47 protein-coding genes and 2 pseudogenes are annotated in these 57311 nt (G+C 74.1%); 36 read left to right on the plus strand and 13 right to left on the minus strand.

Features of this window, described 5'->3' with window-relative positions:
• Positions 1 to 59: 59 nt before the first annotated feature.
• A complete protein-coding gene (locus ABTY61_RS36080) occupies positions 60 to 1385 on the minus strand; it encodes an eCIS core domain-containing protein (protein WP_502895489.1) in 1326 nt (441 codons plus the stop codon).
• Between the two features lie 439 nt (positions 1386 to 1824).
• Complete coding sequence (locus ABTY61_RS36085) at positions 1825 to 3249, minus strand: COG1470 family protein (RefSeq protein WP_350509407.1); 1425 nt, start codon at positions 3247 to 3249, stop codon at positions 1825 to 1827.
• Between the two features lie 246 nt (positions 3250 to 3495).
• Between ABTY61_RS36085 and ABTY61_RS36090 the strand changes: the two genes are divergently transcribed.
• The 17 genes and pseudogenes from ABTY61_RS36090 to ABTY61_RS36170 all read left to right on the plus strand — a co-directional run.
• Entirely contained in the window at positions 3496 to 4239 is a 744-nt protein-coding gene (locus tag ABTY61_RS36090; protein ID WP_350509408.1) for a helix-turn-helix transcriptional regulator, read from the plus strand.
• A gap of 192 nt (positions 4240 to 4431) precedes the next feature.
• Complete coding sequence (locus ABTY61_RS36095) at positions 4432 to 7677, plus strand: hypothetical protein (protein ID WP_350509409.1); 3246 nt, start codon at positions 4432 to 4434, stop codon at positions 7675 to 7677.
• The gene (locus tag ABTY61_RS36100; RefSeq protein WP_350509410.1) at positions 7674 to 8384 is read left to right on the plus strand and encodes a Pvc16 family protein; all 711 of its coding nucleotides are present in this window, start codon (positions 7674 to 7676) and stop codon (positions 8382 to 8384) included. Before ABTY61_RS36095 ends, ABTY61_RS36100 begins: the two co-directional genes overlap by 4 nt.
• Positions 8381 to 10480: an ATP-binding protein gene (locus tag ABTY61_RS36105; RefSeq protein ID WP_350509411.1), complete on the plus strand. Its 2100-nt coding sequence runs from the start codon at positions 8381 to 8383 to the stop codon at positions 10478 to 10480. Before ABTY61_RS36100 ends, ABTY61_RS36105 begins: the two co-directional genes overlap by 4 nt.
• 159 nt (positions 10481 to 10639) lie before the next feature.
• Positions 10640 to 12196, plus strand: coding sequence for a phage tail sheath family protein (locus ABTY61_RS36110; RefSeq protein ID WP_350509412.1), 1557 nt, complete (start codon positions 10640 to 10642; stop codon positions 12194 to 12196).
• 78 nt (positions 12197 to 12274) lie between these two features.
• On the plus strand, positions 12275 to 12715 hold the full coding sequence (locus ABTY61_RS36115) for a phage tail protein (protein WP_350509413.1): 441 nt from the start codon (positions 12275 to 12277) through the stop codon (positions 12713 to 12715).
• The gene (locus ABTY61_RS36120) at positions 12712 to 13200 is read left to right on the plus strand and encodes a hypothetical protein (RefSeq protein WP_350509414.1); all 489 of its coding nucleotides are present in this window, start codon (positions 12712 to 12714) and stop codon (positions 13198 to 13200) included. The genes ABTY61_RS36115 and ABTY61_RS36120 overlap by 4 nt, the downstream gene beginning before the upstream one ends.
• Entirely contained in the window at positions 13197 to 13355 is a 159-nt protein-coding gene (locus ABTY61_RS36125; RefSeq protein ID WP_350509415.1) for a DUF6760 family protein, read from the plus strand. The genes ABTY61_RS36120 and ABTY61_RS36125 overlap by 4 nt, the downstream gene beginning before the upstream one ends.
• Before the next feature lie 2789 nt (positions 13356 to 16144).
• Positions 16145 to 16699, plus strand: coding sequence for a hypothetical protein (locus ABTY61_RS36130; RefSeq protein ID WP_350509416.1), 555 nt, complete (start codon positions 16145 to 16147; stop codon positions 16697 to 16699).
• Positions 16700 to 16778: 79 nt separating this feature from the next.
• Positions 16779 to 17204, plus strand: coding sequence for a phage tail protein (locus tag ABTY61_RS36135; protein ID WP_350509417.1), 426 nt, complete (start codon positions 16779 to 16781; stop codon positions 17202 to 17204).
• Positions 17205 to 17266: 62 nt separating this feature from the next.
• Entirely contained in the window at positions 17267 to 17989 is a 723-nt protein-coding gene (locus ABTY61_RS36140) for a CIS tube protein (protein WP_350509418.1), read from the plus strand.
• On the plus strand, positions 17986 to 19764 hold the full coding sequence (locus ABTY61_RS36145; RefSeq protein ID WP_350509419.1) for a VgrG-related protein: 1779 nt from the start codon (positions 17986 to 17988) through the stop codon (positions 19762 to 19764). Before ABTY61_RS36140 ends, ABTY61_RS36145 begins: the two co-directional genes overlap by 4 nt.
• A 64-nt stretch (positions 19765 to 19828) precedes the next feature.
• Complete coding sequence (locus tag ABTY61_RS36150; RefSeq protein ID WP_350509420.1) at positions 19829 to 20140, plus strand: PAAR domain-containing protein; 312 nt, start codon at positions 19829 to 19831, stop codon at positions 20138 to 20140.
• 73 nt (positions 20141 to 20213) lie between these two features.
• The gene (locus ABTY61_RS36155) at positions 20214 to 20681 is read left to right on the plus strand and encodes a GPW/gp25 family protein (RefSeq protein ID WP_350509421.1); all 468 of its coding nucleotides are present in this window, start codon (positions 20214 to 20216) and stop codon (positions 20679 to 20681) included.
• Positions 20681 to 22642, plus strand: coding sequence for a putative baseplate assembly protein (locus tag ABTY61_RS36160; RefSeq protein WP_350509422.1), 1962 nt, complete (start codon positions 20681 to 20683; stop codon positions 22640 to 22642). The genes ABTY61_RS36155 and ABTY61_RS36160 overlap by 1 nt, the downstream gene beginning before the upstream one ends.
• Positions 22639 to 23205 (plus strand): phage tail protein I, encoded by a 567-nt coding sequence (locus ABTY61_RS36165; RefSeq protein WP_350509423.1) that lies wholly within the window; start codon positions 22639 to 22641, stop codon positions 23203 to 23205. Before ABTY61_RS36160 ends, ABTY61_RS36165 begins: the two co-directional genes overlap by 4 nt.
• A gap of 3 nt (positions 23206 to 23208) precedes the next feature.
• Positions 23209 to 23253 (plus strand): annotated as a pseudogene (locus ABTY61_RS36170) (hypothetical protein); the annotation flags it as partial.
• 23 nt (positions 23254 to 23276) lie between these two features.
• Here ABTY61_RS36170 and ABTY61_RS36175 read toward each other — a convergent pair.
• Positions 23277 to 23555, minus strand: coding sequence for a hypothetical protein (locus ABTY61_RS36175; protein ID WP_350509454.1), 279 nt, complete (start codon positions 23553 to 23555; stop codon positions 23277 to 23279).
• Between the two features lie 259 nt (positions 23556 to 23814).
• Here ABTY61_RS36175 and ABTY61_RS36180 point away from each other — a divergent pair.
• Positions 23815 to 24498, plus strand: a pseudogene (locus tag ABTY61_RS36180) (NADase-type glycan-binding domain-containing protein); the annotation flags it as partial.
• A gap of 94 nt (positions 24499 to 24592) precedes the next feature.
• On the opposite strand, the gene ABTY61_RS36185 reads toward ABTY61_RS36180, so the two are convergent.
• The 3 genes from ABTY61_RS36185 to ABTY61_RS36195 form a co-directional block, all read right to left on the minus strand.
• On the minus strand, positions 24593 to 25786 hold the full coding sequence (locus ABTY61_RS36185; RefSeq protein WP_350509424.1) for an agmatine deiminase family protein: 1194 nt from the start codon (positions 25784 to 25786) through the stop codon (positions 24593 to 24595).
• A 219-nt stretch (positions 25787 to 26005) separates the two neighbouring features.
• Positions 26006 to 27712 (minus strand): serine/threonine-protein kinase, encoded by a 1707-nt coding sequence (locus tag ABTY61_RS36190; protein WP_350509425.1) that lies wholly within the window; start codon positions 27710 to 27712, stop codon positions 26006 to 26008.
• Positions 27713 to 28038: 326 nt separating this feature from the next.
• Positions 28039 to 28407, minus strand: coding sequence for a hypothetical protein (locus tag ABTY61_RS36195; RefSeq protein ID WP_350509426.1), 369 nt, complete (start codon positions 28405 to 28407; stop codon positions 28039 to 28041).
• A 134-nt stretch (positions 28408 to 28541) separates the two neighbouring features.
• Between ABTY61_RS36195 and ABTY61_RS36200 the strand changes: the two genes are divergently transcribed.
• Positions 28542 to 29459, plus strand: coding sequence for a glutaminase (locus ABTY61_RS36200; RefSeq protein ID WP_350509427.1), 918 nt, complete (start codon positions 28542 to 28544; stop codon positions 29457 to 29459).
• Positions 29460 to 29534: 75 nt separating this feature from the next.
• On the opposite strand, the gene ABTY61_RS36205 is transcribed toward ABTY61_RS36200, so the two are convergent.
• A complete protein-coding gene (locus tag ABTY61_RS36205) occupies positions 29535 to 30128 on the minus strand; it encodes a TetR/AcrR family transcriptional regulator (RefSeq protein WP_350509428.1) in 594 nt (197 codons plus the stop codon).
• 112 nt (positions 30129 to 30240) lie between these two features.
• Here ABTY61_RS36205 and ABTY61_RS36210 point away from each other — a divergent pair, with 112 nt between their 5' ends.
• Positions 30241 to 31122, plus strand: a complete 882-nt coding sequence (locus ABTY61_RS36210) for an SDR family oxidoreductase (protein WP_350509429.1) — start codon at positions 30241 to 30243, stop codon at positions 31120 to 31122.
• A gap of 299 nt (positions 31123 to 31421) precedes the next feature.
• Here the strand turns inward: ABTY61_RS36210 and ABTY61_RS36215 are convergent, their stop codons facing one another.
• The 3 genes from ABTY61_RS36215 to ABTY61_RS36225 all read right to left on the minus strand — a co-directional run bounded on the left by ABTY61_RS36215 (position 31422) and on the right by ABTY61_RS36225 (position 34670).
• Positions 31422 to 32594 (minus strand): agmatine deiminase family protein, encoded by a 1173-nt coding sequence (locus ABTY61_RS36215; protein ID WP_350509430.1) that lies wholly within the window; start codon positions 32592 to 32594, stop codon positions 31422 to 31424.
• 98 nt (positions 32595 to 32692) lie between these two features.
• On the minus strand, positions 32693 to 33730 hold the full coding sequence (locus ABTY61_RS36220; RefSeq protein WP_350509431.1) for an agmatine deiminase family protein: 1038 nt from the start codon (positions 33728 to 33730) through the stop codon (positions 32693 to 32695).
• A gap of 361 nt (positions 33731 to 34091) precedes the next feature.
• Positions 34092 to 34670 (minus strand): TetR/AcrR family transcriptional regulator, encoded by a 579-nt coding sequence (locus ABTY61_RS36225; RefSeq protein WP_350509432.1) that lies wholly within the window; start codon positions 34668 to 34670, stop codon positions 34092 to 34094.
• Positions 34671 to 34919: 249 nt separating this feature from the next.
• On the opposite strand from ABTY61_RS36225, the gene ABTY61_RS36230 reads away from it, so the two are divergent.
• The gene (locus tag ABTY61_RS36230) at positions 34920 to 35225 is read left to right on the plus strand and encodes a GNAT family N-acetyltransferase (RefSeq protein WP_350509433.1); all 306 of its coding nucleotides are present in this window, start codon (positions 34920 to 34922) and stop codon (positions 35223 to 35225) included.
• A 110-nt stretch (positions 35226 to 35335) separates the two neighbouring features.
• On the opposite strand, the gene ABTY61_RS36235 is transcribed toward ABTY61_RS36230, so the two are convergent.
• A complete protein-coding gene (locus ABTY61_RS36235) occupies positions 35336 to 35938 on the minus strand; it encodes a TetR/AcrR family transcriptional regulator (RefSeq protein WP_350509434.1) in 603 nt (200 codons plus the stop codon).
• Between the two features lie 263 nt (positions 35939 to 36201).
• Between ABTY61_RS36235 and ABTY61_RS36240 the strand changes: the two genes are divergently transcribed.
• The 9 genes from ABTY61_RS36240 (at position 36202) to ABTY61_RS36280 (ending at position 46267) form a co-directional block, all read left to right on the plus strand.
• Positions 36202 to 37407: an agmatine deiminase family protein gene (locus tag ABTY61_RS36240; RefSeq protein ID WP_350509435.1), complete on the plus strand. Its 1206-nt coding sequence runs from the start codon at positions 36202 to 36204 to the stop codon at positions 37405 to 37407.
• 173 nt (positions 37408 to 37580) lie between these two features.
• Positions 37581 to 38585: an agmatine deiminase family protein gene (locus ABTY61_RS36245; protein WP_350509436.1), complete on the plus strand. Its 1005-nt coding sequence runs from the start codon at positions 37581 to 37583 to the stop codon at positions 38583 to 38585.
• A gap of 113 nt (positions 38586 to 38698) precedes the next feature.
• Positions 38699 to 40348, plus strand: a complete 1650-nt coding sequence (locus tag ABTY61_RS36250) for an ABC transporter substrate-binding protein (RefSeq protein ID WP_350509437.1) — start codon at positions 38699 to 38701, stop codon at positions 40346 to 40348.
• Entirely contained in the window at positions 40345 to 41304 is a 960-nt protein-coding gene (locus ABTY61_RS36255; protein WP_350509438.1) for an ABC transporter permease, read from the plus strand. The genes ABTY61_RS36250 and ABTY61_RS36255 overlap by 4 nt, the downstream gene beginning before the upstream one ends.
• Positions 41301 to 42173, plus strand: coding sequence for an ABC transporter permease (locus ABTY61_RS36260; protein ID WP_350509439.1), 873 nt, complete (start codon positions 41301 to 41303; stop codon positions 42171 to 42173). Before ABTY61_RS36255 ends, ABTY61_RS36260 begins: the two co-directional genes overlap by 4 nt.
• A gap of 28 nt (positions 42174 to 42201) precedes the next feature.
• On the plus strand, positions 42202 to 43158 hold the full coding sequence (locus tag ABTY61_RS36265) for an ABC transporter ATP-binding protein (protein ID WP_350509440.1): 957 nt from the start codon (positions 42202 to 42204) through the stop codon (positions 43156 to 43158).
• Entirely contained in the window at positions 43151 to 43948 is a 798-nt protein-coding gene (locus ABTY61_RS36270; RefSeq protein WP_350509441.1) for an ABC transporter ATP-binding protein, read from the plus strand. Before ABTY61_RS36265 ends, ABTY61_RS36270 begins: the two co-directional genes overlap by 8 nt.
• A gap of 178 nt (positions 43949 to 44126) precedes the next feature.
• The gene (locus ABTY61_RS36275; RefSeq protein WP_350509442.1) at positions 44127 to 45335 is read left to right on the plus strand and encodes an agmatine deiminase family protein; all 1209 of its coding nucleotides are present in this window, start codon (positions 44127 to 44129) and stop codon (positions 45333 to 45335) included.
• Entirely contained in the window at positions 45332 to 46267 is a 936-nt protein-coding gene (locus tag ABTY61_RS36280; RefSeq protein ID WP_350509443.1) for a DUF4436 family protein, read from the plus strand. The genes ABTY61_RS36275 and ABTY61_RS36280 overlap by 4 nt, the downstream gene beginning before the upstream one ends.
• Before the next feature lie 45 nt (positions 46268 to 46312).
• On the opposite strand, the gene ABTY61_RS36285 is transcribed toward ABTY61_RS36280, so the two are convergent.
• Positions 46313 to 46867 carry a TetR/AcrR family transcriptional regulator gene (locus tag ABTY61_RS36285; RefSeq protein WP_502895490.1) on the minus strand — a complete coding sequence of 185 codons (555 nt, stop codon included), beginning with the start codon at positions 46865 to 46867 and terminating at the stop codon, positions 46313 to 46315.
• A 270-nt stretch (positions 46868 to 47137) separates the two neighbouring features.
• On the opposite strand from ABTY61_RS36285, the gene ABTY61_RS36290 reads away from it, so the two are divergent.
• Positions 47138 to 47854, plus strand: coding sequence for a hypothetical protein (locus tag ABTY61_RS36290; protein ID WP_350509445.1), 717 nt, complete (start codon positions 47138 to 47140; stop codon positions 47852 to 47854).
• Positions 47855 to 47914: 60 nt separating this feature from the next.
• On the opposite strand, the gene ABTY61_RS36295 is transcribed toward ABTY61_RS36290, so the two are convergent.
• Positions 47915 to 49501, minus strand: coding sequence for a phytoene desaturase family protein (locus ABTY61_RS36295; RefSeq protein WP_350509446.1), 1587 nt, complete (start codon positions 49499 to 49501; stop codon positions 47915 to 47917).
• Positions 49502 to 49878: 377 nt separating this feature from the next.
• On the opposite strand from ABTY61_RS36295, the gene ABTY61_RS36300 reads away from it, so the two are divergent.
• The 5 genes from ABTY61_RS36300 (at position 49879) to ABTY61_RS36320 (ending at position 56908) form a co-directional block, all read left to right on the plus strand.
• On the plus strand, positions 49879 to 50862 hold the full coding sequence (locus tag ABTY61_RS36300) for an ABC transporter permease (protein WP_350509447.1): 984 nt from the start codon (positions 49879 to 49881) through the stop codon (positions 50860 to 50862).
• A 1-nt stretch (position 50863) separates the two neighbouring features.
• Positions 50864 to 51826 carry an ABC transporter permease gene (locus ABTY61_RS36305; RefSeq protein WP_350509448.1) on the plus strand — a complete coding sequence of 321 codons (963 nt, stop codon included), beginning with the start codon at positions 50864 to 50866 and terminating at the stop codon, positions 51824 to 51826.
• Positions 51823 to 53976 (plus strand): dipeptide ABC transporter ATP-binding protein, encoded by a 2154-nt coding sequence (locus ABTY61_RS36310; RefSeq protein WP_350509449.1) that lies wholly within the window; start codon positions 51823 to 51825, stop codon positions 53974 to 53976. The genes ABTY61_RS36305 and ABTY61_RS36310 overlap by 4 nt, the downstream gene beginning before the upstream one ends.
• 88 nt (positions 53977 to 54064) lie before the next feature.
• On the plus strand, positions 54065 to 55765 hold the full coding sequence (locus tag ABTY61_RS36315; protein ID WP_350509450.1) for an ABC transporter family substrate-binding protein: 1701 nt from the start codon (positions 54065 to 54067) through the stop codon (positions 55763 to 55765).
• 153 nt (positions 55766 to 55918) lie between these two features.
• A complete protein-coding gene (locus ABTY61_RS36320; RefSeq protein ID WP_350509451.1) occupies positions 55919 to 56908 on the plus strand; it encodes a PI-PLC domain-containing protein in 990 nt (329 codons plus the stop codon).
• Positions 56909 to 57311: the final 403 nt, after the last annotated feature.

Below are 57311 nucleotides of genomic sequence, written 5' to 3' on the forward strand. Positions count from 1 at the left end.
AGCAGGTGAGCGCCGCCCGCGGGCGGCGCTCACCTGCTCGTCGTCACGAGGGGTCGTTCCTACGAGGACAGGTCGACGTTCCAGGTGTGGGTGCCGCCCTCGCGGACGGTGATCGGGACGGCCTCGTCGGGCTGCTCGGGGTCGAACTCCGCTTCCACGGAGTGGGTGACCACGGGACTGGTCCAGGCGGGCATGTTCCGGTTCCAGGGGCCGGTGTTCCGGGCGACCTTCCAGCGGAACGAGACGCTGTACTGCTTCAGCCAGTACCCGGAGGTCATCCGCGCCGAGGTGGAGAAGCCGGGGTTGTCGTTGAACTCGATCTTGTTCTGGGCGTCGTTGATGACGGCGTTGCTGTAGGGCGGGCGGTAGGGGCCGTCCTGGACCCAGTCGCGCCGGGACTCGTGCTCGCTGAAGGTGTTGTTCTTCGCCTCCACGATCTGGACGTTGGAGTCGGTGACCTCCTGCCAGAAGTGGTAGTTGGTGGAGACCCGCTGCGGGGCGCCCGCCGGGTTCTTCAGCCGGGCGACCTGCCAGAAGCCGATGCTCTGGTCGTCGTGCATCTTCTGGGTGGGCGGCCCTTCGTAGCCCGACTCGAACTCCAGCTCGGTCCGGTTGAGGTCGAGGTTGGCCGCCTTGGCCTTGGCCCGGGTGCTGCGGCCCGCGGGCGGGCTGCTCCCCCTGACGTCGGCGGTGTCCGCGTCCCGCTTGGGCATGCGCTGCACCGCCGCCCCCGGCCGGCGGGAGGCGGCGGGGCCGGGCGGTGCCTCCTCGTGGAGCAGCGGGGCGGCGAGGGCGCGGACGGCGTTGGCCTCCGCCTCGCGTTCGAAGCGGTCGGAGGGGTCGGAGACCCGCAGGCCGTCGCCGCGGTCGGTGCCGGCGACGGGGCCCTTGCGCTGCTGGATGACGTGGGTGAGCTCGTGCGCCAGGGTGTGCCGGTCGCCGCCGCCCTCGCCGAGCACCACGTGGTTGCCGGAGGTGTAGGCGCGGGCGCCCACCTCGGCGGCGGAGGCGGCGGCCGTGCTGCCGGTGTGCAGCCGTACGTCGGAGAAGTCGGCGCCGAGGCGGGCCTCCATCTCGCCGCGGGTGGCCCCGTCCAGCGGCTTGCCGGCGGAGCGCAGCACCTGGGGCACCAGGGAGCGCTGGAGCGGGAGTTCCTCCGACTCGCCGCCGCCGTGCGCACAGCCGGGGCCGCCGTGGCCGCCGGATCCGTGCCGGGCCTGGAGGACGAGGCGGGTCACCGCGGCGTTGCCGAGGGTCCGTTGCAGGGCGAGGGCGGTGCCGGGTGCCGCGCCGGGCCGCGGGCCCGGGCGCACCGCGCGGGCGGCGGGGGCGTCGGCGCGGGCGGCCCGCTGGTCGGTCCGGCGGTCCGGTTCATGAGCGCGCACGGTGGTCGGATTCCTTCCGCCTTGTGGCGATTCGGTGCGTATAAGGCTCCGAAGGCGTCTCCGGTGTGGGAACAGCGCAAAGCTACTGCTGTACTGATGGAACGTCAGCAGGGCGCCGGGGGCAGATCCTGCCGTCCGCGGGGGAACGGTCCGCTGCCCCGCCGGGGCAGTCGCGGGTTCCCCGGGAGGGCAGGTGGCCCGTATTGGTGGGGTTCGAACGGGTTTCCGGTCGGTGTGCGAAGCGGTGGTGGCCGTCATCCGGTGTTGACATGGTCACGGGCTGTGAGAGGAGATGGGGAAGGGGAAGATCACGGAGGAGAGCGGGGCGATTCCGGCGGAAGGGGCCCATTGACACCGCTGGGGCATCGGGTGCACCTTTCCGGTCCGGTCGGCCCGGAGCGGTCGGCCCGGAGCGGGAGGCGTCGCCCTGTCCATCGGTTCAGTTCCCCTGCTTGACGACGTCGCTCAACGTCCCGCTGATGTTGAGGAGTTCGTGGCACGTGGCTGCCTGCTTGCCCGAGGCCGGGGTGCCCGGGGACTCGCAGGTCACGCTCGCCGTCACAGCCTGGTCCTCGGGGACCTGAATGGGAGTCACCCAGTGGTAGTCCTGGTTGCGGAAGGTCTCCAAGGCGATGGTGTTGAGCACCTTCTGGCCGGCTGTGATGATCACGACACCCTGGTCGCCCTGGAAGTTGGCGATCACGAGGTCGGTCATGTCGAACACCTTGCCGTGCGGCACCTGATAGCTGCCGGTGGCCGCGGTGCCGCCCCCGGTCTGCACGTCGATGGCGGCGGAGCTCTGCCGGCCGGTGCCCGGCTCCGCCTGGCCCGGGCCCGGGCCGGGGGCGCGGCCGCCGGTGCTCGGCTGCCCGGCACCCGGCTTGGCCGTCCCGCCGGGGTTCCCGCCGGAGGGCGCGGCCGGTGCCCCGCCGGGGGTGCCGGCGGGCGGGGCCGGGGTGGCGCTCTGCTGGGCGACGGCCTGTTCGGCGGCCTGCTTGGCGGAGCTGCGCACCGCCGGGCGGACCAGGGCGAACCAGGCCAGCAGCAGCGCGATCAGCGCCGCCAGGAGGGCCAGCAGCCACTTGGGGAAGATCGGGAGCTGGATGAACTCGCCCTCCAGCGCCGGGCGTCCGGCGGCACTGGGAGCGGGTTCGGGAGCGGCTTCGGGAGTGGTCGCCGCAGCGGCGGTGGCGCCCTCGGCGGCACTGCCGGTGGCCTTGCCGTCCTTGCCCCCGGCGTCGGAGGCCTTGCCCGCAGGGGCCGGCTCGGGGCCCACCGCGACCTCGAACGGCCAGGAGGCCTGCTTGCCGAACCAGATCAGCTTGCGGGCACGGGCCTGCAGCCGCAGCTCCCCGGACTCGCCGGGCTCCAGGCGCAGCCGCTCCGGGGTGGCCCGGAAGCGCAGCTCCTCGCCGGCCTGTCCGGGGGTGAGCACCACGGTGCCCGGGGCGTTGCCCAGGTTGCGCACCGAGGTGCGGTAGCGGCCGCGCAGCCAGCCGCGGCGACGCCGGGGCGCGAGCGCGGCCTGCAACTCCTGGAACGGCGTCACGGTGACCGTGGTCTCCGGCACCGTCACCAGTTCGGGGCGCTCGGTCGGCAGCACCCGGATGCCGAGCGGGAACTCCCCGGCCCGGGCGGCGGGGGAGCGCGGCGGGGCGAGGCGCACCGTCACCGTCTCGGACGTCCCGGGGAAGAGCGAGACCCGGGCCGGCTCGACCGTCGTCCACGCGGCGCAGTCGCCGACCACCTCCAGCGTGTACGCCTCGACGATGTCGAGGTCGTTGCGCACCGTCAGGGTCGTGGTGGCCACGCCACCGGGCGCCACCGTCAGCGCGGGCAGGCCGAGTTCGGCGGATGTGGTCATGGCGTGACGGTAGGTCCGGGGGACCGTCCGCGGAGAGGGCCCTACGGGCAAGGCACGGGCACACCCCTTGCCCGTACGGACGGACCGACCCTGCCCGGCGCCGCCGCGACCCACCGCGCGGGCCCGGCGCCGGCCCCCCACCACCCCATCCGCCCCCACCGGGCCCACCACGGGGCCCACGACCGGCCGGGCGCGACGGCGCCGGGCCGCAACAGCCGCAGGACCGCAGGAGAATGGAGTGTTCCGATGACGTCGATCGAGGCAACCCGAGGGGAAGCCGTCACCACCCGCCGGACGCCGGCGGCACCGCCGTCCGTGACCGCCCGCCCGGCCGGGGCGCGGATCCCGGTCCAGGGGCGCGGCCGCCCGGCCCAGATACCCGTGGCGGTGTACGCCGAGGACCTGATCCTGCAGACCGGGGTGGTCCAACAGCTGCGCCAGCGGCCCGAGGTGGAGCTGCTCAGCGAGGCCGACGCGGGCAGGGCGGAGGTCTCCCTGCTGGTGGTCGACGCCCTGACCGAGGCGGTCGCCGACCACCTGCGCCGGTTGCGGCTCGCCACCTCGGGCCGGATCGGCCTGGTGGTCGGCCAGTTCGAGGCCGGCGGGCTGCAGACCATCGTGGAGCACGGGGTCGCCGCCGTGCTGCGCCGCTCGGAGGCCGACCAGGACCGGCTGGTGCACCTCATCACCGCCCTGGCCAACGGCGAGGGCGTGATGCCCGGGGACCTGCTCGGCGAACTGCTCGACCGGATCGGGACGCTCCAGCGCACCATGCTCGACGGGCGCGGCCTGACCCTGTCCACCCTGACGGCCCGGGAGGCGGAGATGCTGCGGCTGGTCGCCGAGGGCTTCGACACCAGCGAGATCGCGGCCAAGACCTCGTACTCGGAACGCACCGTCAAGAACGTGCTGCACGAGATCATCACCCGGCTGGGGCTGCGCAACCGGGCGCACGCGGTGGGGTACGCCATGCGGCGCGGCCTGATCTGAGGGTCGGAGAGTCCCGTAGGTGCGGGGCACGCCGCGGCGCGGACGGACGTCCCCAGCGCCCGCGACCGCGGCGTCCTGCCCTTTGCGGACACCGGCCGTTACCCCCGGCTCGGGTGCCCGGGCCCTGTTCCCGGGCGCCCGGGCCGGTGAGACTGCGGGGGAGACCGCCCCTGCCATCCTGTGAGGTCGAGCGTGATCGGCGCCACCGCCACCCCCCGCCCCGTCCGGCGGCCGGCCCGGGCCGCCGTCGCGGTGCTGCTCGCGCTGGCGACCGCCGTGCTGACCCTGGGCTCGGCCCCCGTCGCGCCGAGCGGCCGGGCGGCCCCGGCCGTCACCGCCGAGGACCCGGCCGCCGGGCGGATCGTCTACGCCGGCACCGACCACCGCGGCCTCGGCCGGGTGACCGGCGCGGCGTCCAGCACCCCGCTGTTCGGGCCCGGCCCGATCCACTTCGACCAGGACCCCTCGGCCCGCGGCGGCGAGCTGGTCTTCACCAGCCTGCGGGACGGCCCGCTGCCCCAGGTCTACCTGCGCGAGGCGAGCGGCGCGGTGCGCCGGCTCACCAACGGCATGGACACGGCCCATCCCGCGCTCGCCCCGGACGGCAAGGGCGTGGTCTTCGAGGCGCTGGAGCCCACCGCGGGCGGCGGCGTCCAGCACTTGCTGTGGGCGGTCGGCCGGGACGGCACCGGGTTGCGCCGGATCACCGACGGCGCCGCCGACGAGACCCACCCGACCGTCTCGCCGGACGGCCGCTGGGTCGCCTACGCCTGCAACGGCGACGGCACCCACCTCCAGGTCTACCTGCGGCCGTTCACCGGCGGCGCCCCCGTCAAGGTCACCAACGTGACCAGCGGCGACGCCGTCGACCCGACCTGGAACCCGGTGAACGACGACGCGCACCGCAACCAGATCGTCTACACCTGGGACCAGGGCGACAAGGGCCGGACCCTGATGCTCACCTCGCCGACCGGCGGCGACAAGGCGTTCTTCCCCGGCACCGGCTCCACCTGGCGCACCGGCTCCGCCTCCTGGCTGGCCGACGGCAGCGGCGTCCTCTTCCTGAGCGCCGACCAGCTCGCCTCCCCGCCCCCCACGCCGCAGCCCGACCCGAACCAGCCGCCGGTGGTGAACCTCTACCGGGCCCCGACCTGCGACTGCACCGACCCCCAACTCCTTTACCGCACCAACCGGTTGATCTCGACCCCGACCTGGCTCGGCAGCCAGGCCGAGGGCGGCCCGGTGGTCGAGCAGACCAGCGCCGCCACCGCCAACACCGCCGACGTCCAGGACGTCCGCCAGGACGGCACCGACCCGCGCGACCTCGGCATCAGCGTGCTCACCGAGGACCCGGCAGCCGACACCAACACCAACCCCGACCCGGGCGCCGACCCGCTCTTCCACCCCCGCCCCGGCTACGACCCCTGGTACGAGCGGCAGACCTACACGCCCGACGGCCGGCAGCTCGTGGTGACCCGCTACGAGGACTCCCCGGCGGGCCGGATCCAGCGGATCTGGCAGGCCGACGCCGACGGCTCGAACCCGCACCCGATGAACCTGGCCGGCCGCGGCCCCACCGACCGGGACACCGACCCCTCGCTCTCCCCGGACGGCAGGCTGATCGTGTTCAGCCGCAGCGCCCCGGCGGCCGGGCAGAACCCGGCCCGCCCCGGCCGGCTGCTGATCGCCCAGGTGGCCACCGGCGCGATCGTCGGTACCGTCCAGCCGCCCGCCGACCAGCCGGGCGCCTCCGACGCCGAGCCGTTCTGGTCCCCCGACGGCAAACTGATCGCCTTCTCCCGGACGGCCGTGGTCAACGGCAACGCCGGCAACCTGCACGTCTGGACCGTCGCCGCCGACGACCTCGCCCGGCAGCGCGACCTCAGCCGGGCAGCCTGCCCGGGCAGCTGCGACGTCATCGACGACAGCCCGGTGTTCTCACCCGACGGCAAGCGCCTCGCCTTCAACCGCAAGGCCGGCGACGGCGGCAACAACCGGCAGGACGGTCTGCTGGTCACCTCGCCCACCGGCACCGACTGCACGGTGCTGCTGCCCGCCGGGCTGCGCGACGACAAGGGCGCCTGCACCCGCCCGCTGCCCGACACGTCCGCCACCGGCCCGTACCAGCCGCGCGACGCGGCCTGGACGCCGAACGGCGCCCAGCTGGTGCTCACCACCCGCCGGGCCCTGCCGCCGAACTCCCCGGAGGGGCTGGGCACTTACGACCTCGCGAGCGGCACGCTCACCCCGCTGGACCGGCGGCTGCCCGGACGGCAGAAGGAGCCGGCCGTCCAGCAGTCCGTCCACCTGTCGCTGAGCGCGCCGCCGCGCGCCCCCGCCGTGCGGGTCGACGGCGGCACCGACATCACCGTCACCGTCACCGACAACGGCCCCGCGCCCTCGCCCGGCACCGTCCTGACCGCCTCGGTACCGGGCGGCGCCCGGCTCGGCGCGCTGACCACCCCCGTCGGGCAGTGCGACGCCGCTGCGCTGCGCTGCGAACTCGGCACCCTGGCACCCGGCGCACAGGTCCGGGTGACCGCCACCCTGATCGGCACCCGCACCGGTGACCAGCCGTTCGGCTGGAGCGTCACCGGGGCGGTCGTCGACCCGAACCCCGAGAACGACTCCGCCGAGACCGTCCTGCCCGTCCTGGACACGCCGAGCCCCTCGCCGACGCCCACCCCGAGCCCGACCGCCACCGCCCCGCCCAGCCCGACACCCACCCCGACACCCACCCCGAGCAGCACACCGACCCCGGCCCCGCCGCCCCCGCCGGCCCCCGCGCCGCCGCAGGCGGGCCCCGGCGTCGCGGTCGACGCCCAGCCGGACCCCGGCTACGTCGGCGGCCACGTGACCGTCAGCTACACCGTGCGCAACACCGGCCAGGCCCTCGCCACCGGCCTGCGGCTCACCCTCGGCCTGCCCGCCGGCGTGCCCACCGAGGCCCTGCCGCCCGGCTGCCGGGCCGGGAGCTGCGAGCTGGCCGACCTGCGCCCGGGGCGCAGCCAGGTGGTCCGGGTGGTGCTCTCGCCGGTGGCGCCGCTGGACACCACCGTCACCGCCGAACTGACCACCACCGGCACCGACGCCGCCCCCGGACCGCACCGGGCGAGCACCCCGCTGCGCATCCTCCAGCCCCGGATCGTCGCCGTGCCGGCCATCGGCAAGCCCGGCTTCGTGACCTCCGTGCGCGGCGTGGACTTCCCGCCCGGCGTACCCGTCCGCTTCACCTGGCAGCCCGGCATCACCGCCGCGGCCGCGCCCACCCACCCCAAGGCCGACGGGACCTTCGCGGGCCAGCTGCTGATCCTCACCAAGGACGAGACCGGGCCGCGCACCATCACCGCCGCCGGCCCCGGGTTCTCCCCGGTCACCACCCCCTTCCTGGTCGTCGAGGGCACCATCGGCCCGCCGGGGGAGGTGGAGCGGCGGTGATCCACGAGGTCGACGAGGCGCTGCGGCTGCTGCTCGCCGAAGCCGGACTGGCGGAACGCGGCGTCGAGGTGGTCTTCGACGCGCCCACCCGCGAGCTGGCGGCCCGGCGCACCGCGCCGACGGTCAGCGTCTTCCTCTACGGCATCCGCGAGGACACCGGCCGCCGGCAGGCCGGCGCCGTCGCCGAGCACGACGCCGACGGTGTGGTGGTCGGCCACCGGGCCGCGCCCCGCTGGTTCGAACTGGCCTACCTGGTCACCGTCTGGACCAACCGCCCGCAGGACGAACACCGGCTGCTGGCCGAGGTGTTGCAGTGCCTGACCGCCGTCGACGCGCTGCCCGCCCGGGTGCTCACCGGGACGCTCGCCCGGCTCGGACTCACCGTCGGCCTGGACATCGCCGGCCGGGACACCGGCCTGCCGTCGGTCTCCGACGTCTGGTCCGCGCTCGGCGGGGAACTGCGGCCCTCGATCGACCTGAGGCTGCTCGCCCCGCTGACCGGCGCGCTCAGCCCCGCCGGACCGCCCGTCACCGAGGGCCTGGTGGTGCACACCACCGACACCGGCCGGGACACGGTGCCGCCGCCCGACGGCCCCGGCCGCCGGCTGCGCTACCGCGGCGCCACGGACCCCGGACCGGACGGCTTCGCCGCGCTCCGCGACCGCGAGCTGCCGCCCGGCCGCCGGCCCCGGGGCGGGACGCGATGAGCCCGGACCCCGTGGCGGTGCTGAACGCCGCCCCGCCCGGCCGGGACCACCTGTGGGAGCGGCTGCACCGGGTCGAGCAGCGGGTCCGCAGCGCGGTGCGCGACCGCCGGGCCGAGGACCCGGACCCGGACGACCCGTACCGCGGCCAGTACCTCGGCCCGGAGGCGGTCGAGCGGATCCTGGCCTCCGCCGCCGCGACCGGCTCCACCGGTACGGCGGTCGACGACGCGCCCCCACCGCCGACCGGCTCCCGGCTGGCCCGGCTCGGCGCCGACTTCGGGCTGCTCCCGGTGGACCTGGACCTGCTGCTGGTGGCCCTCGCCCCCGACCTCGACAGCCGCTTCGAGCAGCTCTACGGCTACCTCAACGACGACCTGACCCGCCGCCGGGCGACCGTCGGCCTGGCCCTCGAACTGTGCGGACTGCCCGGGGCCGGGGCCGGCCGCTTCCGCTTCGCCGCGCGGGCCCCGCTGATCGCCGGCGGCCTGCTGGAACTCACCGAGCCGGACCGTCCGCTGCTCTCCCGCACCCTGCGCGTGCCGGACCGGGTGACCGCCCACCTGCTCGGCGAGGACGCACCGGACGACGCCCTCGCCGGACTGGCCCGCCGCGCCGATCCGGCCGCGGATCCGGCCGCCGACCTTGGGGCCGGGGCGGAGGCCGTCGAGCGGCTGCGCGCGGCCGCGACGGCGGCGGGCGGCGGACCGGTGTACCTGCTGGACCGGGACGGGCACGCCGGCCCGCTGGCGGTGGCCGCCCTCGCCGCCGACGGCCGTCCGCCCCTGGTCGTCGACGCCGCCGCGCTGGCCGCCCGCCCGCCGGGGCCCACCGTCCGGGTGCTCGCCCGCGAGGCCCGGCTCGGCGGGGGCGGGGTGGTGCTCGGACCGCTGGACCGGCTGGAGCCCGAACGGCCCGAGCGGGCCGCGCTGTTGCGCGAGCTGTGCGCCGAACTCGCCGCCGTCCCGCTGATCATGTACGGCCCCCGGGTGTGGGACCCGGCCTGGTCGCGGGAGAGCCCCGTGGTCGTCACCGCCCCGCCGCCGGACGCCCGGGGCCGCGCCGGGCAGTGGGCCCGCGCGCTGGCCGCCACCGGGACCCCGCTGGGCGCGGAGCTGACCGACCGGCTGGCCGAGACGGTGGCTGCCTACCGGCTGGACCGGGAGAAGCTGGAGCGGGCCGCCGCCGTGGCCGCCCGGACCGCCGCCGCCGAGCGGCGCCCGGTGCGCGCCGAGGACCTGCGGGCCGCCGTCCGGGCGCAGAACGCCGCCGGGCTGGCCCGCCTCGCCCGCCGGATCGAGCCCGCGGTCGGCTGGTCCGACCTGGTGCTGCCCGACCCCACCGCCGGCCGGCTGCGCGAACTGGTGCTGCGGGCCCGGCACCGCGAGCAGGTGCTCGGGCAGTGGCGGATGCGGCCGGGCGGCGGCCGCGGCAACGGGGTGATCGCCCTGTTCGCCGGGGAGTCGGGCACCGGGAAGACCATGTCGGCCGAGGTGGTCGCCGCCGAACTCGGTATGGAGCTGTACGTGGTGGACCTCTCCACCGTGGTGGACAAGTACATCGGCGAGACCGAGAAGAACCTGGAACGGATCTTCACCGAGGCCGCCCAGGTCAACGGCGTGCTGCTGTTCGACGAGGCGGACGCGCTGTTCGGCAAGCGCGCCCAGGTCAAGGACGCCCACGACCGGCACGCCAACGTGGAGACCGCCTACCTGCTCCAGCGGATGGAGTCCTTCGACGGGATCGCGCTGCTCACCACCAACCTGCGCGCCAACCTCGACGAGGCGTTCACCCGCCGACTGGACGTCATCGCCGAGTTCCCGCTGCCCGACGAGGCGCAGCGGCGGCTGCTCTGGGACCGCTGCCTGGGGCCCGTACTGCCCCGCGGCGAGGACCTCGACCTGGACTACTGCGCCCGGCACTTCGAGCTCACCGGCGGCTCCATCCGGGCCTGCGCCGTCTCCGCGGCCTACCTGGCCGCCGGGGCGGGCACCCCGCTGGGCATGGCGCAGCTGGTCGCCGCGGTGGTCGGGGAGTACCGCAAGCTCGGCCGGCTGGTGCTGGAGAGCGAGTTCGGGCCGTGGCTGGGGAAGGTCTGACCCGACCCGGAGCGCGGGGCCGCGGGGCGCACCCGGCCGTGCCCGCCGGGGCAGCGTCGCTGCCCCCGATCTTGACCCCGGGGACATGTCCCGGGGCGCGGCCGGGGCGCAGACTCGGGGGCGAATGACGCAGACCACCGGTGATCTGAAGGAGCGCGTATGCCGTCGTACCTGACCCCGGGCGTGTACGTGGAGGAGGTGCAGTCCGGTGCCCGGCCGATCGAGGGCGTCGGCACGGCCGTCGCCGCCTTCGTCGGCTTCGCCGGCAGCGGACCCTTCCACGAGCCCACGCTGGTCACCAACTGGGACCAGTACGTCCAGCGGTTCGGCGGGTTCACCGAGGGCACCTACCTGGCGCACTCGGTGTACGGGTTCTTCGCCAACGGCGGCGGCTCCGCCTACGTCGTGCGGATCGGCGACCCGGCGCGGCAGGCCCCCGGCGGCGCGCCCGCGCCCGCCGTGGCGGCGGCCCCGCCGGCCGAGATCGGCGGCTTCCTGGTCTCGGCGCTGCCCGGTGCGGGCGGCGAGGTGTCCGTCGAGGTCGCCGACGCCGAGGGCGAGAACGTCCCCGACGACCGGTTCCGGCTGATCGTCCGCCGGGGTGCCGAGGTCGTCGAGAGCTACGACGTCTCCACCCGGAAGAACACCAAGGGCTACGTCGTCACCCAGCTGCGCGAGTCCAAGCTGGTCGCCGTCGCCGAGCAGCCCGGCACCGCGCCGGGCCGCCCCGAGCGCCGCACCCACGCGCTCGCCGCCGCCCCGGCGCCCGCTCCCGCGACCGGCCCGGTGGTGGCCGCCGGCAGCCGGCTGGACCCGGCCGAGTACGTCGGTGACGCGGCCGCCCGCACCGGCTTCTCCGGCCTGGAGGCGATCGACGAGATCACCATGGTCGCGGTGCCCGACCTGATGAGCGCCTACCAGCGCGGCGCTCTCGACGACGAGGGCCTGCGCACCGTCCAGCTCGCGGTGATCTCGCACTGCGAGCAGATGGGCGACCGGATCGCCGTCCTGGACCCGCCGCCCGGGCTCAACGCCCAGCGGATGCGCGCCTGGCGCCAGGAGGAGGCCGGGTACGACTCCCGCTACGCCGCCCTCTACTACCCGTGGATCAAGGTCTTCGACCCGGCCACCGGGCGCAACGCGCTGGTCCCGCCGAGCGGCCACGCGGCCGGCGTGTGGGCGCGCAGCGACGCCGAGCGCGGAGTGCACAAGGCGCCGGCCAACGAGGTCATCCGCGGCGCCGTCGACCTGGAACTGCGGCTCAGCAAGGGCGAGCAGGACCTGCTCAACCCGATCGGCGTCAACTGCGTCCGGGCGTTCCCCGGCCGCGGCATCCGGATCTGGGGCGCCCGCACCCTCTCCTCCGACCCGGCCTGGCGCTACCTCAACGTGCGCCGGCTCTTCAACTACCTGGAGGAGTCCATCCTCCTGGGGACCCAGTGGGTGGTCTTCGAGCCCAACGACGACCGGCTGTGGTCCAGCATCCGGCGGAACATCACCGCCTTCCTCACCGAGGAGTGGCGGCGCGGGGCGCTGTTCGGCCAGACCGCGGCCGAGGCGTTCTACGTCAAGTGCGACCGTGACAACAACCCGCCCGAGTCCATCGACCTCGGGCAGGTCATCTGCGAGATCGGCGTCTCCCCGGTGAAGCCGGCCGAGTTCGTGGTGTTCCGGCTGGCCCAGTTCTCCGACAGCACCAGCCTCCTCGACGAGTGAGCCGCGGTACCGGCCCCCACCGTCGACCCATCACGTCGGCCCCTACTGTCGATACGCATCGGAAGGTGACAGCACGCCATGGCTGAAGGCGATCCGCTCTCCACACACATATTCGGCGTCCAACTCGGCGGCTACAACGTCGAGTCCGTCAAGGAGATCAGCAACCTGACGGTCGAACAGGACGTCGTCGAGTACAAGCAGGTGACCCAAGAGGGCAAGCTGATCGTCCGCAAGCAGCCCGGCGCCCGACTGCCCGGCGAGGTGACCATCACCCGCGGCCTGGACAAGAGCGGCGCGTTCACGGACTGGATCAAGGAGACCCTCAACAACGGGGCGATCAACACCGCCCGGCAGAACCTCACCATCGAGGTCAAGGACACCACCGGCGCCACCCTGCGCCGCATCCAGCTCACCAACGCCTGGGCGAGCCGCTGGGAGGGCCCCACGCTCAGCGCGGGCGAGTCCAGCGCCGCGACCGAGACGGTGACCATCGTGTTCGAGGAGATCCGGGTCGAGTGAGGCGGAAGATCGGCCTTGAGGAACTGCTGGAAGGCGCCCCGGCCCCGCAGAACCCCGCGCCGCAGCAGCAGGCCCCGGGGCAGGCGGGAACGGCCGGGCCGCCCCGGCGGCAGTCCCCGCACACCGAGTTCGAGTTCGAGCTGCCGCTCGGCTACGTCGACGACGAGGGCACCGTGCACCGCCACGGCGCGATGCGCCTGGCCACCGCCCGCGACGAACTGATGCCGCAGATCGACCTGCGGGTCAAGGAGAACCCGGCCTACCTCAGCGTGGTGCTGCTCAGCCACGTGATCACCAGGCTCGGCGAACTCACCGACGTGCACACCGGCGTCGTCGAGCGGATGTACGCCACCGACGTCGCCTTCCTCCAGGACCTCTACCAGCGGATCAACAGCGAAGGCCACACGCGCGCCGCCGTGACCTGCCCGCACTGCGACGGCGCCTTCGAGGTCGACCTCGCCGGTGGGCGCCTGGGGGAATCGTGACGTACGCGCCTGCTCGGCTGTACGAGGAGATCGCGTACATCGCCTACCACTTCCACTGGTCCCGCGAGGACCTGCTGGACCTGACCCACCACGAGCGCGGGCAGTGGGTGCGCGAGGTCGCGCGGCTCAACTCCCGTGTCAGCGAGGGTGGGTGAGCCGGGTGGGGCTGCGGGACTGGATCGGACGGCGGCGAGGCGGGGCCGGGGCTGACGCCGGATCCGGTGCTGAACCGGTTGCCGGTGCTGCCGCTGCGGCCGGGGCCGCGCATTCGCGCCCGGCGGCCGGGGACGGGGGCTGGCGCGCGGTGCCGCCGCTGGTCCCGACCCTCGCCGGGGCGGCGCCGCGCGGGGTCAGCGACGGACTGGCGTTCCGATCCCGGCTCGCCTCCTGGCAGGACCCGACGCTGAGCGGCCCGCTCGGCCACGCCGTGCTGCCCACCGCCCCGGCGGGCATCCTGCGGGCGGTCGCGGTGCCGGGCACTCCGTCCGTGGCCGCCGCGGGCGGGCACGCGCTCGTCCTGCGGCCCCCGGTGGCGGCGTCGGAGGAAGGACCGTCGGAGCCGCTCGAACCAGCGGAACAGGTGGCACGTCGGCGGGCTCGGCCCATCCAACGGTCCGTCCGGCTGCGGCAGTTGTCCGTGCGGGCCGGGACACGTGCGGTGCGTGCGGGCGGTGCGGGCGGTGCCGACCGGCGGGCCGGGGCGGCGGTTGCGGGTGCGTCCGACGGTGCTGTCCCGGAGCCGGGCACGGCGACCGCTCCTTCCGGGGCGCCACGGCGGAACGGCACGGCAGGTCCGGCCGTTCAGCGTGCGGTGCGTCCGGGCGGTGCGGGCGGTGCCGACCGGCGGGCCGGGGCGGCGGTTGCGGGTGCGTCCGACGGTGCTGTCCCGGAGGCGGGCACGGCGACCGCTCTTTCCGGGTCGGCAGTGACCGAGACGCCCGCCGGCGTGGCGCGTCGTGCGACCGGTGGCAGTGGCGCAGCGCCCGAGTCCCGTACGGCGCGGCAGCCGGCTGGGGCGCCACGGTCGAGTGGCGCGGCGGGTACGGCCGCTCGGCGTGCGGTGCGACCGCGGGCCGTCAGCATGCCGCTGACCGTCGCGCGGCGTCCCCGGCTGCTTCCCCTGCGGCCGGTGGCGGCCGTACCGGGGTGGGCCGGGACGGCGTCGGCCGTCGTCGGAGCGGCGTCGAGCCGGGGTGCGGATGAGCCGCAGCCCCTGGCGGTGACTGCGGAGCCGGTCGGCGGTGGGCACGTGCCCGAGCGCACCGATTCCGCGGCCCGGACGGCATCGTCGGGCCCGAGCGGTGCCGCCGATGCCGTGGTCCAGCGTGCGGCCGCGCCGCGCGGTGACGCACCGGCCCGGCCGGTGCTCGGTGCGCCCTTGACCGCGTTGCCCGCGAGCGCCGTACCCGTCACCGCTTCCGGGCCCCGGGTCGTCGAGCCCGTCCCGGGAGCACCGGCCATGCCGGTGGTCGGGGCCGAGACCGGGTCCATCGGCGGCGGGGAGCCTGCGAGCGGCGAACGCGGGAGCGGCGAACGCGGGGGCGGTGAGCGCGGAACGCGCGTCTCCGGGCATGGGCCCGTCGGCGGTGCATCCGCATCCGCCTCCGTCCAGCGCGCGCCTGCGCCGTCGCCGTCGAACACCGAACCGGCTTCTCGGGTGCGGCCCGGGTCGGCGCCGACCCCGGCTCCGACTCCGCCCCCCGCCCCGGCTCGTGCGCGCTCGGGTCTGGGTGCACCCCTGGACGCCCTGCCGCCGACGGCCGCAGCGGCGGGCCGTGCCGTGCTGCCGCCTGGCGGGCGTCGGCGGATCCGGCGAGGTGCCGGGGCTCCCGTAGGGGGTGGCGAACGGAGCGGACCGGCCGTCGTCGAAGGGGCGGGTTCGCAGGTGCCTTCGACGGGCCCGACCGAGTCGACCTCCCTGCGGCTGAGCAGGACTGGCGAACGATCGGATGGCGTGCGCGCTTCGGGTGCGAGGCTCCAGCCGGTTGTTCCGGCGGATGCGCCGGTGGTTCCCGTGCGTCCGGCCGGTGGCGGCCCGGACGTGCAGCGGGCCGGCCGACCCGCCGCCCCGAGGCGCGGGTTGATCGGCGAACGCCCGATGGCGGTCGCCCTGCCGACGCCGTCCGCGCCCTTCGTCGGCAGCGCCGGTACTCGTACGGGCACCGGTCCGGTGCCCGCCGCCCCGCTGGTGGTCCCGGCCGTCTGGCCCGCCTCGCCCGCGGGCCGTGCGGAGGACGCACCGGGTGCCGCGCCGGCTCTGCGGCCTGGCAGCGGTCGGGAGGTGACCGCTGCCCCCGATCGCCGGCTGAGCCCCAGGGGCGGCCGGTCCGGCGCGGGGCAGCCGGTGTCACAGGTTCGCGGCGCCGCAGCGGTGGTGGGCCGTTCGTCCGGTGGGGGAGTCGGACGCGGGGTGGTGGCTGCCGTGCAGCGGTTGCGCTCCCGGCGTTCGGTGGAACGAGGGGGCGACCGGTCGCCGGTCGATCGCCGTTCGGCGCGGGGGAGTTCGGTGCCCGGCGGCGGCGTCCCGACTGCGGGTGCCCCCGCCGACCACCCCTCGCCCGTCCAGCCCGAACAGTCCGTTCAGTCCGTCCAGCCTGTCCAGCCTGTCCAGTCAGTCCAGTCCGGACGTCCTCGCGACGCGATGCCCGGGACGGGGCGGACGCAGGGTGGCGGCCACAGCCCTTCGGCTGCTCCACGCTCCTCCGTCGCCGAGTCGTTCGCCGGTCACCCGGGCCGCCCCGGGGCCGGTCCGTCGGCCCGGTCCGTCGGGAGGCCGGCCCCGGCACTGCCGGTGGTCCGGCCGGCGCCTCCGGGGATCCGGTTGCTCCCGAGAGCGGCCGCGCACCCGCCCGGGGCGCCTTCGGCGTTCGTCCAGCGGGCGCACCGGCCTTCGGCAGCGGCCGAGTCGTCGCCACCGGGGTCGGCCGCGCCCGCTCCGGTCAGGATGCCCGCGCAGGCCGCGCCGCCCGCGACTCCCGTACCTGCCACGCCGCCCGCACCTCCCGCGCTGCCGGTGGTCCGGTCGCTCCAGCGACTGCCGGCCGCGCCCGGGCCGTCGCCGCAGCCGCTCGCGACTCCGCAGCCGATCCTGACCCGGGCCGTGGCGCCCGGGCAGGCCGTGCCGAGTGCCCCCTCGGCGCCGTCCCCGCCGCAGCCGCTCCAGCGGTCCGCACCCGGTACGGCACAGGTGCTCCAGCGGGTGGCCGAGCAGGCGGGGCTGGTGGGGGTGCCGTTGACCGCCGTCCCGGCGCGCCGGCCGACGACCGTGCAGGCGGCGCCGTCGAGCACCGGTCAGCCCGGTGCCCACCGGACGGCCGGTGGGCACCAGCCGCCCGGGGGCGCCGCGGCGGCCGAGGGCGACGACAAGCCGGACCACGACGCGCCCGCCGACCTGGACGAGCTGGCCCGGCGCCTGGTCGAACCGGTCGGGCGGCTGCTGCGCACCGAACTGCGCAGGGGCCGGGAGCGGGCCGGGAAACCGTACGACCTGCGCCGCTGAGCGCGGGGACCGGCGCAGGACGGCCGCCGGAGGACCGGATCGACGTTGACCGTGAGCAGCACAGCAGGAGGCGGGGCCGATGACCGACAACATCTTCGCGAGCAGTGTGTTCTTCAGCCTGACCATCGGCGGCACCGACCTGGGCGAGTTCACCACCTGTTCGGGGCTCGGCGCGCAGGTCGAGATCGAGCAGTACGCGGAGGGCGGCAACAACGGCTTCGCCTGGCAACTGCCGGGCCGGATCACCTGGACGAACATCACGCTGAGCCGCGCGGTCACCGCGGACACCGCCAAGATCGCCCGGTGGCTGGACGAGATCGTGCGGAAGGTCGAGCCGAAGAACGGCGAGATCGTGGCGCTGCGCCCGGACCTGACCCGCATCGTGGGCTGGCAGGTGCTCGGGATCGTCCCGGTGCGGTGGGAGGGGCCGTCCTTCGACCCGTCGAGCTCCCAGCCGGCCATGGAGTCCCTGGAGATCGCCCACGCGGGCCTGCGCCCGTCCTGAGCGCACCCCACGCACCCCGTTCGTCCCCGTTCTCACCCCCCACGCACCCAAGGAGCAGCAGGATGCCCTCCGCGGCCCCCGCGAGCGTCACCCGGGCCCGACTGACCATCATGGAGCCGCCGTCCACGGTCGGTGCCCAGCCCGGCGGTGAGATCGCGCTGCTGTCGCTCCAGTTCAACCCGGCGACCCTGGTGCTGCGCAAGACCACCGAGTGGCGGCGCACGCCGTCCCGGATGGCGGGCCAGTCGGCGCTGCCGGAGTTCGTCGGCAGCGGCCCGCGGTCGCTGTCCCTGGACGTGTTCCTGGACTCGACGGCGACCCACGACGGCTCGGTGGAGCGGGCGGTGGAGCAGCTGATGACGGCGTGCGTGCCCACCCCGGCGAGCCTGGCGCGCAAGACCCCGGCCAGCCCGTGGATCCGGCTGGACTGGGGGGCTCTCAAGACGACCTCGTTCAACGGGGTGCTGACCGGCCTGTCGGTCACCTACACGCTCTTCGACGTGGACGGCAGTCCGCTGCGCGCGGTCTGCTCGCTCTCCATCGACGAGGCGAGCGTCGACCCGGCCGGGCAGAACCCGACCTCCGGCTCGCCGGAGGCCCGCAGCACCCACCGGGTGATCGCGGGCGACAGCCTGCCGCTGCTGGCCTGGCGGGCGTACGGGGACGCGACGGCCTGGCGCACGATCGCGGAGGCGAACGACATCGACGATCCGCTGGTGCTGGTCCCGGGCGCGGAGCTGATCGTGCCGGGCATCGACGAGCTCACCCGGGGCGGTGCGGCATGACCACTCCCGAGGCCCGGGGCGGCCGGCCGTTCGCCGCGGATCCCGTCGTCGAGGCGCCGGGGCCGCTGCCGCCGGTGTGGGCGGCGCAACTGGTGTCCTGCGACATCGAGGAGAGCGTCGGCCTGCCGGACACGGCGGTGCTGAGCTTCCGGGACGCGGACCACACCTTCCTCGCCGCCACCGGGATCACCATCGGCACCGAGCTGCGGGTGTCCGTGGTGACGGTGCAGGGCAACACCCGGGCGCGGCTGTTCACCGGGGAGGTGACGGCGCTGGAGCTGGAGGTGGACACCACGGGCTCGTACACGGTGGTGCGGGCGGCGGCGGTGACCCACCGGCTGATGCGCGGTCGCCGGGTGAAGGCCTTCCGGAACATGACCACCGCCGACATCGTCCGCGAGGTCGCCTCCGGTGCGGGCCTGGCCTGCGGGCGGGTCGACTCCTTCCCGGTGGTGCACCAGCAGCTGTCCCAGGCGAACGTCCCGGACTGGGAGTTCCTGCAGTTCCTGGCGCAGGAGAGCGGCGCACAGGTGCGGGTGGACGACGACGGGAAGCTGGAGTTCGTGCGGCCGCAGCCCGCCTCCTCGGCGCCGGCCCCGGCCACACCCGCGCCGCAGAACCCGCTGGTGCTGGAGTACGGGCGCAACCTGCTGGAGCTGCGCGGGGTGCTGACCGGCGCGGCCGGCGCGGACACGGTCGAGGCGCGCGGGTGGAACGTGACCACCAAGAGCGCCCTGGTCGCCACCGAGCCGTCGGTGGCCTCGACGACCGTGCTGCCGGGGCTGAGCCCCTCGGTGGTGGCCTCGGCCTTCCCCGGGCAGGCCCGGCTGACCGTCGCCGACACCCCGTACCGCACCCAGGCGGAGACCGCCGCCGTGGCCCGCTCGCTGGCCTCCTCGGTGGCCGCGGGCTTCGGCGAGCTGGAGGTGGTGGCCGAGGGCAACCCGCGGCTGCGGGCGGGCACCGCGGTCGCGCTGGGGAACGTCGGCGCGGCCTTCTCCGGCCGCTACACCGCCACCGGGGTGCGCCACCTGCTGGAGCCGTTCCGCGGCTACCGCACCACGGTGGTGGTCAGCGCCTCGCCGGACCGCTCGCTGGCCGGGCTGGCGACCGGCGGCAACGCGCCGCCGCGCGGGCCGCGGATGCCGGGCCTGGCCGTCGCCGTGGTCACCGATGTCCGCGAGCCGGGTGACGGGCAGCGCGGCTGGGTACGGCTGAAGTTCCCCTGGCTGGACGACAGTTACGTCTCCGACTGGGTTCGCACCGTGCAGTGGGGCGGCCACGGGGGCGGTGGTGTGGTCAGCCCGGAGGTCAACGACGAGGTCCTGGTGGGCTTCGAACAGGGGGACCTGGACAGCCCGTATGTGCTGGGAGGCCTCTACAACGGCGTGGACCGGCCCTCGCCGCACGACGTGCCGCTGGTCGACGCGACCGCCGGCAAGGTCAACCGCCGTTCCGTGGTGTCCCGTTCGGGCCACCGGCTGGAGCTGCTGGACGTGCCGGGCGGCAGCTCCGGGGTCCGGCTGGCCAGCGGGGACGGGAAGTTGGAGGTCCGGCTGGACCAGCAGCACGGGGAGATCGTGCTGACCGTGCACGGCGGGGCCGGCGGCGCGGGCAGCACCGTCCGGCTGACCCCCTCCGGCATCACCCTGGACGCGGGCACCGGCGAGGTGAACGTGCGCGGCGGCTCGGTGACCGTCCGCGGCACGACGGCCGTCACCGTGGACGGCGGGGCCGAGGCCGTCCTCAAGGGGGCCTTCGTGCGGATTAATTGACATGGCATCAGAATCAGCAGCAGGCGCGTGCCCGTCAGGGCGCCATCGGAAATGGAGACCGTACATGCCCCCCGCAGCCCGGACCGGCGATCCGACCGACCACGGCGGCGCCCTCACCACCCCGCCGCCGGGTGCCCTCAAGGTCGCGACGGTCCTGATCGGCGGCCGGCCCGCCGCCGTGGCCGGCACCGTGCACGCCTGCGTCCCGCACGTGGAGCTGGGACCGGCCAACCTGGTCGAGCCCCAACTCGGCGGGGTGACCCGGGGGGTGGTGCTGATCGGCGGCCTGCCGGCGGCCCGGATGGGCGACAAGACGACCTGCGGCGCCACCATCATCGCCGGGGCGTTCAACGTGCTGATCGGCGGAGCGATATGAGCGGCTGGAGCGGTGCGCGCGGCCCGGGTGGCATGAGCGGCGCGGACGGGCGGAGCACGGCGGGGGCGGGCGCATGAGCAGCGACTTCATCGGCCGCGGCTGGGCCTTCCCGCTGCGGGTGAACGCCACCGGCGGCATCGGCATGGTGGAGCGGGACCGGGAGATCGCCGAGGCGATCCGGCTGATCCTCGGCACCGCCCCCGGCGAGCGGCCGATGCGCCCGGAGTTCGGCTGCGGCGTCCACGAGTACGTCTTCGCCCCGGGTGACAGCACCACCGCCGGGCGGATCGCCCGCGAGGTGCGGATCGCGCTGGAGCGCTGGGAGCCGCGGATCACCGTCGACGACGTGGTGATCGCCTTCGACCGGGTCGACGAGGGCACGCTCTACATCGACGTCCACTACACCGTGCGGGCCACCAACGACCGCCGCAACCTGGTCTTCCCCTTCTACACCATCCCGGAGTCCCCGACGGCGGACCACCCGGTGACGGAGTACGGGGACCGGGCACCGGCGGCCGCCGCGGACGGCGGTGCCCGCTGATGGCGCTGCCCTCCCCGAACCTGGACGACCGTCGCTTCCAGCAACTCGTCGACGAGGCCAAGCGGTACGTGCAGCAGCGCGCGCCGGAGTGGACCGACCACAACGTCTCCGACCCGGGCGTCACCCTGATCGAGACCTTCGCCTACCTGGTCGACCAGCTGCTCTACCGGCTGAACCGGGTGCCGGAGAAGAACTACACCGCCTTCCTGGACCTGCTGGGCATCCGGCTGTTCCCGCCCGCCGCCGCCCGGGCCGAGGTCGACTTCTGGCTCTCCGCCCCGCAGCCCGAGACGGTCCTGCTGCGCGCCGGCACCGAGGTGTCCACGCTGCGCACCGAGACCGACGACGCGGTGGTCTTCGCCACCGCCGAGGACCTCCCGATCGTGCCCAGCACGCTGGACCGGCTGGTCACCGTCTCCGCCGCCGGGGAGCAGGCCGACGTCACCGGCCGGCTCGCGGACGGCGTGGACGTGCCGTGCTTCCAGCCGCGCCCGGCGGCCGGTGACGCCATGCTGTTCGCCCTGCCCGCCGTGGTGCCGCGCTGCATCCTGGCCGTCCGGCTGGACAGCCGGGTGGAGGGCGTCGGCGTCGACCCGCGCCAGCCGCCACTGGTCTGGGAGGTGTGGGACGGCGCCCGCTGGATCGCCTGCGAGACCGGCAGCGACACCACCGGCGGCCTCAACCGGCCCGGCGAGGTGGTGGTGTTCGTGCCCGCCGGCCACACCGCCTCGGTGGTGGCCGGCCGGCGGGCCGGCTGGCTGCGCTGCCGGGTGACCGAACCCCGGCCGGGCCAGCCGTTCTACTCCGAGTCCCCGACGGTGCGCCGGGCCGAGGTGTTCACCGTCGGCGGCACCGCCACCGCCGTGCACGCCCAGACCGTCACCGACGCGCCGCTGGGCACCTCCGAGGGCGTCGCCGGGCAGCGCTTCCGGCTGAGCAGGCCACCGGTGCTGCTGGACGGCGGAGCACCGGTGGTCGAGGTCTCGGCCGGGGAGGGCTGGCAGCGCTGGACGGTCGTCGAGCACTTCGGCGACTCCGCGCCGACCGACCGGCACGTGGTGCTCGACGCCACCAACGGCGAGTTCCACCTGCCGCCCGCCGTCCGCGAGCCGGACGGCAGCCTGCGCGCCTTCGGCGCGGTGCCGCCCAAGGGCGCCCGGCTGCGCGTCCCGCAGTACCGCACCGGCGGCGGGGTCGCGGGCAACGTGGCCCGCAACACCGTCACGGTGCTGCGCAGCTCCGTCCCGTACATCGCCCGGGTGGACAACCGGGAGGCGGCCCGGGGCGGGGTCGACGGCGAGACGGTGGAGAACGCCAAGGCGCGCGCCCCGCACCAGCTGCGGCTGCAGGAACGCGCCGTCACCGCCGGGGACTTCGAGCTGATCGCCCGGCAGGCCGCGCCCTCCGCCGCCCGGGTCAGCTGCGTGCCCGCCACCGGCGGGGAGGCCGGGGCGGTACGGGTCCTGGTGGTGCCGGAGGCCGTCGCCGACGAGGGCGAGCGGCTGCGGTTCGAGCAACTCATCCCGGACGAACAGGTGTTGGCCGCCGTGGCGACCGCGCTGGACGAGCGCCGGCTGATCGGCACCCGGGTGCTCGTCCAGCCGCCCGCCTATCAGGGCGTGACCGTGGTCGCCCGGCTCACCACCCGCGCCGCGGACCCCGACCGGGTCCGCGAGGCGGTGCTGGACGAGCTCTACCGGTACCTCAACCCGCTGCGCGGCGGCGCCGACGGCACGGGCTGGCCGTTCGGCCGGGCGGTGCAGTACGGGGAGGTGTTCGCGGTGCTCCAACGGGTGGCCGCCGTCGCCGGGGTGGAGGAGCTGCGGCTGTTCCCGGCCGACCCGATCACCGGACGCCGGGGCGCGCCCGCCGAGCGGGTCGACGTCCTGCCGGACGCCCTGGTCTTCTCGCACCAGCACCAGGTCGTGGTCACGGCGGCCGCCGAGGACGGTACGCCATGACCCGCGCCGCCGTCCCCGGGCTGCCCAGCCCGCACCCGATCGGCGAACTGCTGCCCGCGCTCTTCGCCGAGGACGACTTCGCCCAGCGGTTCACGGCGGGCCTGGACACCGTCCTCGCGCCGGTCTTCGCCACCCTGGACAACCTGCCCGCCTACTTCCGGCCCGAGCTCGCGCCGGCCGACTTCCTGGACTGGCTGGCCTCCTGGGTCGCGGTGGAGGTCGACCCGGCCTGGCCGGACGAGGTGCGCCGGGCCGTGGTCGGACGCGCGGTGGAACTCCACCGGTGGCGCGGCACCCGGCGCGGACTCGCCGAGCGGCTGCGCCTGGTGCTGGGCGCCGGGGCCGAGATCGCGGACGGCGGCGGTGCCGTCTGGACCACCGACCCCGGCGGTGTCCTGCCGCCCGCGCCGGGCGGCGGCGAGGTGCTGATCCGGGTCTGGCCGCTGGGCGGCGCGGGGCTGGACGAGGAGCAGGTGCTGGCCGTCGTCCGGGCGGGCTGCCCGGTCCACCTGACCTGCCGGGTCGAGATCCTGCCCGGTCCACCCGGGCGAGCGGAGGGCTGACGGATGCCGGTGTGTCCCGAATGCGGAACGGCCAACGCGGAAGGCGACGACTTCTGCGGCAACTGCGGTGCCTACCTGGGGTGGTCGCACCGCCCAGCCGCCCCGCCGGCGTCGAAGCCCGAGCCGGCGCCCGCGCCGGCGGCGGTGGCGGCGGAGCCCGAGCCTGCGCCCCACCCCGCGCCCGAACCTGCTGCGCCGGAGCCCGAGCCGGCTGCGCCCGACACCTCGCGCAGCTGGCGGAACGTCTCCCGGCGGGTCACCAGCCGCAGCAGGCGCACCCAGCCGCCCGCGGTCCCGCAGCCCGCCGCCCCGGAGCCGCCCGCCGCCGAGACCTCGCGCTCGACCGCCACCCCGGCAGCGCCCGTAGCGGCTCCCGTACCGGCTCCCGCAACGGGACCCAAGCCCGAACCCAAGCCCGAACCGAAGCCCGAACCGAAGCCCGAACCCAGGCGGGACCCCGAGCCCGCCCCCAAGCCGGAGCCGGCACCCGAACCGCCCGCCGCAGCGCGGGCCGACCCGGTGGCGGTGCAGCCCGCCAAGCCCGTCGCGCCGCGCCCCGTCGTCCGGGCCTCCGCCGTCGAGGAGGCCCAGGACGGCCCGCCCTGCCCCCGCTGCGGCACGCCCAACCTGCCCGAGCGCCGGTTCTGCCGCCGCTGCGCGGCACCGCTGACCGTCACCGCCCCCGCCCCCGAGCTGCCCTGGTGGCGTACCCGGTGGCCGTTCCGGCGCCGGGTGCGGATCGGCGGCTCGGGCAACGCGCTGCGCCGCATCATCGCGCTGATCGTGCTGCTCGCGCTGGTGGCGGCCGGGATCCTGCTGTACCCGCTCGGCAAGAACGCCTACCAGGACGTGCTGGACAAGCTGGGCAGCACCGCACCGGTCTCGCCCTCGGCTACCACGGCGAGCGCCGCGGTCGAGGGCCATCCCGCGAGCGCGGCCGACGACGGGCTCTCCAACACCTACTGGGGCGCGCCCGCGATCGGGGACTCCATCAGCTTCACCTTCCGCACCCCGTTCCGGCTGGTGGACCTGATCGTCCACACCGGCGGCTCCGCCGACCCGGAGGAGTTCCGCCGGCAGGCCCGCCCGCTGGTGCTCGCCCTGGAGGTGACGGCCTCGGACGGGGAGGTGCACCGCAAGCAGATCACGCTCAACGACCAGCCGGGCCCGCAGACCGTGGCGACCGGGATCAGCGACGTCGCCCAGGTGAAGCTGACCGTCCGTGAGGCGGCGGGCACCGGCCCGGGCCGCACCATCGCGCTGGCCGAGGTGGAGTTCTTCAAGCGGACGTGAAGGGCGCTCCCCGGAGCCGGTCGCGTTCGGTGGGGGCCGGCCGCTCGGGGGGTTCCTTCTCCCCCGGTGCGGGGGGCGTCGAAGGCGCGGCAGGTCAGGAGGCGGGCTGGTCGTGAGTCGAGCAGTGGATGCCGCCGCCGCCGGAGGCGATGGTGTCGATCTGCACGGGGACGATCTCGCGGTCCGGGAACTGGTCCCTGAAGACGTCCTGGGCGTGCCCGTCGGCCTTGGCGTCGCCGAACAGCGGTAGGTAGACGCCCTTGTTGCCGATGTAGAAGTTCATGTACGAGGAGACGAAGGCGTCGCCGCGGCCGGTGATCCGGTCCGGGTCGGGCTGGCTGATCTCGATCACCTTGAGCTTCTTGCCGGTGGCGTCGGTGGCATCCGCCAGCACGGCCCGGGCCTGGTCGGCGGAGCGGGACCAGACGTCCGCGGGCATGCCGGGGAAGGCCCGGTCCAGGAAGACCACGCCGGGGGCGGCGAAGCGGGCCAGGCAGTCCACGTGGGCGTCGGTGATGTCCTTGCCCCTGACGCCGGCCAGCCAGATCACCTTGGTGACGCCCAGCGCCTGCTTGAGCTCGGCCTCGATCTGGTCGCGGTCGCGCCCCGGGTTGCGGTTGGCGTTGACGATCGAGCTCTCGGTGACCATCAGGGTGCCCTGGCCGTCGGTCTCGAAGGAGCCGCCCTCGGCGACCAGTCGGGTCGCGACCCGCTCGATCCCGAACGTGTCCAGCACGGCCCGGGCGATCCGGGCGTCGCTGTCGTGCTGCTGCTTGCCGCCCCAGCCGCTGAAGTTGAAGTCGACGCCCTTGACCTTGCCGCCCTCCTCGACGAACACCGGGACGGTGTCGCGAGCCCACAGGTCGTCCACCGGGACGGACAGCAGCTCGACGTCCTTGCCGCAGGCGTTGCGGGCCGAGTCCTCCTGACCGGGGCGCACCAGCAGGACCAGCGGCTCGCGCCCGCCGATGGCCCGGGCCACCGAGGCGATGTCCCGGCGGACGGCCCCGAGCTGCTCACCCCAGACGTTCTCGGAGGCCGGCCAGGCCATGAAGGTCCGCTCGTGCTTCTCCCACTCGCCGCCGAGCCGGCGTCCGCGGGCCGGGGCGGGCGCGTCGGGCGCCGCGGAGGCGTCGGCGGACGGCCGGCCGGAGGTGGCGGCGGAGGACGGGGCGGCGGGCTCCGCCGGATCCTCGGTGGCCGCGCAGGCGGTCGCGCCGGTCGCGATCAGACCGGCGCCGGCGAGGGAACGCAGCACCGTGCGGCGCGCGAGGGAGGACTGGAACACGGTGGACTCCGGTGGGGCCGAGGGTGGATCGTCCGGTGCGGCGGGGCTCGCGGAGTGCGCGCGGCACCGGTCGGCAGCGGGCGCAGTCGCCCGGCCTGTCGGGAACTGCACTCTCGCATTGACTGAAAAATCAGTCAAGCTTCAGGGGTGAAGCCACCCGAACCACCCCGAGCCGACCCGGGCCGCCCCCCGACCGGTCAGCCGTTGCGGCGGTACCGGTCAGCCGTTGCGGCGGTAGCGGTCCAGCGACACCCTGACCGGCCCGTCGCCGCCCGCGGTCGACAGCACCCGCACCACGGCCAGCTCCCTGCCGTCCGCGGACCGGACACAGAAGGCGCCGCGCGCGCCGACCGCGCTGAACGGCACCCGGGTGGTGGGGTGGCTGCCGAGCCCCTGGAGGCACTCGGCGACGCCGAGGCCGGCGTCCCGGCCGATGTAGGAGTCGGCGTTCTCCGGCACGAAGAACTCGCTGTCGCTGCGCCCCAGGTACCAGTTCACGCTCTCGGTCGGCACCACCGTGCCCGAGGCCAGGTCGAACTCGTAGCCGGGGTCCGCCGAGGTGAGCTCGACGGACCGGTAGTCGGCCGTGTAGCCGGCGGCGGGCCCCGGCGCGGGGCGGGTCGGTGCGGGCGTGGTGGGGCGTGCGGTGCCCGACGGTCCGGCGGGCGTCGGCGCGGCCGCAGGCGTGCCGGGCGCGGGGGAGCCGGACACCGGGGTCCCGGCCGTCGCCGCCTCCACCTGGTCCGGGTCGTCGAGCACGAACACCGCGGCCGCGGCGCCGACGGCCAGGGCGGCGACGGCGACCAGCGCGGTGCGCCCGCGGACCCGTCCGGGCCGCGTCGGCGCGGGGGTCGCGGCAGGAACGGCAGGGACGGCAGGGACAGCCGGCGCAGCGGGTGCGGCCGGTGCGGCCGCGAGCACGGTCGGCGTCGGGCTCGCCGCCGGCGCGAGCATCGTCGGGGCCGAGTTCAGCCCGGGCCCGGCAGCCTCGGCGGGCATCTGCGGCAGGTCGGCGTGCCGGGTGAGCTGGCTGGTCAGCGGCTGCGGCAGCCAGTCCTCGCCGAACCTGAGGCGTCCGCCCACCGCGGGGTGGCCGGCGGCCGCGGCGATCACCTCGGCGGTGGTCGGCCGGTCCTCGGGGCGCTTGGCCAGGCAGCGCCGGAGCAGGTCGCGCAGGCCCTCCGGCACCCGGTCGAGGTCGGGCTCCTCGTGGACGGTCCGGTAGAGCGTCGCGGGGTGCGGGCCGTCACCGAAGGGCGGGGCCCCGCCGGCGACGTGGACGGCGAGCGCGCCGAGGGCGTGGACGTCGGTGGCCGGGGTTGCGGGCTGCCCCATGGCCTGCTCGGGGGCCATGTAGGCGGGGGAGCCGATCTGCAGCCCGGTGCCGGTCAGGGCGACGGCGTCGGCCGCCCGGGCGATGCCGAAGTCGATCACCCGGGGGCCGTCGGCGGCGATCAGCACATTGCCGGGCTTGAGGTCGCGGTGCACCACCCCGCTGGCGTGGATCGCCTGGAGCGCCTCGGCGATCCCGGCCACCAGCAGCAGCACGGTGCGTTCCGGGAGCGGGCCGTACCGCTGCACCACCTGCTGGAGCGAGGGGCCGGGCACGTAGGCGGTGGCGAGCCAGGGGGTGGCGGCGTCCGGGTCGGCGTCGACCAGCTGGGCGGTGAACAGTCCGTGGATGAGCCGGGCGCTGGCCACCTCCTGGGCGAACCGGGCCCGGAAGTCGGGGTCCCCGGCCAGCTCGGGGCGCACCACCTTGAGCGCCACCGGGCGGCCGCCCGGGGTGTACGCGAGGTAGACCCGGCCCATGCCGCCGGCACCGAGTCGCGCGTACAGCAGGTGGCCGCCGACCTCGCGCGGGTCGTCCGCGGTCAGCGCCTGGAAGACCGGCTGGAGGGCGAAGGGGGAGCGGTCAGCGGACATGGGGCGGCCTCTCTCGGCGGACAAGGAGGAGTGGGGGCGACCGGAATCGGCGTCCACGGGCGGCCGCGGCGCGGTGCGGCACGGACGGCTCCGCGAAGTTTAGAGGTTCCATCAGGGCAAGGTGCAGCGGGCCCGGTGCCGAGCCGGTGAAAGCCGGGTGGGGGCGGCGTTCCGGCCGTTCGGCGTGGGGGCGGATGGCGCGGGAGGAGCGCTTCGGTCAGTTGACTGAATTTTCGGTTTGATGGAAGTGTAGGGCAGTACCAAGACCGACTGCCCCGTCGACCGCTACCGCCCCGGGCCGATCGCGTCGCAGCGGGACGGCTGGGTCAGTCCGCGGCGGGCCGCCGGCGAGCGAGGGCGGCGGTACCACCGGGTGATTGGTCGAGCGGGGGCCATTGCGCCAGGCGGAGCAGGGACAGGGCGTGGAGCAGGTCGTGGGTGTGGGCCAGCACGAAGCCCCGAGGGTCGGTGAGCTCCCAGTCGCCGACGGCGGGGGCGGGGCTGGCGCTGCCCAGCGGGCGGGGATTGGTGATGTCGGTGCGGTCGTGGATCTGGATGATGCCGTCGACCGCGGCGGCGGTGTAGGTGCGGCCCATGCACTTGATGGCCACCGGGCAGGAGGTGAGCTCGTCGATGCCGATGGTCCGGGTGATCGTTTCGAGCCGGCCCGGATCTCCGGGCAGCTGGTCCGACATGGTCGTACAACTCTCAGCGAGTGCCTGTGTTCTCTCGGTCACCTTACTCGCAGGTGCATGCGCCTTCCCCTTGTTTCGCAACCGTGCGCATCCTTGACCCTGCCTGACAACGACGTCGGACCGCGGGGGGACTCATGGACGACCAGGATGTGCTCGACGAGGTGTCCCGAGCCGCCCGGCAGGCATCCGCCACCGGCACCGTCGCCTCCTACATCCCGGCACTGGCCCGGGTCGACCCCGCCGCCTTCGGGTTCGCGATCGCCCACGCCGCCGGCCCCGGACCGGTCCGCGGCACGGGGGACTGGCGGGTGCCGTTCTCCATCCAGTCCCTCTCCAAGGTCTTCGCGCTCGCGCTGGTCCTGGCGGCGGACGGCGACACGCTGTGGCAGCGCGTCGGCAAGGAGCCCTCCGGATCCCCGTTCAACTCCCTGGCCCAGCTGGAGCGTGAGCGCGGCATCCCGCGCAACCCCTTCGTCAACGCCGGTGCCCTGGTGGTCACCGACCGCCTGCAGAGCCTGACCGGGGATGCCAGCGGAGCCCTGCGGGAGTTCCTCCGCGCCGAGAGCGGCAACCCCGCCCTCGACTTCGATTCCCGCATCGCCCGCTCGGAACGGCGCCACGGGCACCGCAACGCCGCCCTCGCCCACCTGCTGGCCGACCACGGCAAGCTCGCCAACCCGGTCAGGACCGTGCTGCACCACTACACCCAGCAGTGCTCCATCGCCATGACCTGTCAGGACCTCGCCCTGGCCACCTGTCTGTTGGCCCGGCACGGAATCCGTGCCGACGCCACCCGTCTGCTCACCCGCAGCGAGGCCAAGCGCATCAACGCCGTCATGCTGGTCGGCGGCACGTACGACGCGGCCGGCGAGTTCGCCCACCGCGTGGGACTGCCCGCCAAGAGCGGTGTCGGCGGCGGCATCATCGCCGTCGTCCCCGGTCGCTGCGGCCTGTGTGCCTGGGGCCCGGCCCTGGACGGCCACGGCAACTCCGTGGCCGGGATCGCCGCCCTCGACGCCTTCACCACCCTCACCGGCTGGTCCGTGTTCTGACCTTCCCGGTCCGGGCAGGGGCGCCGGCGGCGCGTCCCGGCATCGAACCCGGGGCCCACGCGCCCGTGGTCGGGGTCAGGCCCGGATGTCGGGCTCCGCGCCGAGGGCGGCCGCGCAAGCCTGGAGGTCCCGCAGCGCGGTGTGCGCGATCTCGGCATAGGGCTGCTGGTTCTCCGGTGTCGCCCAGCGTGCGAAGGCGGTACCGAAGGCGAGGATGCCCAGCTCGGCGGCCAGGCGTGCGGTGGTGTCGTCGGCTCCACGGGCCCGGAGGGCGTCGGCGACGGCGGAGCAGAGGCCGGCGCGTTTGAGCAGTTCGCGTTCCTGCAGTTCGCTGTTGGCGGCGATGATCGCCCGCCGCTGAAGGGCGAGACCGTGGCGGGCGGAAGTGAACGCGGGAGCGGCGGATTCCAGTGCGGCGGCGAGACAGGCGCCGATCGTCGCCGAGGGTGCGGTGGCCCGGATCGCCTCGCTGAAGCGGTCCGCCAGCGCGTTCTGCCCGCCGAACAGCACCTCCCGCTTGTCGGCGTAGTGCCGGAAGAAGGTGCTCTTGCTGAGCCCTGCGCGGTCCGCGATCTCGGCGACGGTCGTGGCGTCGTACCCGTGCTCGGTGAACAGCGCGAGTGCGGCCCTCTCCAGGCGTTCGCGCGCGTTCGGTTCCCATCTGGCCATGGGCACATCCTAAGTGATGACACCGAGTCCCATCACGGCTACTGTGGAAGTGATGGGACCAAGTCCCATCACTTGTCCGAGCCCTGCCCGCCCCTCTCCCCAGGGAGTCACCATGCGCGTCTTCATCACCGGTGGAACCGGCCTCATCGGCACGGCCGTCGTCGCCGAACTGCTCGCCGCGGGACACTCGGTCACCGCCCTCGCCCGCTCCGACACCTCTGCGGCGCACGCCGAGGCGGCCGGCGCCGAGGTGGTCAGCGGCGCACTCGCCGACCTCGCCGTGCTGCGAGCCGGCGCCGAGCGGGCCGACGGCGTCATCCACCTCGCCTTCAGCAACGACTTCAGCTTGCCCGAGGCCCTGGCCCAGGGCGTCGCCGAGGAGGCCGCCGCGCTCGCGACGCTCGGCGACGCCCTCGTCGGCACGGACCGCCCGCTCGTCACCGTGGCCGGTACCCCCCGCCTGCCGGGGCGGGCCTCCACCGAGGCCGACGCCCTGCCGACCGAGGGACCGGTCGCCGGCCGCAGCCGGTCGGTGACCCGCGCGCTCGACCTCGCCTCCCGCGGCGTACGCAGCTCGGCGGTACGGCTTCCGCGCACGGTCCACAACGAGGGCCGGGGCGGGTTCGCCGGGCTGCTCACCGACATCGCCCGCCGCACCGGCGTCGCCGGCTACCCCTCGGACGGCGCGCAGCGCTGGCCGGCCGTCCACGCGCGGGACGCCGCCGTGCTGTTCCGGCTCGCCCTGGAGCAGGCCCCGGCCGGAAGCTCCTGGCACGCCGTCGCCGACGAGGGCGACGCGGTCCGCGACATCGCCGCGGTCATCGGCCGACGGCTCGGCCTGCCCGTCGAGTCGGTACCGCAGGAGAACTTCGGCACCCTCGGCCCGATCTTCGCGGCCGACCAGCCCGCCTCCAGCGTCCACACCCGCGCCACCCTCGGCTGGCAGCCGACCCACCCGAGCCTGCTCGCTGACCTGGAGAACATCGAACCCTGAGCCGCGCCCGGACAGCCCCGGCGCCCGACCGCCGCCCGACCGCCGCCCGACCGGGCCTCACCGCCCGGGCCTCACCGCCCGGGGCGGGCCGCGGTGGTGAGGGCGAGGGTCGGTACGAGTCCGCCGCCCGGGTTGTCGCCGACGGACCGGGCGCCGCCGCCGGCCGTACTCAACCGGCCTGCGGCGGAAGCCAGTTCGGCGGTGCCGCCCGGTCCGGTGAGCAGCCGGTGCTCGGCCTCGCCGGCCAGGTCCGGCCCGCGGCCGGCGACCTGGACCAGGATCCGGTCGGGCGCTCCCGGTCAGCCGACGGCCGGGATGTCGTGGGTGGCGCAGTGGATGCCGCCGCCGCCCGCCGCGATCGCGTCGATCTTCACCGGGACGATCTCCCGCCCCGGGAAGTACTGCTTGAGGACCTGCTGGGCGCGCTCGTCGGCCCGGGCGTCGCCGAACCTGGGCAGGTAGACGCCCTTGGAGCCGACGTAGAAGTTCATGTACGAGGAGACGAAGGCGTCGCCGCGCCCGGTGATCCGGTCCGGGTCCGGCTGCTGGAGCTCGATCACCTGGAGCTTCCCGCCGGTCGCGTCGGTGGCGCTCTTGAGGACGCCGCGGGCCTGGTCGGCCGCGCGGGACCAGACGTCCGCCGGGCCGCCGGGGAAGGACTGGTCGAGCAGGACGATGCCGGGGGCGACGAAGCGGGCCAGGCAGTCGACGTGGGCGTCGGTGATGTCCTTGCCCTTGACGCCGGCCAGCCAGATCACCTTGGTCACGCCGAGCGCCTTCTTCAGCTCGGCCTCGACCTGGTCCCGGTTCATCCCCGGGTTGCGGTTCTCGTTGACGACGGAACTCTCGGTGACCATCAGGGTGCCCCGGCCGTCGGTCTCGAAGGAGCCGCCCTCGGCGACCAGCGGGGTCTCGACGCGCTCGACGCCGAACTTGGCCAGCACCGCCCGGGCGATCCTGGAGTCGTTGGTGTGCTGCTGCTTGTTGCCCCAGCCGTTGAAGTTGAAGTCGACGCCCTTGACCTTGCCGCCCTCCTCGACGAACACCGGCAGGGTGTCGCGGGCCCACAGGTCGTCGACGGCCACCGGCACGACCTCGACGGCGGAGCCGCAGGCCTTCTGGGCGGCGTCCTTCTGCTCCGGACGGGCCATCAGGACGACGGGTTCGCGGGCGGCGATGGCCTGGGCGAGACCGGCGATGTCCCGGCGGACCTCGGGGAGTTGCTCGCCCCAGACGGTCTCGGAGGCGGGCCAGGACATCACCGTGCGCTGGTGCTTCTCCCACTCGGCGCCGAAGCGCCGGGCGCCGGGGGCGCCGGGCTGCTGGGACGGCGGCACGGCGCCGTCGGTGCCGCCGAGGCCGTCGGGGTCGTCGGGGTCGCAGGCGGTGAGGCCGAGGGTGAGGACGCCGACTCCGGCGCCGGCACCGGCGATGGAGCGGATCATGCTGCGGCGGGACATGGCGTTGGTCATAAGGGCTCTCCGGGCGGGCTTCGAGGGTGGTCCGGGAACGAGAACTGGTGCGGTGGCTTCGGCTTCGGCCACGGCGGCGGTGGCGGCCGGGACTTCGGCTACGGCAGCGGCTCGTGCATGGTCGAGCAGTGGATGCCGCCGCCTCCGGTCATCAGCCGGTCGACGTCGAGCTGGACGACGTGCCGGCCGGGGAAGGCGGCGGCGAGTGCGTCCCGCGCGGCGGCGTCCTTGTAGGCGTCGCCGAACTGGGCGGTGATGACCCCGCCGTTGACGAGCACGAAGTTGAGGTAGGAGTCGACGAACTTGGAGCTGCGGGAGCGGACGGTGTCCGGGCCGTGCACGGGGATGACCTGGAGCCGGCGGCCGCGGGCGTCGGTCGCGGCGGAGAGGATGGCGAACTGCTCGCGGGCGTCGCGCGCCCAGGAGTCGTTGCGGTCGGCCGGCGGCAGCTGGACCATCACCACGCCGGGCCGGATGAACCGGGAGGTGACGTCGACGTGGTCGTCGGTGATGTCCTCGCCCTTGATGCCGGGCAGCCAGATCATCTTGTCCGCGCCGTAGGCCTCCAGGACGGCGTCCTCGATCTCGTCCCGGCTCATGCCGCGGTTGCGGTTCTTGTTGACCAGGCTGCTCTCGGTGGCCATCACGGTGCCGTCGCCGTCGGTCTCGACCGCCCCGCCCTCGCCGACGAAGTCCGCGTAGGAGTGCCGCAGTCCGCGGTGGGCGGCGATGCGCTCGGCGGCCCGGGCGTCGTCGTGGTGGACCTGCTTGTTGCCCCAGCCGTTGAAGTTGAGGACGACGGCCTCCAGGCCGCCGTAGCCGTCCCGGCGGAACACCGGGGCGATGTCGCGCATCCACAGGTCGTCGGTGGGGATCGCGGTGATCACCTCGACGGTGGGGCCGCACCAGGAGCGGGCCTTGCCCGCGGTGTAGTCGTCCGGGGCGCACATGACCACCGGCTCGAACTGGGCGATGGTGCGGGCGATCAGGGCGATGTCCTCCTGGACGCCGCCCAGCCGCAGCCCCCACACACCCCGGCGGGAGGGCCAGGACATCCAGGTCCGCGCGTGCGGGACGTCGTCGGCAGGCACCCAGGGGCCGGACTCGTCGGAGTGGTCGTCGTGGTAGTGGCTCACGGAAGTCTCCTGATCGTGCGAGGGTGCGCAGGTGCCGTTCGCGCCGCGGCCCTCGGGCCGGTCCGCCGCTCGCGGCGGTCCGCGGATCGGGGCGGGGCCGCGGCCGTCTCCACTTTCCGCGTCACGGCGCGTGGGCGCACAGCGGGACCGACCGGACGGCCGGGATGGACGGCCGGGGCGGGCAGCGCCTGCTGTCACCAGCAGCGTCGCACTGACTGAAAAGTCAGTCAAGTCAGGGCAAAGAACGTGACTCCTGCCGCAGGAGCGGTCACGGAACGCGCCGTCCGGGGCCCTGGCCGGGCTGGTCCGGGCCCGGTTCGGACCCGGTTCGGACCCGGTTCGGACCCGGTTCGGGTCCGGTTCAGGCGTCGAGCCGGGCGATCTCGGTGTCGATCGCCTCGGCCATCAGGATGCGGGCGTGGGTGACCGGCAGGCTGCCGCTGAGCCAGCGGGTGCTGAGGCCCTCGAGCAGTGCGGTGAGGCGCTCGGCGGCGCCGGCCAGCGCCATCGCGGAGGCCGTCGGCCGGACCATGCCGAGCAGTCCGGCGGTCTCCTGGACCCAGAGGCGGGTGGCGCGGGCGAGGTCCTCGCGCAGGGTCTCGTCGAAGACGGCGCTGGCGCGCAACTCCCCCCAGGCGGTGCTGTTCTCCCGGACCGTGACGGTGTCCTGGAGTTCGAGGAGCAGGGTCTGCTCCAGCTCCTCGCGCGCGGTCGGCGGCGGGGCGTCGTCGGGGCGGTCGGTGGTGTAGCCCTCGGCCCGGTCGCTGATGAACTCCAGGGTGCTCCGCAGAATGCCGGTGCGGTCCTTGAAGTGGTAGTAGACGAGCGCGGTGGACACGCCGGCCTCGGCGGCGAGCTCCTCCACGCGCAGTCCGCGCACGCCGCGTCGGGCGATCACCCGTGCGGCTGCTTGCAGGATCGATGTTCGACGACTGGCCATGGGTCGCCACCCTACCCGGCCGCCGGGCCGCGCGACGGCTCGCCCTGATCGGTCGGTCAGTCGTCCGTGATCCCGCCCCGGGGCCGACATGGGCGACGTGGAGCGCGGGGTGCGCGGGGTGCGCGGGGTGCGCGACAAATGTTGATACTTCAACTACTGTGGGATCGAGATCGCGGCCCGGACCCCGGGCGGCGGGACCCGGCGCCGTACCCGTGCGCCGGAGTCGGCCACGCCCTTGCAGGAGGAACGATGGAACAGCTCGTCAGCGACAACGCCGAGAAGTCCCGCTTCGAGATCCAGGACGACGGCGAGCTCGCCGGATTCGCCGAGTACCACCGCTCCGGCGGTGAGATCGCGTTCATCCACACCGAGGTCGACCCCCGCTTCGAGGGCCGCGGGCTGGCCGGCCGGCTGGCGCGGGCCGCGCTGGACGCGGCCCGGGAACAGGGGCTCGCCGTGCTGCCCTACTGCCCCTTCATCCGGGGCTGGATCACCAAGCACCCCGAGTACGCCGACCTGGTGCCCGCCACCCACCGGGCGCGGTTCGGCCTCTGAGTACACCGGGGGCGGACTGTGCGCGGGACGGGCGCGCGGCGGCGCGAGCGGATGGGCTGAGGACACGCCCCTGAGCCGCCGCCGCGGTCGGCCCGTCCGCCCGCGCGGGTTCAGCGCCGCGCCAGCTCCGTGTCGACGGCGCCGCGGAGCAGTCGGCGGGCGTGGTCGAGGCTCAGCGAGCCGCTGAGCCAGCGCACGCTGAGGCCCTCGGTCAGGGCGGTGAGCCGTTCGGCGGCGGCCGCGTGGGCGGGGGCGGTGCCGGCGGGGTCGGCGCGGGCGAGGAGTTCGGCGACGTCGTGCACCCAGGTGTGGGTGGAGCGGGCCAGCTCCTCGCGCAGGTCCGGTTCGAAGACGGCGGTGGCCCGCAACTCGCCCCAGGCGGTGCTGTTCTCGCGGACCTCGGCGGTGTCCTGGAGTTCGCGCAGCAGGATCTGCTCCAGGTCGGTGCGCGGGTCCGCGGCCCGAGTGGCGGGCTGTCGGCCGGCGGAGTTGTGGTCGGCGGTGCAGTGGTCGGCGGTGTAGTGGTCGGCGCGGTCGCTGATGAACTCCAGCGTCCGGCGCAGGGTGCCGGCCCGGTCGGTGAAGTGGTAGTAGATCAGCGCGGTGGACACCCCGGCCTCGGCCGCGAGCTCGCCCATGCGCAGTCCGCGAATGCCGCGTCGGGCGATGACGCGGGTGGCGGCTTCGAGTATCCCTGTCCGACGGTCCGACATGAGCGGTCACTCTACCGGGCTTCGGGCCGTCTCGTTACACAATCCTGACGAAAATTTCAGGAGTTCCTCTCGGAGGCTCCGCAGACCCGACTCTCTGGTCGGTGCGGTGCATCTCCCTGGTGCAGGGTGGCGCAGCAGGGTCGTCGAGGGTGGTCGTGAGGTGGTCGGTGGGCAACTGCGCCCCAGGGGCTTGACTGAATTTTCAGTGCGGTGGAGGATGCGGGGCAACCCCCACACCTCCCACCTCATGCAGGGAGCGTTTCGTGACCACCCCCACCCCCTCAAGAAGAAGCCTGCTCCGGTTCGGCGCGGCCGCCGTGCCGCTGGCCGCCCTCACCGCGGCCTTCCCCGCCCTCGCCCGGGCCGACGACGCCGGGGCCCCCACCGCCACGGCCGCGGGCACGGGCACCGGATCGGCCACCGCCACCCCCCGGCTGCGGATGCCGGCCGAGAGCGACCGGCACGACCGCACGTTCATGGCCTGGCCCGCCCTCTCCTCGATCTGGGGCAACCAGCTCTCAGCGGTCCGCGACGACATCGCCCGGGTCGCCTACGAGATCTCCCGTTACGAGCCGGTCGTCCTGGTCGCCCGTCCCGCCCAGGCCGCGAGCGCCCGGTACTGGTGCGGCCCCGGCAGCAGCTACGGCATCACCGTCGTCGAGATCCCCAACGACGACCTGTGGATCCGCGACTTCGGCCCGACCTTCACGGTCGCGCCCGGCACCGTCGCCGGGGTCGACACCGGCTTCAACGGCTGGGGCAAGGCCGGTACCCCCTACTACCAGCCCTTCGCCGAGGACGCCGCGGTCGCGGCGGGCCTGCTCGCCGAGTACGGCGTCAGCCGCGTCCGCGCCTCCTTCACCGGCGAGGGCGGCGCCCTGGAGACGGACGGCCAGGGCACCCTGCTGGCGACCGTCAGCTCGCTGGTCAACCCGAACCGCAACCCGGGCATGACCCAGGACCAGGTCGAACAGGCCCTGAAGAGCAGCCTCGGGATGGACAAGGTCATCTGGCTGGCCGGCCTGGCCGGCCAGGACATCACCGACGACCACATCGACTGCCTGGCCCGCTTCACCTCCATGGGCCGGGTGATCCTCGACAAGCCCGGCCCCGGCACCGAGCAGATCTGGATCGACGTCTACCAGCAGGCCAAGCAGGTCCTGGAGAGCGCGACCGACGCCCAGGGCCGCGCCCTGACCGTGGTGGAGCTCCCCGGCCCGGACCGCAGCCTGATCCGCGGCCGCGGCAAGGACTTCCTGTCCAGCTACACCAACTTCTACGTCGCCAACGGGGCGGTGTTCGTGCCCCAGTTCGGCGACGGCTACGCCGACGACCTGGCCTGCACCGTCCTCCAGGCCGAGTTCCCGGGCCGCGACGTCGTCCAGATCGACATCGACACCATCGCCTCCGGCGGTGGCGGCATCCACTGCGCCACCCAGTCCCAGCCCGCCGTACCGGCGGCCCGCTGACCCCTCGGCGGCCCGTCCGGTACCCCACGGGGGCGGGCCGCCGAGGCCTCGGCCCAGGCCTGTCCGGCGGATCCCGCCGGGCGCACGACGCCGGACGAGATCCGTCGGACCGGCCTCCCGACGCCGAGCACGCACCACAGCACCGCACCAGTCCCGACCGGAAGAGGAAACCCGTGACGTTCCGAATGCCCGCCGAGTGGACCGAGCACGAGGGCTGCCTGATGGCCTGGCCCGTACGGCCGGACCTGTGGGGCGACACCCTGGACGAGGTGAAGCGCGAGTACGCGGCGGTCGCCGACGCCATCACCGAGTTCGAGCCGGTCACCATGGTGGCGCCGCCCGGCCACGGCGACGAGGCCCGCGCGCTCTGCGGCGAGGGCGTCACCGTGGTCGAACTCCCGCTGGACGACTCCTGGTTCCGCGACAGCGCGCCGATCTTCGTGCTGGACGGCGACGGCCGCCGGGCCGGCGTCGACTTCCGCTTCAACGCCTGGGGCCGCAAGCACCACCCCTGGGACGCCGACGACCGGATCAGCGCCCTGCTGCTGGACCACCTCGGCGTGCCCGCCGTCCGCTCCGAGATGATCCTCGAAGGCGGCGCCGTCACCGTCGACGGCGAGGGCACCCTGATCACCACCGAGCAGTGCCTGCTCCACCCCAACCGCAACCCGGACTTGGGCCGCGAGGAGATCGAGGACGAGCTCAAGGCCCGCCTCGGCGTCACCAAGGTGATCTGGCTTCCCTACGGCGGCGCGCTCGACACCGAGACCGACGGACACGTCGACGGCGTCTGCGCCTTCGTCGCCCCCGGCAAGGTCGTCGTGCAGCTGCCCGCCGACCCCGCGCACCCGGACTACGTGCGGATGCGCGCCAACCGCGCCGTGCTGGAGCACTCCACCGACGCCCAGGGCCGGCCCTTCGACATCGTCGACCTCCCGCAGGCCGCGTTCGTCGAGGTCGACGGCACCCGGGTCGAGGTCGGCTACCTCAACTTCTACCTGGCCAACGGCGGCGTCGTCGTCCCGGTCGCCGACCACCCCGAGGACGAGGGCGCGCTGGCCGTCCTCGCCGCGGCCTGCCCCGACCGCAAGGTGGTCGGCGTGCGCGCCCGGGTGATCGCCTTCGGCGGCGGCGGCGTCCACTGCATCACCCAGCAGATCCCGGCCGTCCGGGCCTGACCCCACCCGGCCCGCACGACCTTCGCCAGCTGCTTCCCCACCCGCGGACGGTACGGCCCGCACCCGTACCGTCCGCACCTCCCGTTCCGCACCGATCGGAAGACCACCCTCACATGACCCTCGCACCCGCGAGACGCGCCACCAAGCGCGGCCGGCTCGCCCTCGCCACCGCCCTGCTCTCGGCCACGACCCTGGTCGCCGCCTGCTCCGGACCGCCGCACGGCGGGGGCACCGACCAGGCCGGCCGCCGGCTCTCCGCCACCACCCCGCCGGCCAAGGGCGAGCTCGACTCCTTCACCTGGGCCAGCTACGCCGAGCCGCCGACCCTGGACTACATCCAGGCCTTCGACTACCCGCAGAACACGATCCTCTCCAACGTCTGCGAGAGCCTGATGCGCTGGACCCCCCAGCTCACCCTGGCGCCCGGACTGGCGGAGAAGGCCGCCAACCCCGACCCGACCACCTGGGTCTACGACCTGCGCCCGGGGGTGCACTTCCACGACGGCACGGTGATGACCGCCGACGACGTCGTGTACAGCCTCGGCCGGCAGACCAACCCGGACAACGCGGCGGCCTGGGCCCAGGTCTTCCAGAACGTCGAATCCATCACCAGGACCGGGCCGCTCCAGGTCACCGTCAAGCTCAAGCAGCCCGACTCCCAGTTCCCGCAGTACATGGCCACCGCCGCCGGCGTGGTCGCCGCCAAGGCCGGCGTGGAGTCCGCGGGCAAGGACTACGGCACCACCGGCGGCCTCGACTGCACGGGCCCCTTCGAACTCGGCACCTGGGCCAAGGGCCAGTCGCTGGAACTCCGGCGCTTCGACGACTACTGGGGCACCAAGGCCAAGTCCAAGAAGGTCGTGTTCAGCTTCCTCACCGACTCCTCCGCCCGCACCAACGCGATGCTGACCGGCGACGTCGACGGCGGCTACCTGATCCCCACCGAGAGCTACGACCGGCTCGAGAAGAACGGCCCCGGCACGCTCTACTTCGGGGAGGGCCTGAGCACCGTCAACGTCAACGTCACCAACATGCGGGGCGCGCTCGGCGACGTCCGGGTGCGCCAGGCGCTGTCGCTGGCCCTGGACCGCTCCGGCTTCGTCAGGACCGGCCTGGCCGGCTCCGGCACCGTCACCGGCTCCCTCACCACCAAGGCCGCCTGGGGTTCCGCCCCCGACGACGTCCGCAAGAGCGCCTTCGACGGCCTCACCCCCACCACCCAGGACATCGACAAGGCCAAGGCCCTGGTCAAGGAGGCGGGCGCGAGCGGCAAGACGCTCGTCATGGCCACCAGCAGCATCGGCCAGGACGTCTCCCTGCTCGCCACCGCCGTCCAGGCCGCCGGGACGAGGATCGGGCTCGACGTCCAGCTCAGGACGATCGCCCCGAACGCCTTCACCGCGCTGTTCACCGACGCCAAGGCGCGCGAGGGCATCGACATGTTCCCGGAGACGTACTACGACTCCATCACCGACCCGCTCGACCTGCTCGTCAACTTCCGCACCGGCGCCTACCAGAACTTCGCGGGCTACAGCGACAAGGCCTACGACGACCTGGCCGACCAGGCCACCGCCGAGTACGACCCGGCCAAGCGCGGCGCGATCGAGGCCGAGCTCCAGCAGGCCGCCTCCCGGCAGCTGCTCTGGATCCCGGTCGCCGAGTGGCCCACCGCCGTCTTCCTCAACAAGCGGATCACCGGCGCCCCGACCACCATCTCGTACATGTACTACCCGTGGGCCGCCGATGTGGGGGCCGCACGGTGAGCTTCCTCCGATTCGCCGCCCGGCGGCTGGTCGAGATGGCGGTGACCCTGTTCGGCGCCTCGTTCGTGGTCTTCGGGGCCATGTACCTGGCGCCGGGCAGTCCCGCGAGCTTCCTCCTGTCGGGCCGGTCGGCCTCGCCGGCCGCCCTCCAGGCGATCAACGAGCAGTACCACCTCGACGACCCGTTCCTGGTGCGGTACTTCCGCTGGCTCGGCCAGGTGCTCCAAGGCGACTTCGGACGCTCCATCACCTACCGCACCGACGTCTCCGAGCTGCTCGCCGACCGGCTGCCCGCCACCCTGCTGCTGGTCGGCATGGCCCTGGTGATCGTGGTCGTCATCGGCCTGGCGCTCGGCCGGCTCGGCGCGGTGCGCGGCGGCGCGACCGACTCCACCATCCTGGTCACCACCACGATCGCCCTCGGCACGCCGTCCTTCGTCGCCGCCGTGCTGCTCCAGGGCCTGTTCGCGGTCGAGCTCGGCTGGTTCCCGGTCGGCGGCGTCGGCGACGGCTTCGGCGACATGCTCCGGCACCTCGCCCTGCCGGCGCTCGCCCTCGCGCTCTACCTCATCGGCATGCTCGCCCGGGTCACCCGCTCGGCCATGCTGGAGGCCCTGGAGGGCGAGCACGTCACCGTGGCCCGCAGCCGCGGCGTCCCGGAGCGCGAGGTGATCCGCCGGCACGTGTTCCGCAACTCGCTGGGCACCGTGCTCACCACCGGCGGCCTGATCGTCTCCACCCTGCTGGTCTGCACCATCCTGGTCGAGTCCGCCTTCAGTATCGGCGGCATCGGCCAGCTCCTCGAACTGTCCACCACCACCAAGGACTTCCCGACCGTCCAGGCCATCTCCCTGATCATCGTGGCCCTGTTCATGACCGTGAACCTGATCGTCGACCTGCTGCACCCCCTGGTCGACCCCCGGGTCGCCCTCGGCCCCAGGAGGTCCGACGCATGAGTACCGGTCTCACCCGCCGGCCGGGTCTCACCCGCCGGCCCGGCCTCGGCCGACTCAAGGCCGCCCGCGCCCCGCTCCACCTGATCTGCCTCGGCTTCGCCGTCCTCGTGGTGCTCGCCGCCCTGCTCGCCCCCTGGCTGTCGCCGAACGACCCGAACGCCGTCGACCTCGGCAACGCCCTCGCCGGGCCCTCGCCCGACCACCTGCTCGGCGTCGACACGGCCGGACGCGACACCCTCTCCCGGCTGCTGCTCGGCGCCCGCACCTCGCTGCTCGGCCCGCTCGGCGTGGTCGTCTTCTCCACCGTCGCCGGGATCGCCGTCGGCCTCGCGGCCGGCTGGCGCGGCGGCCGGCTCGACTCCGTCCTCTCCCGCAGTACCGAACTGGTCTTCGCCTTCCCCGGCATGCTGCTCGCCATCCTGATCGTCTCGGTGTACGGCGAGGGCCTGCTCGCCCCCGTCGTCGCCCTCGCGATCGCCTACCTGCCCTACGTCTCCCGCCTCACCCGCTCCCTGGTGCTGGCCGAACGGACCCGGCCGTACGTCTCCGCCTACCAGGTCCAGGGCCACTCCGCCCCGCAGATCTGCCTGCGGCACGTCCTGCCCAACATCGCGCCGATCGTCCTCGCCCAGTCCGCCGTCAACTTCGGCTACGCCCTGATGGACCTCGCCGGCCTGTCCTTCCTCGGCCTCGGCGTGCCGGCCCTCACCCCCGACTGGGGCCGGATGGTCTTCGACGGCCAGACCGCGATCCAGCACGGCTACCCGCTCTCCGCGATCCTGCCCTGCGCCCTGATCGTGCTCACCGTCGTCGCCTTCAACGTGGTCGGCGAGCGCTGGGCCGACCAGGTCGCCCGGAGGTCCGCATGAACCACCACCGCACCACTGGAAGGACCGCGTGAACGCCCTCGACATCCAGGGCCTCCGGCTCCGACTGCCCGGCACCGCCCGGCCCGTCCTCGACGGCGTCGACCTCACCGTCGCCCCCGGCGAGACCGTCGCCCTGGTCGGCGAGTCCGGCTCCGGCAAGACCCTCACCTCCCGCACCGCCCTCGGCCTGCTGCCGTCCGGCGCCGCACCCGAGGGCGCCGTCCTGGTCGACGGCGAGGACGTCCTGATCATGACCCCCGACCGGCTGCGCGTCCTGCGCACGGGCCAGGCCGCGATGGTCTTCCAGGACCCCCGGGCCGCCGTCAACCCGCTGCGCCGGATCGGCGACTTCCTCGCCGAGAGCGTGCGTCTCACCGGCACCATGAGCGCCGCCGCCGCCGACCGGCGGGCCGTCGAACTGCTCGACGCCGTCGGCCTCGGGCCGGAACTGCTGGGCCGCTACCCCGGACAGCTGTCCGGCGGCATGCTGCAACGCGTGATGATCGCCGCCGCCCTGATGGGCGACCCGATCCTGCTGCTCGCCGACGAGCCCACCACCGCGCTCGACGTCACCAGCCAGGCCGAGGTGGTCGCCCTGCTCGGCCGGCTGCGCGAACGCTTCGGCACCGGGCTGCTGTTCGTCACCCACGACCTCGGCCTCGCCGCCGCGATCAGCGACCGGGTCTACGTCATGTACGCCGGGCGGATCGCCGAGACCGGACCGGCCGCCGAGCTCTTCGCCCGGCCCCGCCACCCCTACACGGCCGCCCTGCTCGCCGCCACCCCCCGGCTGGCCGCCCCGGCCGGCCGGCTCGCCGCCATCGACGGCCAACCACCCGACCTGCGGCAGGAGTTGACCGGCTGCGCGTTCGCCGCCCGGTGCGCCTACGCCACCGAGGTGTGCCGGGAGCGGACGCCCGAGCCGGCGGGGGAGCACCCGGCCGCCTGCCACCACCCGCTGGAAGGGAGCCACGTCGATGTCTGAGCCCGTACTCCAGGTCACCGGGCTGCACCGGACCTTCGGCAGCGTCCGGGCGGTGGACGACGTCTCCTTCACCCTCGACGCCGGCGCCTCGCTCGGCATCGTCGGCGAGTCCGGCTCCGGCAAGACCACCACCGCGCGGATCATCGTCGGCCTCGAACAGGCCGACGAGGGGCAGGTCACCGTCCACGGCCGCGCCCGGGCCGGCCGCGCCCGCGGCAAGGCGGAGCGGCTGGCCCGCGCCCGCGAGGTGCAGATGGTCTTCCAGGACCCGTACCTCTCGCTGGACCCGCGCACCAGCGTCGAGGCCGTCCTGCGGGAGACCCTGCGGCTGCACTTCCCCGACACCGACCACCGGGCCCGGATCAGGGAACTCCTCGACCAGGTCGGGCTCGGCACCCGGGCCGCCGACGCGCTGCCCCGCCGGCTCTCCGGCGGCCAGCGCCAACGCGTCGCCATCGCGCGGGCGTTGGCGGTCGAGCCGGCCGTCCTGGTGCTGGACGAGGCGGTCGCCGCACTGGACGTCTCGGTCCAGGCGCAGGTGCTCAACCTGCTCGCCGACATCCGCGAGCAGACCGGCATCGGCTACCTCTTCATCACCCACGACCTCGGCGTGGTCCGCTGCGTCACCGACGAAGTCGTGGTGATGCGGCACGGCCGGATCGTCGAGGCAGGACCGACCGCCCAGGTCCTCGACGACCCGCAGCACGCCTACACCGCGCTGCTGCTGGAGTCCGTCCCGCGGCCCGGCTGGGATCCCGACGGGATCGCCGCCGCGCGCCGCGCGCTGTAGGACGGCCCGGGACCGGCAGGCGGTGGGACCTGCCGGTCCCGGGCGAGGGGCGGTGCCGCCCCTCGCCCGTCCCGCCCGCGCGGCATCACCTGAACGGCGGAGCCGCGCCGCGCCGGAAGCCGACCCCCCTTTCAGTAGCCTGCGGAGCCGAACCCGACACCTACCGGAACGAGGCCCCATGGCTCCCTCCCGGCCGTCCCGCCGTGTGCTGCTCCAGTCCGGTGCCGCGCTCGCCGCCGTGGCCCTGGCCGGCGGCTGCTCCTCCGACAGCACGGCCGACGGGCAGTCCGGTTCGAGCGGCACGGCCGCGGGCACCCCGTCCCCGTCCCCGTCCCCGTCCCCGTCCGGCGGCCGGGCCGCCGGCCGGGCGATGCCCGCCGAGTCGGGCCCGCACACCCGCACCTTCATGGCCTGGCCGGCCCTGGAAGAGGTGTGGGGCCAGCAACTCCCCGGCGTCCGCCAGGACATCGCCTCGCTCGCCCAGGCGATCGCCGGCTTCGAACCGGTCGTCCTGCTGGCCCGCCCCGACCAGGCCGACCAGGCCCGTCAGGCCTGCGGCTCCTCGGTCGAGGTGCTGGAGCTGACGGTCGACGACCTGTGGGCCCGGGACACCGGCCCGACCTTCGTCACCGGCGCCCAGGGCCTGGCCGGAGTCGACTTCAACTTCAACGGCTGGGGCGGAAAGCAGACCCACACCAACGACAGCCAGGTCGCCCGCAACCTCCTCGACCACTACGGCATCACCCGCGTCCAGGCGCCGATCACCGGCGAGGGCGGCGGCATCGAGGTCGACGGCGAGGGCACCCTGATGGCCTGCGAGAGCTCCTGGGTCAACGACAACCGCAACCCCGGCAAGAGCCGCGACCAGATCGAGGCGGACTTCAAGGAGCTGCTCGGCGTCCAGAAGGTGATCTGGTTCAAGGGCGTCGCCGGACAGGACATCACCGACTGCCACGTCGACGCCCTCGCCCGCTTCGCCGAACCCGGCACCGTCGTCCTGCACCGCCCGGCCGCCGACACCCCGCCGGACGTCTGGACCACCGCCTCCGCCGAGGCCGTCCAGGTGCTCCAGTCCGCCACCGACGCCCGGGGCCGCACGCTCAAGGTGGTCGACCTCCCCGAACCCGACTTCGACCTGATCCAGGGCGCGGGCAAGAACTTCCTCGCCACCTACATCAACTACTACGTCTGCAACGGCGGCGTGATCGTCCCGAAGTTCGGCGACCAGGCCGCCGACGACAAGGCGGCCGGCACCATCGGCGACCTCCACCCCGGCCGCAAGGTCACCCAGGTCTCCATCAACCACATCGCCGCGGGCGGCGGCGGCATCCACTGCGCCACCCGACAACAGCCCGCCACCGCCCCGGCGGCGTCCACCCCGGCATGAGGGCCCTCGCCCGGCTGCGCGGCAACCGCTTCGCCCTCGTCGCGCTGCTCCTCGCCGTGTTCTGCTCGGCCGGCATCGCGCTGTACCTCAACGAGCGCGACACCCGGTTGCAGACCCGGGAGCTGGCCCTGCCGACCGCGGCCGACTGGATCGAACTGGACCTCACCGCCCAGGACATCGACCCCGCGACGGGCGAACTCGGTCTCTACGTCGTGGTCGTCCCGCATGGCAGCCTGGCCGTGGGACCGGACACCCTGGCGTTCACCCGGCAGGTCGACGTCACCGTCCACTCGGCGGCCCGCACCGACCTGCGGGCCGCGTCGGGGGACATCGCGACGCCCCAGTCGGTCCAGGCCAACCTCTACCGCGGCACCGAGTCCGACTACCCCTTCGACCGCTACCGGTTCGCGGTGGGCTTCTCGGCCGTGGACAGCGCGGGCGCGGTACCGGTCGGCCTGGTGTTCGCGGATGCGGACCCGTTCTTCGTGGTCCGGCCCACGAGCACCCCGGCCGCCGCCGGCTCCGCACCGACCGTCCTGGACGGCCGGGTCAGCAGGGCGCGCAGCACCTTCATCCTCGCCTGGTTCATGATCGCCGCGATGTGGGCGCTCGCCCTGGCTGTACTGGCCGGTGCTGAGGTGCTCTACCGCGGCGGCCAGGGGTTGGTCTGGCCCTCGCTCGGCTGGATGGCGGCGACCCTCTTCGCGCTGATCGGCATGCGCAACGCGGCCCCGGGCTCGCCGCCGGTCGGTTCGCTGATGGACTACCTCGCGTTCTTCTGGGCCGAGGGGATCATCGCCGCGAGCTTGGCCTTCACCGTCATCGCCGGGGTCCGGGTCGAGCACCGCAAGCGCCGCGCGGAGGCCGCGGAGGCCGCCGAGGCGGCCGAGGCCGACCCGCCGGGCCCGTCGGCCGCACCTGCCGGGCCCTGACGGGGCGCCGACCCGGCCGCGCACCGGCCGCCACCGGCATCGGTGTCAGGAGCCGAGGCGGGCCAGCTCGGCGTCGATCGCGTCGGCCATCAGCATGCGGGCGTGCGCCAGGGGCAGGCTGCCGCTGAGCCAGCGGGTGCTCAGCCCCTCCAGGAGCGCGGTGAGGCGCTCGGCCGCACCGGCCAGGGCGACGGCCGAGGACATCGGCTGAACGGTGCCGAGCAGTTCGGCGATCTCCTGGACCCAGACCCGGGTGGCGCGGGCGAGGTCCTCGCGCAGGGTCTCGTCGAAGACGGCGCTGGCCCGCAGCTCGCCCCAGGCGGTGCTGTTCTCCCGGACCTCGACGGTGTCCTGGAGCTCCAGCAGCAGGGTCTGCTCCAGCTCCTCGCGGGCCGTCAACGGCGGTGCTTCCGCGGCGCGTTCGGTCGTGTAGCGCTCGGCCCGGTCGTTGATGAACTCCAGCGTCTGCCGGAGGATCCCCGTGCGGTCCTTGAAGTGGTAGTAGATGAGCGCGGTGGACACGCCGGCCTCGGCGGCGAGCTCCTCCACGCGCAGCCCGCGCACCCCGCGCCGCGCGATCACCCGCGCGGCTGCTTCCATGATCGATGTTTTCCTACTGGCCACGATTCACCACCTTACCCGCGGGGCGGGCCAAGATCACTCCGTGTGCTGAAAGTCCCGTCAGGTGGGAATCCGGGTGCGGCCGAACCTTCTGGCGACTTTCGGACAAGGTGGGCTCCGGGGGCGGAATTCTTTGATCCTCCGCTGAACTTTCACGTCACCATCACCTAGGGTGACTCTCGTTCCGCCGCCGGGCAGGCCCGTTCGACGGAACTCCCTTCCCCTCAACACCACTGGAGCACAACGGACATGATTCTGCGTCAGCTTTGGAAGCGTGCGACGGCGCTGGTCCTCGGCCGGGGATCCGGAGCAGCCGCGGCGGCGGTCGCGCTGGTCGCGGCCGTCGCCCTGGGCGGCACGGTCTCCGGCATGTCCGCGGCGGAGGCCAAGCCGGCGTGGGGGTGGGGCGGTCCGGGCAAGTGGAGCTGCTCCGGGCAGCCCGTCGCCGCCGGCAACGTCATCACCGACCACGACAGCAGCGGCTGCGGCGGCTACGGCTCCTGGTACCAGCAGCCGGCGAAGGACGGGATCTGGACGTGTTCCGGCTCCCCGGTGGTGGCCGGCTACGTGATCACCGACCACCAGACCACCGGCTGCCGGGGCATGGGCGCGTGGCGGCACAGCCTCGTCCACAACGGCATCTGGACCTGCTCCGGCTCGCCCGTCGTGCCCGGCTACGTCATCAGCAACCACCTGCGGGCCGGCTGCGGCGGCATCGGCAGCTGGCAGCACAGCCTGCCGTACGACGGGATCTGGACCTGTTCCGGCTCCCCGGTGGTGGCCGGCTACGTGATCACCGGCCACCAGACCACCGGCTGCGACGGCGCGGGCGCCTGGCGCCACAACACCGCCCGCGCGGGCCTGTGGGGCTGCCCGGGCTCGCCCATCCCGGCCGGCTTCCGCTCCACCAGCTACGCGGCCTGGGCCTGCGACGGTCTCGGCGGCTGGCTGCTCGCCCGCGCCTGACGCCCCGGTCGTCCCGGTCGGCCATGGCGTCCTGGCCGTCCTGTCCGTCCCGGTCCCGAACTAGCGGGCCGGGTCGGCCAGGACGGCCTGCGCCGCGTTGTGCCCCGGGATGCCGCTGACCCCGCCACCGCGGACGGCGCCCGCCCCGCACAGCAGGACGTTCGGGTGGGACGTGGCCACGCCCCAGCGGGTGGCGGGGTCCGTCGGCTCCCCGTCGTCGGAGTCGGCGAAGGGGAAGGCCAGGTCGCGGTGGAAGATGTGCCCGCCCGGCAGCCCGAGCTCCCGCTCCAGCGCCGGCGGCGTCCGGGCCTCGACACAGGGCCGTCCGTCGGCGTCGACGGCCAGGCAGTCGGCGATCGGCTCGGCCAGCACCTCGTCCAGCTGCGCCAGGCTCGCGGCCAGCGCGCGCTCCTCGGCCGCCGGGTCGCCGAACAGCCGGGCGGGCATGTGCAGTCCGAAGAGCGTCAGGGTCTGGTAGCCCTGCCGGACGGCCTCCGGCCCGAGGATCGACGGGTCGGTGAGGGTGTGGCAGTAGATCTCGGACGGCGGAGCCGAGGGCAGCCGGCCGGCCAGCGCCTCGGTGTACGCCGTCTCCAACTGCCGGTAGCCCTCGGCGGTGTGGAAGGTCCCGGCGAAGGCCTCGCGCGGGTCCGCGGCCGCGTCCCGCAGCCGCGGCAGCCGGCGCAGCACCATGTTGACCTTGAGCTGGGAGCCCTCCGGGGCAGGCCCCGGGTCCTCGCCCAGCAGCCGGGCCAGGGCGGCCGGTGCGGCGTTCACCAGCACCCGGCGCCCCGCCACCGTCGCCTCGCCGTCCCGGTGCCGGTACGACACCTCGGCCTCGCCCCGGCCGTCGGTGGCGATGGCCGTCACCTCGCAGTCGGTCCGGATCTCCGCCCCGGCGGCCAGCGCGGCTCCGGCCAGGGCGTCCGTCACCGCGCCCATCCCGCCGACCGGGACGTCCCAGTCGCCGGTGCCGTTGCCGATGACGTGGTAGAGGAAGCAGCGGTTCTGCCGGAGCCCGGGGTCGTGGGCGTGGGTGAAGGTGCCGATCAGCGCGTCCGTCAGGACCACGCCGCGGACCAGGTCGTCCGTGAAGCTCCGTTCGATCTCCTCGCCGAGCGGCCGCTCGAACAGGGCCGTCCAGGCGGCCTCGTCGTCGACCCGTCGCCGCAGCTCGGCGCGGGTGGGCAGCGGTTCGGTGAGGGTGGGGAAGACCCGCCGGGCGACCTCCGCCGTCGTCCCGTAGAAGCGTTGCCAGGCCTGCCACTCCTGGTCGGTGCCGGTCAGGGCCCGGAACGAGTCCCGGGTGCGGCCGGGGTCGCCCGCGTCCACCAGTAGTCCGGTGGGTTTCCCGTCCCGGACGGCGGGGGTGTAGGAGGCGATCCGGCGGCGGCGCAGGTCGAGCCGCAGCCCGAGGTCCCGGACCACCTTCCGGGGGAGCAGGCTGACGAGGTAGGAGTAGCGCGACAGCCGGGCGTCCACACCGGGGAACACCGGGGCGGAGACGGCGGCGCCGCCCACCCGGGACAGCCGTTCGAGGACCAGCACCCGTCGGCCCGCCCGCGCGAGGTAGGCCGCTGCCACCAGTCCGTTGTGCCCGCCGCCGACGATGACGACGTCGTACCGGGAAGACGCGATCGTGGTCATCCGGTCACGGTACGCCACCGACCCGGACCGGGGAACCCGCGCGGCGCCTGCCCGCCCTGGAGCGGCACCACGGAGCCGTCACGGCGCGCGGCGAGTCCGCCGGGTCCGCACACCCTCCACCATCTCCACCGGTTCACTGCGGAGCCCCCTGAATGTGAACGGGCGATGGGGCCCGATGCCCCTCTGCTGCGGGGGTGTTTCGTTCTCATGTACATGCCCCCCGGTCACTGGCGTCGCGCACCAGTCGTACACAGACTCGGACCTGCACGATCGTGCATTCGAATCCCGGCTCCAGGAAGTTCTGCCCGCATGCCTACCTCCCTCAGACCCGACGTTCCCCAGGCGCTCCCGCCGCACCTGGCGGGGAGGTGCAATCCGTGCTCCGCTACGTGACCCGCAGGGCGGCGGGCTGGCTCCTGGTGATCGCCGTGGCGACCAACGCCACCTACTTCCTTGCCAGTTGGTTCCTCGACCCGCGCTCCAACTTCAAGGAGCTGCGTCCGGTCCGCACCGAGGAGCAGATATCCCGGGCCCTGGCCCCCTACAACCTCGACCCGCACGAACCGCTGCTCCACCGCTGGTGGGACTGGCTGACCGGGGTGACCCTGCACTTCGACTGGGGCCGCTCCCCGGTCGGCGTCCAGGTGAACGGGGAGATCGGCTACCGCTCCCTGGTCAGCGCCGAGTTGGTGATCGGCGCGACGGTCCTGTCGGTCGTCGTCGGCGTCGCGCTCGCGGTCCACACCGCCTCGCGCCAGTACGGCTGGCGGGACCGGGCGGCCCAGGTTCTTTCCATGGCGCTCTTCAACGTCCCGGTGTCCATCGCCGCCCTCGCCCTGGTGCTGCTGGCCATCCGGCTGAACGAGCACGCCGGCTGGCACTTCCTGTACGTCGCGGGGGAGAACTCGCCCGGCGTGGAAGGGTTCTGGGCGACGATCGGCGACCGGCTGCTGCACCTGATCCTGCCGACGCTGACGCTCACCCTCACGGGGTACGTGGGCTACCACCTCACCCAGCGCTCCCTGCTGCTGGACGTCATCGGCTCCGACTTCGTGCGCACCGCCCGGGCCACCGGGCTCACCCGCGCCCAGGCGATCCGCCGGCACGCCCTGCGCACCGCCCTGATCCCCACCGCGCAGTCCGTGGCCTTCAGCATCCCGGCGGTCTTCACCGGTGCGGTCCTCACGGAGACGATCTTCGGTTGGAACGGCATGGGGCAGTACTTCATCCAGACCATCGGCAAGAACGACGTGCACGGCACCGTGGCGACCGCCGCCTTCGCCGCCGCCCTGACCGCGGTCGGCGCGATCCTCGCGGACATCGCCACCGTCCTCCTCGACCCGAGAGTGCGGGTGAGCTGAGATGGGCACCCCTGTGAGTCCCGGCGCGACCACCGAGGGCATCCCCGCCACCGCGGTCGAGTCCGCCGCTGACCTGCCGCCCACCCGGCACGACGGGCGCTACCTGGGCCGGCGCCGCCTCTACCTGCGGCGCTTCCGGCGCAACCGCACCGCCGTCGCCGGCGTGGCGATCTTCCTGCTGCTCGTGCTGTTCAGCGCGCTCGGCGACCTGTTCACCCCGTACGGCTACGCGGACGCCGACTTCTCGGCCCTGACCCAGGCCCCCGGTGCCGAGCACTGGTTCGGCACCAACCAGGGCGGCAACGACGTCTACGCCGCCGCCGTGCACGGCCTCCAGCGCTCGCTGGTGATCGCGGTGAGCGTGTCCGCGCTGACCGTCGCCATCGCCGCGGTCGTCGGCGCGGGCGCGGCCTACCTCGGGGGTCGGGTGGAGAAGGCCACCCTCGCCGTCATCCACTTCCTGCTGATCGTGCCCTCCTTCCTCGTCCTCGCCCTGGTCTCGCACCGGCTGGCGGGCGACTGGCGGGTCCTCATCCTCGTCCTGACGGTGTTCGGCTGGATGTCCACCGCGCGCGTGGTCTGGTCGGTGTCGACGTCCCTGCGCGAGCGCGACTACGTGCGCGCCGCGGAGTTCATGGGCGTGCGCCCCCTGCGCATCGTGCTGCGCCACATCATCCCGAACCTGGGCTCCCTGCTCATCGTCAACCTCACCCTGGGCGTGGTCGCCACCGTGCTCAGCGAGACCGCCCTGTCCTTCCTGGGCTTCGGCGTGCAGACCCCGGACGTGTCGCTGGGCACCATGCTCGCCGACGGCGCGGGCACCATCACCAGCGCTCCCTGGCTGTTCGCCTTCCCCGCCGGGCTGACCGTCCTGCTCACCGTGTCGATGACCTTCGTCGGCGACGGCCTGCGCGACGCCCTCGACCCCACGTCCACCACCGGCGCGGCAGGAGGCCGACGATGACACTCGCACCCGCCCGCCGCACCGGGCCCGTGGCCGGGCCCACCGGGCTCGGGAACGCACCCGGACCCGCACCCGTCCTGTCCGTACGCGACCTGCGCGTCTCCTTCCCCTCCGAGGCCGGACCGGTGGAGGCCGTGCGCGGCATCGACTTCGACCTGCTGCCCGGACGCACCCTGGGCATCGTCGGCGAGTCCGGCTCGGGCAAGTCCGCCACCGCCCTCGCCGTCATGGGCCTGCTGCCGCCCACCGCGCGCCTCGGCGGCCGGATCCTGCTGGGCGGCCGCGACCTGGCGGCGATGGACGACAAGGCCCTGTCCCGGGTGCGGGGCAAGGACATCGGCATGGTCTTCCAGGACCCGATGTCCGCGCTCACGCCCATCTACAGCGTCGGCCGACTGCTGGCCCAGGCCCTGCGCGTGCACCGGGAACTGTCGAAGAAGGACGCCTGGGAGCAGGCGGTGGAACTGCTCGACCTGGTCGGCATCCCCGACCCGCGCGAACGCGCCAAGTCGTTCCCGCACGAGTTCTCCGGCGGCATGCGCCAACGCGTCGTCATCGCCCTGGCCATCGCCAACAAGCCCTCGGTCCTGGTCGCCGACGAGCCCACCACGGCGCTCGACGTCACCGTCCAGGCCCAGATCCTCGACGTGCTGCGCCTGGCCCAGCGCGAGACCGGCGCCGCTCTCGTCCTGATCACCCACGACCTGGGCGTGGTGGCGGGCCACGCCGACGACGTCGCCGTCCTGTACGCCGGACGGATCGTCGAGCACGCGAGCGTCGACGAGCTCTTCCGCCGTCCCACGATGCCGTACACCGCCCGCCTGCTGCGCAGCGTTCCCACCGTGGACAGCGGCGTCGAACGGCCCCTGGTCCCGGTCGGCGGAGAACCGCCGTCCCTGGTCGGCCTGCCCGGCGGCTGCCCCTTCGCGCCCCGCTGCGCGGTGGCTCAGGACGTGTGCCGGACCACCGAGCCGGACCTGACCGCAGTGCACGCGACCGCACCGGATCCGCCGGCGCCGGACTTGACCGCACGAGGTGTGCGGCACAACCGCGTCGCCTGCCACCGTGCACAGGAGATCGCCGACGGAGCCCTCGACCCGGCCGGGGAGGCCGCCCCCGTGCCGCCGGCCGGCGCCGTAGCGCCGACCGCCGGCGAGGTGGTCCTGCGGGTGGAGGACCTGGTCAAGACGTTCCCCGTCACCAAGGGAGCCCTCCTCAAGCGCCGGGTGGGAACCCTGCACGCGGTCAACCACGTCAGCTTCGAACTGCGCGCGGGCGAGACCCTGGGCCTGGTGGGGGAGTCCGGCAGCGGCAAGAGCACCACCCTGCGCGAGGTGCTGCGGCTGCGCGCCCCCGAGGGCGGCCGCATCGAAGTGGCGGGCACCGACGTCGCCGCGCTGCGCTCGGCCGCCCAGGTGCGCGAGCTGCGGCGCGACATCCAGATCGTCCTCCAGGACCCGACGGACGCCCTGGACCCCCGGCTGACCGTGTTCGACCTGCTGGCCGAACCGCTCCAGGCCGCCGGCGCCGACCGGCCGGCCATCCGCTCCCGGGTCACCCGGCTGCTGGACCTGGTCGGCCTGGACCGCGCCATGGGCGACCGCTTCCCCGCAGCCCTGTCCGGCGGCCAGCGCCAGCGCGTCGGTATCGCCCGGGCCCTGGCCCGCGAGCCGAAGCTGCTGGCCCTGGACGAGCCGCTGTCCGCGCTGGACGTCTCCGTACAGGCCGAGATCATCAACCTGCTCGCCCGGCTGAAGCGGGAACTGGGCCTGGCCTACCTGCTGGTGGCCCACGACCTGGCCGTGGTGCGCCACGTCTCCGACCGCATCGCGGTGATGTACCTCGGCCACGTCGTCGAGTCCGGCGCCACCGAGGAGATCTTCGCCCGGCCCCGGCACCCGTACACCAAGGCCCTGCTGTCGGCGATCCCGGTGCCCGACCCGGAGCGCGAACGCCACCGCGAGCGCATCGTCCTCGCGGGCGAGCAGCCCAGTGCCACCCGGCTCCCGGCGGGCTGCGTGTTCGTCGACCGCTGTCCGCTGTACCGGGAGGCCGACGAGGCCGTACGGACACGCTGCCGCACCGAGCGGCCCGCGACCGTCGCCGCCCCGGACGGTGCCGACCACCGGTACGCCTGCCACGCGGTCTGACACCCGCGCAGCGCCACCCCTTTCCTCTTGTCCCCCCGTCACCCCTTTCCTCCTTTCCCGTCCCACCGATCCCCACCAAGGACATCCCATGCGCCGGAAGCTCGCCCTGCCCCTCGCGCTCGTCGCGGCCGTCGCGGTCGCCGCCACCGCGTGCTCCTCCTCGTCCTCCTCGGGCGGTTCCTCCTCCGGCGGGTCCTCCGGGCAGAACGCCAAGAACGCCGCCAAGGTCGCGTCCTCGGTCACCGACTACAACCCCCAGCCGTACGAGAACATCAAGGACGGCGGCACCTACACCACCGCGGGCACCTTCGACGAGCAGGGCAACCCCTTCAACGTCAACAGCACCCTCAATGCCCTGCGGATCTGGTCCTGGTACAACGCCCACGCCATCACCTACTCACCCACCGGCGAGGTCCAGTACAACCCGGACTACTACAGCGACGTGAAGGTCTCCGTCGAGGGCGGCGACCAGAAGGTCGTCATCACCCTCAACCCCAAGGCCGTGTTCAATGACGGCACCCCCATCGACTGGCGGGCCATCGAGGCCACCTGGAAGGCCAACAACGGCTCGGACAAGGACTACGCGGCCAGCTCCACCGACGGCTACGACCGCATCACCTCCGTCACCCGGGGCGCGGACGACAAGCAGGCGGTCATCGCCTTCAAGGGCGTGAACCCCTCCTGGTCGGCGCTGTTCACCACCTTCCTGCACCCCGCGGCCGCCACCGTCGACAACTTCAACAAGGCGTACGTCAAGACCGCCCACCCCGAATGGGGCACCGGACCGTACACCGTGGGCACCTGGGACGAGCACTCCGGCAACATCACCTTCGTGCGCAACCCCAACTGGTGGGGCAGGAAGGGCAAGCTCGACAAGCGCGTCTACGTCAACCTGGAGAGCGCCGCCTCGATCAACGCCTTCAAGAACGGCGAGCTCGACTACACCTCCGCCGGGGACGCGGAGAACCTCAAGCAGGTGAAGGCGGTCAAGGACGCCGAGATCCGCAGCGGCGGCAGCCCCTTCGAGTACTCGCTGTACCTCAACGCCAAGTCCCCGTTCCTCGGTGACGTCCAGGTCCGCAAGGCGGTGCAGGAGAGCATCGACCGCGCGCAGATAGCCAAGATCCGCTTCCAGGGCCTCGACTACACCGAGCCGCTGCCCGGGTCGGCCGTGCTCTACAGCTTCCAGCAGGGCTACCAGGACAACGTCGCCGCCGTGTTGAAGTACGACCCGGAGGAGGCGCGGAAGACCCTGGACGCGGCCGGCTGGAAGCCCGGACCCGACGGCATCCGCACCAAGGACGGCAAGCAGCTCGAACTCGGCTACACCCTGCTCGGTGACGACCCGATCGAGAAGGCCACCGCCGGAGCGTTCACCGCGATGCTCAAGACCGTCGGCGTGAAGGTGGACGTCAACAAGGTCTCCGAGAACGACTTCTCCAAGGTGCTCAGTGAGCGCCGCTTCGACCTCTTCATCTCCGGCAACCGTTCGTTGGACCCCTTCGGCGCCCGCTACCTGTGCGACTTCTACTGCTCGGACCGCGACTCCAACATCACCGGCGCCGGCACCCCCGAGCTGGACAAGGAGATCCGCGCCACCGGCGAGATCTCCGACCTCGGCCGGCAGATCGAGGCCGTCAACAAGGTCGAGCAGAAGGCCCTCCAGCAGTACGCCTTCCTGCCGCTCTACAGTGGCCCCTCCACCTACGGCATCAGGAAGGGCCTCGCCAACGTCGGCGCCACCATCTTCTTCAGCCCGCTGCCCGAGACCATCGGCTGGCAGAAGTAGCAGCGGCCGTTCCGCCGATGGGTCGGGGCAGGGAGGCTGGGGAAAGCTCCGTGCCCTTACCTCGTTCAGGCCCCAGCTACCGTTCGACGACGTACAGTTGGTGAGCTCGGTCATGTTCACTTCAGAGCATCGACAGGAAGGAGTGACTCTCCCTTGACCACTCACCTCAGGACCGGCGCCCGCGTGCGGGTGCTCCCCGCGCTGGCCGCGACGCTGTGCGGGATCATCGGCGGCACCGCGCTCGGGGCCTCCCCGGCCGCCGCGGTCGACCAGCGCCACCCGATCTACGCCATCGCCCACCGGGTCGACACCCTGGACGGCGTGGACGCGGCGCTCAAGCACGGTGCCAACGGCATCGAGATCGACGTCTGCGCCTGGTGGAACCCGAACGAGTGGCGCGCCTACCACGACTGTTCCTCGGCGGGCGAGAACCGGCTCGGCCCCAGCTTCGACAGCATGATCGACCGCATCCTCTCCAACGCCAACGCGGGCCGCCGGCTGTCGCTGGTCTGGCTGGACATCAAGGACCCCAACTACTGCGGGGAGGAGCCGAACCGCACCTGCAGCGTCGCCGGCCTCCACGACAAGGCGCAGCGACTGACCGCCGCCGGCATCCAGGTCCTCTACGGCTTCTTCGAGTACCACGGCGGCAACACCCCGGACGTCGGCGGCCGCGGCTGGAAGAGCCTGGAGGGCAAGCTCGGCCGCCTGGAGGGCATGACCACCACCGGCACCCGCGACCAGGCCCGCAACGCCTTCGACCGGTCCGGCGCGGGCATCCCCGTCGGCCACCGGGCGATGGACTACGGCGACACCGACATCACCAAGGGGTTCGGCAACTGCACCGAGGCCACCTGGAACACCTGCGCGGAACTGAAGAAGGGAGCGGCCGACCGGGCAGCCGGCCAGCTCGCCGCCACGCTGTCCTGGACGGCCACCTACAACGACCCCTGGTACGTCGACAAGCTGCTCGGTGACGCCCAGGTCGACGGCATCATCGCGGGCTACGGCGCCTTCACCGGCGTGCGGGAGTACGACGACAGCTGGCAGTGCGCCAACGCGATCAACCTGGTCCGCGACTGGGTCAACCACCACAGCGGCAGCCACCGCATGGCCAACAGCGGAGACCGGCTGTTCAGGTAGGGGACCGTCAGCCCTGGGCCGCGGCCGTCCGGCATTACGGTGGTGCGGCCGTACAGCCGTGCGGCTGTACGGCCCAGGGCTGGGCATTTGTTTCGAAGGCGGAGTAGGGGTACTGTCTCCCAGTCGCCCGCCAGGGAGCACCGGACACGCGTTTGCGCGGACGGTTCCGGGGCGGCCAATCCACGAGAAACAGCAGGGTCCGCTTCGGTGTGCCCGGTTATCGGGGTTGCGGCCGGATTCGCTTTTCGGAGCGGGGGTCGGCTAGAGTTTGAAACGTCGGACAGGGCGTCAAACCCCGGACGGCAGAGGCGAGTTGGATGACGAAGCCCCGGAAACGGAGCGGAAAACATCTGATAAGCTGGAAACACGAAAGAACGAAGCGCCCGGAGGGCCCGCTGGAAGG

Origin of the sequence: Kitasatospora sp. NPDC096128, assembly GCF_040303105.1 — a bacterium.
GTDB lineage: Bacteria > Actinomycetota > Actinomycetes > Streptomycetales > Streptomycetaceae > Kitasatospora.

Excerpts from the sequence above, each read along its gene's own strand:
- ABTY61_RS36145 (WP_350509419.1), top strand. The coding sequence starts at position 17,986 with ATGACCACTCCCGAGGCCCGGGGCGGCCGGCCGTTCGCCGCGGATCCC.
- ABTY61_RS36210 (WP_350509429.1), top strand. The coding sequence starts at position 30,241 with ATGCGCGTCTTCATCACCGGTGGAACCGGCCTCATCGGCACGGCCGTC.
- ABTY61_RS36260 (WP_350509439.1), top strand. The coding sequence starts at position 41,301 with ATGAGTACCGGTCTCACCCGCCGGCCGGGTCTCACCCGCCGGCCCGGC.
- ABTY61_RS36270 (WP_350509441.1), top strand. The coding sequence starts at position 43,151 with ATGTCTGAGCCCGTACTCCAGGTCACCGGGCTGCACCGGACCTTCGGC.
- ABTY61_RS36295 (WP_350509446.1), bottom strand. The coding sequence starts at position 49,501 with ATGACCACGATCGCGTCTTCCCGGTACGACGTCGTCATCGTCGGCGGC.
- ABTY61_RS36230 (WP_350509433.1), top strand. The coding sequence starts at position 34,920 with ATGGAACAGCTCGTCAGCGACAACGCCGAGAAGTCCCGCTTCGAGATC.
- ABTY61_RS36135 (WP_350509417.1), top strand. The coding sequence starts at position 16,779 with ATGACCGACAACATCTTCGCGAGCAGTGTGTTCTTCAGCCTGACCATC.
- ABTY61_RS36150 (WP_350509420.1), top strand. The coding sequence starts at position 19,829 with ATGCCCCCCGCAGCCCGGACCGGCGATCCGACCGACCACGGCGGCGCC.
- ABTY61_RS36090 (WP_350509408.1), top strand. The coding sequence starts at position 3,496 with ATGACGTCGATCGAGGCAACCCGAGGGGAAGCCGTCACCACCCGCCGG.
- ABTY61_RS36155 (WP_350509421.1), top strand. The coding sequence starts at position 20,214 with ATGAGCAGCGACTTCATCGGCCGCGGCTGGGCCTTCCCGCTGCGGGTG.
- ABTY61_RS36195 (WP_350509426.1), bottom strand. The coding sequence starts at position 28,407 with ATGTCGGACCAGCTGCCCGGAGATCCGGGCCGGCTCGAAACGATCACC.
- ABTY61_RS36285 (WP_502895490.1), bottom strand. The coding sequence starts at position 46,867 with ATGGAAGCAGCCGCGCGGGTGATCGCGCGGCGCGGGGTGCGCGGGCTG.
- ABTY61_RS36190 (WP_350509425.1), bottom strand. The coding sequence starts at position 27,712 with ATGTCCGCTGACCGCTCCCCCTTCGCCCTCCAGCCGGTCTTCCAGGCG.
- ABTY61_RS36165 (WP_350509423.1), top strand. The coding sequence starts at position 22,639 with ATGACCCGCGCCGCCGTCCCCGGGCTGCCCAGCCCGCACCCGATCGGC.
- ABTY61_RS36085 (WP_350509407.1), bottom strand. The coding sequence starts at position 3,249 with ATGACCACATCCGCCGAACTCGGCCTGCCCGCGCTGACGGTGGCGCCC.
- ABTY61_RS36200 (WP_350509427.1), top strand. The coding sequence starts at position 28,542 with ATGGACGACCAGGATGTGCTCGACGAGGTGTCCCGAGCCGCCCGGCAG.
- ABTY61_RS36130 (WP_350509416.1), top strand. The coding sequence starts at position 16,145 with ATGCCCGCGCAGGCCGCGCCGCCCGCGACTCCCGTACCTGCCACGCCG.
- ABTY61_RS36290 (WP_350509445.1), top strand. The coding sequence starts at position 47,138 with ATGATTCTGCGTCAGCTTTGGAAGCGTGCGACGGCGCTGGTCCTCGGC.
- ABTY61_RS36250 (WP_350509437.1), top strand. The coding sequence starts at position 38,699 with ATGACCCTCGCACCCGCGAGACGCGCCACCAAGCGCGGCCGGCTCGCC.
- ABTY61_RS36160 (WP_350509422.1), top strand. The coding sequence starts at position 20,681 with ATGGCGCTGCCCTCCCCGAACCTGGACGACCGTCGCTTCCAGCAACTC.
- ABTY61_RS36110 (WP_350509412.1), top strand. The coding sequence starts at position 10,640 with ATGCCGTCGTACCTGACCCCGGGCGTGTACGTGGAGGAGGTGCAGTCC.
- ABTY61_RS36305 (WP_350509448.1), top strand. The coding sequence starts at position 50,864 with ATGGGCACCCCTGTGAGTCCCGGCGCGACCACCGAGGGCATCCCCGCC.
- ABTY61_RS36115 (WP_350509413.1), top strand. The coding sequence starts at position 12,275 with ATGGCTGAAGGCGATCCGCTCTCCACACACATATTCGGCGTCCAACTC.
- ABTY61_RS36235 (WP_350509434.1), bottom strand. The coding sequence starts at position 35,938 with ATGTCGGACCGTCGGACAGGGATACTCGAAGCCGCCACCCGCGTCATC.
- ABTY61_RS36225 (WP_350509432.1), bottom strand. The coding sequence starts at position 34,670 with ATGGCCAGTCGTCGAACATCGATCCTGCAAGCAGCCGCACGGGTGATC.
- ABTY61_RS36215 (WP_350509430.1), bottom strand. The coding sequence starts at position 32,594 with ATGACCAACGCCATGTCCCGCCGCAGCATGATCCGCTCCATCGCCGGT.
- ABTY61_RS36275 (WP_350509442.1), top strand. The coding sequence starts at position 44,127 with ATGGCTCCCTCCCGGCCGTCCCGCCGTGTGCTGCTCCAGTCCGGTGCC.
- ABTY61_RS36205 (WP_350509428.1), bottom strand. The coding sequence starts at position 30,128 with ATGGCCAGATGGGAACCGAACGCGCGCGAACGCCTGGAGAGGGCCGCA.
- ABTY61_RS36105 (WP_350509411.1), top strand. The coding sequence starts at position 8,381 with ATGAGCCCGGACCCCGTGGCGGTGCTGAACGCCGCCCCGCCCGGCCGG.
- ABTY61_RS36280 (WP_350509443.1), top strand. The coding sequence starts at position 45,332 with ATGAGGGCCCTCGCCCGGCTGCGCGGCAACCGCTTCGCCCTCGTCGCG.
- ABTY61_RS36310 (WP_350509449.1), top strand. The coding sequence starts at position 51,823 with ATGACACTCGCACCCGCCCGCCGCACCGGGCCCGTGGCCGGGCCCACC.
- ABTY61_RS36140 (WP_350509418.1), top strand. The coding sequence starts at position 17,267 with ATGCCCTCCGCGGCCCCCGCGAGCGTCACCCGGGCCCGACTGACCATC.
- ABTY61_RS36315 (WP_350509450.1), top strand. The coding sequence starts at position 54,065 with ATGCGCCGGAAGCTCGCCCTGCCCCTCGCGCTCGTCGCGGCCGTCGCG.